The 51,886-nt window shown below is 49.7% G+C and carries 50 protein-coding genes, 2 tRNA genes and 1 pseudogene (1 of these 53 running past the window's edge); 28 read left to right on the top strand and 25 right to left on the bottom strand.

The window, feature by feature from the left end; translation table 11 throughout:
* Positions 1 to 201 precede the first annotated feature (201 nt).
* Positions 202 to 867: an SIR2 family protein gene (locus tag B7992_RS07195; protein WP_176421876.1), complete on the top strand. Its 666-nt coding sequence runs from the start codon at positions 202 to 204 to the stop codon at positions 865 to 867.
* A gap of 104 nt (positions 868 to 971) precedes the next feature.
* Here B7992_RS07195 and B7992_RS07190 read toward each other — a convergent pair whose 3' ends face one another.
* From B7992_RS07190 to B7992_RS07175, 4 genes are all read right to left on the bottom strand, one after another.
* Positions 972 to 1,403, bottom strand: coding sequence for a hypothetical protein (locus tag B7992_RS07190; protein WP_088665904.1), 432 nt, complete (start codon positions 1,401 to 1,403; stop codon positions 972 to 974).
* A 31-nt stretch (positions 1,404 to 1,434) separates the two neighbouring features.
* Positions 1,435 to 2,226 (bottom strand): phospholipase D-like domain-containing protein, encoded by a 792-nt coding sequence (locus B7992_RS07185; protein ID WP_088665903.1) that lies wholly within the window; start codon positions 2,224 to 2,226, stop codon positions 1,435 to 1,437.
* 125 nt (positions 2,227 to 2,351) lie between these two features.
* On the bottom strand, positions 2,352 to 2,582 hold the full coding sequence (locus tag B7992_RS07180; RefSeq protein ID WP_073237279.1) for a hypothetical protein: 231 nt from the start codon (positions 2,580 to 2,582) through the stop codon (positions 2,352 to 2,354).
* Complete coding sequence (locus B7992_RS07175) at positions 2,572 to 3,036, bottom strand: hypothetical protein (protein WP_073237282.1); 465 nt, start codon at positions 3,034 to 3,036, stop codon at positions 2,572 to 2,574. The genes B7992_RS07180 and B7992_RS07175 overlap by 11 nt, the downstream gene beginning before the upstream one ends.
* 630 nt (positions 3,037 to 3,666) lie before the next feature.
* On the opposite strand from B7992_RS07175, the gene B7992_RS16955 reads away from it, so the two are divergent.
* A complete protein-coding gene (locus tag B7992_RS16955) occupies positions 3,667 to 3,924 on the top strand; it encodes a hypothetical protein (protein ID WP_217897588.1) in 258 nt (85 codons plus the stop codon).
* Positions 3,909 to 4,526: a PDDEXK nuclease domain-containing protein gene (locus B7992_RS07165; protein WP_254917646.1), complete on the top strand. Its 618-nt coding sequence runs from the start codon at positions 3,909 to 3,911 to the stop codon at positions 4,524 to 4,526. Before B7992_RS16955 ends, B7992_RS07165 begins: the two co-directional genes overlap by 16 nt.
* A 100-nt stretch (positions 4,527 to 4,626) precedes the next feature.
* Here B7992_RS07165 and B7992_RS07160 read toward each other — a convergent pair whose 3' ends face one another.
* The 5 genes from B7992_RS07160 to B7992_RS07135 form a co-directional block, all read right to left on the bottom strand.
* Positions 4,627 to 5,004, bottom strand: coding sequence for a helix-turn-helix domain-containing protein (locus B7992_RS07160; RefSeq protein ID WP_217897586.1), 378 nt, complete (start codon positions 5,002 to 5,004; stop codon positions 4,627 to 4,629).
* Complete coding sequence (locus B7992_RS07155) at positions 4,985 to 5,248, bottom strand: hypothetical protein (RefSeq protein WP_088665901.1); 264 nt, start codon at positions 5,246 to 5,248, stop codon at positions 4,985 to 4,987. The genes B7992_RS07160 and B7992_RS07155 overlap by 20 nt, the downstream gene beginning before the upstream one ends.
* Before the next feature lie 288 nt (positions 5,249 to 5,536).
* Positions 5,537 to 6,142, bottom strand: coding sequence for a GNAT family acetyltransferase (locus B7992_RS07150; RefSeq protein ID WP_088665900.1), 606 nt, complete (start codon positions 6,140 to 6,142; stop codon positions 5,537 to 5,539).
* Positions 6,135 to 6,314, bottom strand: coding sequence for a hypothetical protein (locus B7992_RS07145; protein ID WP_073159481.1), 180 nt, complete (start codon positions 6,312 to 6,314; stop codon positions 6,135 to 6,137). The genes B7992_RS07150 and B7992_RS07145 overlap by 8 nt, the downstream gene beginning before the upstream one ends.
* Before the next feature lie 383 nt (positions 6,315 to 6,697).
* Positions 6,698 to 6,770: transfer RNA gene (locus B7992_RS07135), tRNA-Gly, on the bottom strand.
* 58 nt (positions 6,771 to 6,828) lie between these two features.
* Between B7992_RS07135 and B7992_RS07130 the strand changes: the two genes are divergently transcribed.
* The 4 genes and pseudogenes from B7992_RS07130 (at position 6,829) to B7992_RS07115 (ending at position 11,371) form a co-directional block, all read left to right on the top strand.
* Positions 6,829 to 7,329: a hypothetical protein gene (locus B7992_RS07130; RefSeq protein ID WP_073237287.1), complete on the top strand. Its 501-nt coding sequence runs from the start codon at positions 6,829 to 6,831 to the stop codon at positions 7,327 to 7,329.
* Between the two features lie 14 nt (positions 7,330 to 7,343).
* Positions 7,344 to 8,052: pseudogene (sfsA, locus tag B7992_RS07125) on the top strand (DNA/RNA nuclease SfsA).
* Positions 8,053 to 8,062: 10 nt separating this feature from the next.
* Positions 8,063 to 8,500, top strand: coding sequence for a nucleoside deaminase (locus B7992_RS07120; protein WP_073159491.1), 438 nt, complete (start codon positions 8,063 to 8,065; stop codon positions 8,498 to 8,500).
* 72 nt (positions 8,501 to 8,572) lie between these two features.
* Positions 8,573 to 11,371 carry a transporter substrate-binding domain-containing protein gene (locus tag B7992_RS07115; RefSeq protein WP_088665898.1) on the top strand — a complete coding sequence of 933 codons (2,799 nt, stop codon included), beginning with the start codon at positions 8,573 to 8,575 and terminating at the stop codon, positions 11,369 to 11,371.
* Positions 11,372 to 11,436: 65 nt separating this feature from the next.
* On the opposite strand, the gene nudC is transcribed toward B7992_RS07115, so the two are convergent.
* From nudC to B7992_RS07095, 4 genes are all read right to left on the bottom strand, one after another.
* Positions 11,437 to 12,252, bottom strand: coding sequence for an NAD(+) diphosphatase (nudC, locus tag B7992_RS07110; RefSeq protein WP_073159495.1), 816 nt, complete (start codon positions 12,250 to 12,252; stop codon positions 11,437 to 11,439).
* A 1-nt stretch (position 12,253) separates the two neighbouring features.
* Positions 12,254 to 13,327, bottom strand: a complete 1,074-nt coding sequence (locus B7992_RS07105) for a GGDEF domain-containing protein (protein WP_073286096.1) — start codon at positions 13,325 to 13,327, stop codon at positions 12,254 to 12,256.
* A 96-nt stretch (positions 13,328 to 13,423) separates the two neighbouring features.
* On the bottom strand, positions 13,424 to 15,322 hold the full coding sequence (gene speA / locus B7992_RS07100; RefSeq protein WP_073159499.1) for a biosynthetic arginine decarboxylase: 1,899 nt from the start codon (positions 15,320 to 15,322) through the stop codon (positions 13,424 to 13,426).
* A 164-nt stretch (positions 15,323 to 15,486) separates the two neighbouring features.
* A complete protein-coding gene (locus tag B7992_RS07095; RefSeq protein WP_073159501.1) occupies positions 15,487 to 16,761 on the bottom strand; it encodes a saccharopine dehydrogenase family protein in 1,275 nt (424 codons plus the stop codon).
* Between the two features lie 257 nt (positions 16,762 to 17,018).
* Here B7992_RS07095 and B7992_RS07090 point away from each other — a divergent pair, with 257 nt between their 5' ends.
* A complete protein-coding gene (locus tag B7992_RS07090; RefSeq protein ID WP_088665897.1) occupies positions 17,019 to 18,317 on the top strand; it encodes an ATP-binding protein in 1,299 nt (432 codons plus the stop codon).
* A gap of 292 nt (positions 18,318 to 18,609) precedes the next feature.
* Entirely contained in the window at positions 18,610 to 19,542 is a 933-nt protein-coding gene (locus B7992_RS07085; RefSeq protein WP_073286101.1) for an Rpn family recombination-promoting nuclease/putative transposase, read from the top strand.
* 70 nt (positions 19,543 to 19,612) lie between these two features.
* On the opposite strand, the gene hsdR is transcribed toward B7992_RS07085, so the two are convergent.
* From hsdR to B7992_RS07060, 5 genes are all read right to left on the bottom strand, one after another.
* A complete protein-coding gene (gene hsdR / locus B7992_RS07080; protein WP_073286103.1) occupies positions 19,613 to 21,955 on the bottom strand; it encodes an EcoAI/FtnUII family type I restriction enzme subunit R in 2,343 nt (780 codons plus the stop codon).
* 102 nt (positions 21,956 to 22,057) lie between these two features.
* Positions 22,058 to 23,221 carry a restriction endonuclease subunit S gene (locus B7992_RS07075; protein WP_088665896.1) on the bottom strand — a complete coding sequence of 388 codons (1,164 nt, stop codon included), beginning with the start codon at positions 23,219 to 23,221 and terminating at the stop codon, positions 22,058 to 22,060.
* A gap of 90 nt (positions 23,222 to 23,311) precedes the next feature.
* Positions 23,312 to 24,763, bottom strand: coding sequence for a type I restriction-modification system subunit M (locus B7992_RS07070; protein ID WP_088665895.1), 1,452 nt, complete (start codon positions 24,761 to 24,763; stop codon positions 23,312 to 23,314).
* A gap of 385 nt (positions 24,764 to 25,148) precedes the next feature.
* Positions 25,149 to 26,177 carry an ImmA/IrrE family metallo-endopeptidase gene (locus tag B7992_RS07065; protein WP_088665894.1) on the bottom strand — a complete coding sequence of 343 codons (1,029 nt, stop codon included), beginning with the start codon at positions 26,175 to 26,177 and terminating at the stop codon, positions 25,149 to 25,151.
* A gap of 8 nt (positions 26,178 to 26,185) precedes the next feature.
* Positions 26,186 to 26,509 (bottom strand): type II toxin-antitoxin system RelE/ParE family toxin, encoded by a 324-nt coding sequence (locus tag B7992_RS07060; protein WP_073159521.1) that lies wholly within the window; start codon positions 26,507 to 26,509, stop codon positions 26,186 to 26,188.
* A 203-nt stretch (positions 26,510 to 26,712) separates the two neighbouring features.
* Here B7992_RS07060 and B7992_RS07055 point away from each other — a divergent pair.
* Positions 26,713 to 26,786: transfer RNA gene (locus B7992_RS07055), tRNA-Ile, on the top strand.
* Positions 26,787 to 26,912: 126 nt separating this feature from the next.
* Here the strand turns inward: B7992_RS07055 and B7992_RS07050 are convergent.
* A complete protein-coding gene (locus B7992_RS07050; protein ID WP_073286114.1) occupies positions 26,913 to 28,358 on the bottom strand; it encodes a glycogen synthase in 1,446 nt (481 codons plus the stop codon).
* 154 nt (positions 28,359 to 28,512) lie between these two features.
* Between B7992_RS07050 and B7992_RS07045 the strand changes: the two genes are divergently transcribed.
* Positions 28,513 to 29,574 carry a hypothetical protein gene (locus B7992_RS07045; protein ID WP_073159525.1) on the top strand — a complete coding sequence of 354 codons (1,062 nt, stop codon included), beginning with the start codon at positions 28,513 to 28,515 and terminating at the stop codon, positions 29,572 to 29,574.
* A gap of 127 nt (positions 29,575 to 29,701) precedes the next feature.
* On the opposite strand, the gene opgC is transcribed toward B7992_RS07045, so the two are convergent.
* Together opgC and B7992_RS07035 are read right to left on the bottom strand one after the other, a co-directional pair.
* Entirely contained in the window at positions 29,702 to 30,736 is a 1,035-nt protein-coding gene (opgC, locus tag B7992_RS07040; RefSeq protein WP_088665893.1) for an OpgC domain-containing protein, read from the bottom strand.
* Between the two features lie 21 nt (positions 30,737 to 30,757).
* On the bottom strand, positions 30,758 to 31,876 hold the full coding sequence (locus B7992_RS07035; RefSeq protein WP_073159529.1) for a hypothetical protein: 1,119 nt from the start codon (positions 31,874 to 31,876) through the stop codon (positions 30,758 to 30,760).
* Between the two features lie 126 nt (positions 31,877 to 32,002).
* Between B7992_RS07035 and B7992_RS07030 the strand changes: the two genes are divergently transcribed.
* The 4 genes from B7992_RS07030 to B7992_RS07015 are packed head-to-tail and all read left to right on the top strand — an operon-like array spanning position 32,003 to position 36,556.
* Positions 32,003 to 32,647 (top strand): outer-membrane lipoprotein carrier protein LolA, encoded by a 645-nt coding sequence (locus tag B7992_RS07030; protein ID WP_073159531.1) that lies wholly within the window; start codon positions 32,003 to 32,005, stop codon positions 32,645 to 32,647.
* Positions 32,648 to 32,667: 20 nt separating this feature from the next.
* Positions 32,668 to 34,290, top strand: a complete 1,623-nt coding sequence (locus B7992_RS07025; RefSeq protein WP_073237332.1) for a hypothetical protein — start codon at positions 32,668 to 32,670, stop codon at positions 34,288 to 34,290.
* Positions 34,290 to 35,363 (top strand): hypothetical protein, encoded by a 1,074-nt coding sequence (locus B7992_RS07020; RefSeq protein ID WP_176421875.1) that lies wholly within the window; start codon positions 34,290 to 34,292, stop codon positions 35,361 to 35,363. The genes B7992_RS07025 and B7992_RS07020 overlap by 1 nt, the downstream gene beginning before the upstream one ends.
* A gap of 23 nt (positions 35,364 to 35,386) precedes the next feature.
* Positions 35,387 to 36,556 (top strand): DNA replication/repair protein RecF, encoded by a 1,170-nt coding sequence (locus B7992_RS07015; RefSeq protein ID WP_088658932.1) that lies wholly within the window; start codon positions 35,387 to 35,389, stop codon positions 36,554 to 36,556.
* Between the two features lie 102 nt (positions 36,557 to 36,658).
* Here B7992_RS07015 and mscL read toward each other — a convergent pair whose 3' ends face one another.
* Positions 36,659 to 37,108 carry a large conductance mechanosensitive channel protein MscL gene (mscL, locus tag B7992_RS07010; protein WP_073286119.1) on the bottom strand — a complete coding sequence of 150 codons (450 nt, stop codon included), beginning with the start codon at positions 37,106 to 37,108 and terminating at the stop codon, positions 36,659 to 36,661.
* A gap of 84 nt (positions 37,109 to 37,192) precedes the next feature.
* Between mscL and B7992_RS07005 the strand changes: the two genes are divergently transcribed.
* The 10 genes from B7992_RS07005 to B7992_RS06965 all read left to right on the top strand — a co-directional run bounded on the left by B7992_RS07005 (position 37,193) and on the right by B7992_RS06965 (position 46,772).
* On the top strand, positions 37,193 to 38,062 hold the full coding sequence (locus B7992_RS07005) for a DMT family transporter (RefSeq protein ID WP_073237337.1): 870 nt from the start codon (positions 37,193 to 37,195) through the stop codon (positions 38,060 to 38,062).
* A 22-nt stretch (positions 38,063 to 38,084) separates the two neighbouring features.
* Complete coding sequence (gene coaE / locus B7992_RS07000; protein WP_073286122.1) at positions 38,085 to 38,636, top strand: dephospho-CoA kinase; 552 nt, start codon at positions 38,085 to 38,087, stop codon at positions 38,634 to 38,636.
* Positions 38,637 to 38,645: 9 nt separating this feature from the next.
* Positions 38,646 to 38,969: a DUF3392 family protein gene (locus tag B7992_RS06995; RefSeq protein WP_073159543.1), complete on the top strand. Its 324-nt coding sequence runs from the start codon at positions 38,646 to 38,648 to the stop codon at positions 38,967 to 38,969.
* A gap of 29 nt (positions 38,970 to 38,998) precedes the next feature.
* Positions 38,999 to 39,169, top strand: coding sequence for a hypothetical protein (locus B7992_RS16615; RefSeq protein WP_158236688.1), 171 nt, complete (start codon positions 38,999 to 39,001; stop codon positions 39,167 to 39,169).
* Between the two features lies 1 nt (position 39,170).
* Positions 39,171 to 40,673 carry a Na+/H+ antiporter NhaC family protein gene (locus B7992_RS06990; RefSeq protein ID WP_073159545.1) on the top strand — a complete coding sequence of 501 codons (1,503 nt, stop codon included), beginning with the start codon at positions 39,171 to 39,173 and terminating at the stop codon, positions 40,671 to 40,673.
* Between the two features lie 354 nt (positions 40,674 to 41,027).
* Positions 41,028 to 41,651, top strand: coding sequence for a GNAT family N-acetyltransferase (locus tag B7992_RS06985; protein WP_088665892.1), 624 nt, complete (start codon positions 41,028 to 41,030; stop codon positions 41,649 to 41,651).
* Between the two features lie 95 nt (positions 41,652 to 41,746).
* Positions 41,747 to 42,595, top strand: coding sequence for a TIGR02147 family protein (locus B7992_RS06980; protein WP_073237345.1), 849 nt, complete (start codon positions 41,747 to 41,749; stop codon positions 42,593 to 42,595).
* Positions 42,592 to 43,998 carry a carbohydrate binding domain-containing protein gene (locus tag B7992_RS06975; RefSeq protein ID WP_141100398.1) on the top strand — a complete coding sequence of 469 codons (1,407 nt, stop codon included), beginning with the start codon at positions 42,592 to 42,594 and terminating at the stop codon, positions 43,996 to 43,998. The genes B7992_RS06980 and B7992_RS06975 overlap by 4 nt, the downstream gene beginning before the upstream one ends.
* Positions 43,999 to 44,113: 115 nt before the next feature.
* Positions 44,114 to 45,892 (top strand): alpha-1,4-glucan--maltose-1-phosphate maltosyltransferase, encoded by a 1,779-nt coding sequence (locus B7992_RS06970; RefSeq protein WP_088665890.1) that lies wholly within the window; start codon positions 44,114 to 44,116, stop codon positions 45,890 to 45,892.
* Between the two features lie 124 nt (positions 45,893 to 46,016).
* Positions 46,017 to 46,772: an acyl-[acyl-carrier-protein] thioesterase gene (locus tag B7992_RS06965; protein ID WP_073237354.1), complete on the top strand. Its 756-nt coding sequence runs from the start codon at positions 46,017 to 46,019 to the stop codon at positions 46,770 to 46,772.
* Between the two features lie 27 nt (positions 46,773 to 46,799).
* Here B7992_RS06965 and B7992_RS06960 read toward each other — a convergent pair whose 3' ends face one another.
* Entirely contained in the window at positions 46,800 to 47,351 is a 552-nt protein-coding gene (locus B7992_RS06960) for a carbohydrate-binding family 9-like protein (protein WP_073159672.1), read from the bottom strand.
* A gap of 200 nt (positions 47,352 to 47,551) precedes the next feature.
* On the opposite strand from B7992_RS06960, the gene B7992_RS06955 reads away from it, so the two are divergent.
* Together B7992_RS06955 and B7992_RS06950 are read left to right on the top strand one after the other, a co-directional pair.
* Complete coding sequence (locus B7992_RS06955) at positions 47,552 to 47,878, top strand: SpoVG family protein (RefSeq protein WP_073159557.1); 327 nt, start codon at positions 47,552 to 47,554, stop codon at positions 47,876 to 47,878.
* A gap of 10 nt (positions 47,879 to 47,888) precedes the next feature.
* Complete coding sequence (locus tag B7992_RS06950) at positions 47,889 to 49,448, top strand: YifB family Mg chelatase-like AAA ATPase (protein WP_088665889.1); 1,560 nt, start codon at positions 47,889 to 47,891, stop codon at positions 49,446 to 49,448.
* A 104-nt stretch (positions 49,449 to 49,552) separates the two neighbouring features.
* On the opposite strand, the gene B7992_RS06945 is transcribed toward B7992_RS06950, so the two are convergent.
* Positions 49,553 to 49,918 carry a dihydroneopterin aldolase gene (locus B7992_RS06945; RefSeq protein ID WP_073159561.1) on the bottom strand — a complete coding sequence of 122 codons (366 nt, stop codon included), beginning with the start codon at positions 49,916 to 49,918 and terminating at the stop codon, positions 49,553 to 49,555.
* Positions 49,912 to 50,940 carry a hypothetical protein gene (locus B7992_RS06940; RefSeq protein ID WP_073159563.1) on the bottom strand — a complete coding sequence of 343 codons (1,029 nt, stop codon included), beginning with the start codon at positions 50,938 to 50,940 and terminating at the stop codon, positions 49,912 to 49,914. The genes B7992_RS06945 and B7992_RS06940 overlap by 7 nt, the downstream gene beginning before the upstream one ends.
* Before the next feature lie 252 nt (positions 50,941 to 51,192).
* On the opposite strand from B7992_RS06940, the gene pgk reads away from it, so the two are divergent.
* Positions 51,193 to 51,886, top strand: partial view of a phosphoglycerate kinase gene (gene pgk, locus B7992_RS06935; RefSeq protein WP_073159565.1) — the 5' portion only. Its footprint extends 551 nt past the window's final position; 694 of the gene's 1,245 nt are visible here — the first part of the coding sequence; its start codon is at positions 51,193 to 51,195; the stop codon falls past the right edge of the window.

Here is a 51,886-nt window from a genome sequence, read left to right as displayed (position 1 = left end):
ATGTAAAGATAGCCTACGAATGGGAATCGGAATCGAGAGAATCATCTAGCAAGGCTGCCTAAATGCTTCCACACATGTTGATGATGCCTCAAAGAAGGAAATGTATCATTGTTTCTTGGGGCGGGAGTAAGCGCTTCTGCTGGAGTTGGAAACTGGGATAATTTACTATGTCACCTTACCAAGGCGAGAGGGATTAGGCCATTGAACGGAGTTGCAGACAATGTTGTGCAGGGACGTTATTTAATTGATTTATATAAGAATAATTTTAATGACTTGACGCAGGATGTGAAATCTTTTTTGTATCAAAATCTAAAAAAATCGGCGTTAATTACATCTATTGCGGGAATAATTAAGCAATGTAATGTTGAAAGTGTTGTAACATATAATTATGACGATTTACTTGAGACGGAGTTAGGTGTATATTCTAACAACGTTTGTTATCCCATATATGGACTCTCTCGTGTGCCGAACGGTGTAAAGACTCCAATTTATCATGTTCATGGCTATCTTCCTAGAACAAAAAATGGAGCTTCCTCTATAATTGTACTTGGTGAGAAGGAATACCATGATATTTATCGAGAAAGTAATAATTGGGGTAGTGTTGAACAACTCCATGCTTTGAATAGGAATGTTTGTTTCTTCATTGGTCTTTCAATGACAGATCCTAATCTGAGACGATTATTAGATTTGTCTGCAGGAAACGATAGCGAAGTAGGACGTGTTCATTTCGTATTTTTGATAAGGGAGCCGAGCAGGCCTGGATATGAATCTTTTATGGAAAGAACAATGCGTGATTTTGGGATCAATTGTATTTGGTATAATAATCATAATGATTTGCCCTCACTATTGAATGATTTATTAACATGATTACCTTGTGAGGCCAAGTAAGAACATAAGTGAAAATGACGATTGTAATGCTTTAAAGAAAACTAAAAGCGATGTCGACGACTTAATGCCGACGACCTTTTCTTTTACTTACACCATTTCGCTTCCTTGACTCGCTTAACGGCATTCATGCCGTTTTTGTCGTAGCAGTAGTAGCCGCCTTCGCTAAGCTTTTCCCAGAGCAGGGTGCCGTCGCTTTGTCGCCAGCCCTGTTCTGTTTTCATTTCGTTCATTAGACCGACCAGGGTTTCTACGAAGCCGCCGGCGTTGTCGCCTTCGTCATCTTTTGGCATTGGCTTTTTCTTGTGTGCGTTTCCGTGAGCCTCCATTTGGGCCGCGTCCCTTTCGCAGACTTTCTTGTCGTCGTACTCTGTATAACTCGCTCTTTCGCGGGTCCCGATGGGTACGATGAAGTAGGATGCCCGTCCGGGGAGGCCGTACAGGTCCTTGCATTCATAGGTGTCCAGGGCGAAGCTGCTTGCGGCCATCACGAGGGCCAAAATCCATGCGAATTTCATGAGAAGTCTCCTTTTTTGTATTCCCCATAATCTACCTAATTTCGCATGCCATATTCTGACATTTTGAAGGGCTTGTCAACAGTTGTTTATTACGCATGTCATTCAACTTGTTAATGAATGCGATTTGCATGGAGTTCGGTGAAAGTTTTATCTGCTCTACAGAGACTATTTTAGATTCGCTAAGAATGCGGGCTTTTTCTTTCTCGAGCCGCTTATTTTCTTTGTAAAGGGTGCTATAGTTGCTAAGATTTTCTTCGTTGACCTCAATAGCGTATTCGTTTTCCCACAGGGAATTGAAATCGTTTATAATGTGTTTGTAGATTTCGCCGTTTCCGGACGTGGAAAAACTTGTATTCCATTCTTTGTTGGAAACTATTGCACCCTGAGTTAGATTGGAACTTCCAATGGAAATGCTGATAATCTCATCTTTCTTGAAAATGTATCCTTTGGTGTGGAAACCTTTGGTGCTGCCGTTGCAGCAGAACATCTTTAGTTTGATGTTTGAAAGTTTTAGAAGAGATTTTAATGCTTCAGGTTCTGTGAAAGAGAGATAATCTGTAGTTAAAATTTTTCCTTTTACGCCATGTTTTTCTAGGTCTAGCAGCGTTTGCATTAAAGGAGCCAAACCGCCACGAGTAATAAAGGCTACGCTAATGATGAATTCATCGCAATCAGCTAAAGATCTGTCCAAGAACGCCTGCATGGTATTGCCAGGTTCGTTGGATATGAATTGCGGGCGATATTCGATTTTAGATTCTATGGCGTCATCCCAATAGGCGGTTTTATTCGATTTTTCAAATTCAGAATAATTTGGAAGAGCCATGACTCACCTCGGAGTGTTCAAGAAAAACGTTCCTTTTCTTTGAACATAAAAGATAATTTAAAAGGGCTGACAACAAGTGTCAGCCCGGTCTTCAACCGAAAAAAGATTGGTTTTACACAGTAGATTTAGCCGACATCTTCCTTTTTAAGAGTCCGTTCGGCATCATCTAGCAGATCTTTTAGAGATTTATACTCATTAAAGGCTGTTTTTCGCCACTCTGTGTAGTCGAAGTTCTCTCGCTTTACCGCCGAGATAAAGTATTCTGCATCTACAACGCCCAAATGTTCAGTAAGGCATTTCATGCCCTTGTTGAGAATTTCCATGGTAGAGGGTGTTTTCACGTCTTTAGTTTCCATTGTAGTTGCCCTCCAGTTCAAAAAGAAAATCAATTGGATTGACAAGTTTCATTGTAGAACTTTTGTACTTCAAAAGCCTCTTGTCTGTGGTTAAAAAATAATCACATTTTGCAAGTTCTGCACACGCCACATGGCATGCATCCATAAATTTCACCCCAGTTGCAACAATTTCTGCTGCCGCATGCTCAATCAGAGTTCTTTTTCCGATGTCAATGTATTCCTTTGAATACTTAAAAAAATCTGCTATTGAACATTGTCTGTCAAGATGTGGATTCTTGAGATTCTCAAATTCTAAAACAAATGAAGTAACCAGTGATAAGTTTCCTTCTTTGATTTGTGATTGAACATGAAGTTTAGCTTGAGATTCTAAGGCAACACGGATTTGAGATTGGTTGTCGTAAGGACGATTATAACAACAGTTGTCCAGATATATTTTCGTCTCCCTTTCTGTCATATTTTTGTATTGGGAGCTCTACGTTGATCGTCTGGGGCCGGCCTCCCCATAGGGTTCCTGTCGCCAGGTCATGAACTAAGGCGACGACGTCAAGCAGAGAGTTTTACTTGCCCCACGCATGGGGATTACTCATTCACCCTAAAAGATATACAAAATTTTTTTACTATGCAAGGTGTGTGTTTTTTCTCTCAAAGAATTCATTTTCCATGTTGTTGCGTTCCCTTCCCGCATCGCGGCAACGATCGTGACGGCGCTTTCTGCGCCGGGCCGCCCGAAGAAAGTTTTTGACACTTTACTGTCAAAATCTTTAATTATATTTATTCCATGATTCATCACTCCTTGCGACAGTCGACATAGACTTGCAAAAGTCCGTACGTGCATTCGCGGCAAGGTTCATTAACCATCTGGTTGATGTTGTTGGATAGCTGGCAGGAGACGCAGCCTGCTCAAGAGCGTGAGATCGCCGAAATGTGCATCGCGCCAGGTAACGCCGAGGAAGACCCTCGCCAACAATGTGGCTAGAACCTCCAATCTCTACGCAATGTAGGGAACATCTTTATAATCAAAAAGAATGCTATCGACCATTTTCCCGGCGTGGGGAAATGGTGGTTTAAACGTACGGAGAATATTATGACAAAAAAGATTGTTATGCAGGTAGAATCTGAATATGGTGAAATTCTGCAACAGACTGTTGCAGTAATTAAACAGGCTCGTGTAAACGTTGCCCGTCAACTAAATGTTGGTGAAAACGCCGCTTATTGGGAAATCGGGAAAATGTTGCATGAACGCAAACTCGATAGTAAGCATGGAAATTCTGTTGTTCGTCGGAATATGAAAAATATTATGTACGATATTGTAACTCCGCTGAAAAAGTGCTACGGAGCGTAGCACTTTTGACATGGGGGCAAAATCTTTTTCTTTTAAGCCAAAATTTTGACGACAATCAAATCCTTTTCTATGCAAATGAGTGCGTTGCCAAGGGATGGACGCGTGATTTGCTGATAATCGCCGTGAAAATGCAAATGTATGAACGTGCTGCTCTTAACCGCCCTCAAAACAACTTCAAGGACACGTTGCCCGAAGGTCAGGCGGAATTTGCGAACGAAGCATTTCGCAGCACTTATAACTTGGGTTTCCTTGGAATTACAGAGCCGGTAATGGAGTTGGAACTGGAACGAAAACTTGTTGAAAAGGTTAGACAGTTCCTTTTGGAACTTGGAAAGGGCTTTGCCTTTATTGGAAATCAGCATGAGCTGGAATTCAACGGGAAAGCAAGCAGGGTAGATATGCTTTTCTTCCATAGGCAACTGAAATGTTTGGTGGCAATTGATTTGAAAGTGGGTGAATTTAAGCCGGAATATGTAGGCAAGATGAACTATTATCTTTCATTGCTTGACCGCCTGGAGCGCGGGGAGGGTGAAAATCGTTCGGTCGGTATTATTCTTTGTGCAACAAAAGATAATGTTGAAGTTGAACATTTAACGCATTAAGACCTTAGTTTTTTTGATGGAGAGTAGATTCCCGGCAATCGTACCCACCACGCGATCTTAGCGATAAGAGCGGATCACGGTGGGGATTTTTTTGAACGAATTACAGATTCTCTGGGAAGGCGAAGAATGTGCTAGGGGCGCATCCGAATATTTCTCCCAATTTTACGGCCATTTTCCTGGATACCGGACGTTTTCCGCGTTCCATTTCGGAAACGTTTTGCACGGCGACATTCAGTTTTTCGGCAAGTTGGGCTTGTGTCCAATTACATAGGCCTCTTGCGGCAACAATCATTTCACCGGGAGAGGATTTTTGGCATGTGTTTTTATGCAGGGTGGTTTCCTCAAATGGGACAAACTCCTCGTCATCGCCAAATTCTTCAATTTCCATGATGTTTTCTGGCTTATACTGCTTGTGAAGAAAGTTCAGCAGAACGGAAGGAATGCGCTTTGAGCGAATTTCAATATGGGGCTTTTTCACGACTACCAGCATAATAAACCTCTATGGTTAAAGACCCGTTTTCATTTTTCCAGCAAGCGACCCATTTGTAGGATAAATGGCAATGATATGTATTTTCTGATAATTTTGAGTAATTTGAAAAAGTGGGTTGCTCTGGTCCGCTATTTTTTAATGATTGTAACAAAATTTCAAATTTTCTACGTTCCTGTATGGGCATTTTGGCGGCAAGTCTTGCGACTTTCCGTTTCATTACCACGCTATACATGTTCACCTCCTTTAAATATAACCAGTTTTTGGTTATATGTCAATCCATTTTGTCAACTTGTTCCTTAAAACAAATTTTAAACCATTGTTTCGCGTTTTCCAGTTCCTCTCTTGTTCTTTTAAGAAAAGTTTCTTCGCCATCGTCTCCAGATTCTAGCCAGTCAATTCTGCGGGCGTAAATGTTTGCCTTGTAGATTGCTTTGTATGCCTGTTCGTAAACCTTCAGTACCTCCTTAGGTAAAGGCTCGAACTTGGTCCAGGTTTCTATCCGCCGGACATATTGTTTCCTTTAAATAAGTCTGAACATCTGGTTTAGCACCAGGCCTTCGGTGTTTGGGTTGTCTGTGATTCTTGAGGAAAAATGTCGAAAAAGATTTTGCTCGTAAAAATTCATCAGTTTCGGATGGTTTTCACATTCCAGAAATACGATGGTGCCGCCCACAAGGTTCTGGGCTTGCTGAATCGAGTTTATCGCAATGTTCAACAAGTGAGAACCGGAAATCTGAAGTTCCTTCGCAATACGAAAGTTCTTTCCCAGTTGCGCAATGAGATACCCGCTGGCGCTATACTCCTTTGTATTTGCATTGTACTTGCTGACACGTTCAACCACCTTTCGAGCGGTTTTGCTAAGAACCTCGCTACGGAATGTGACTGGCTTTACGGCAAGAGCGAAATAGCCGACAAGATGTTTGTCGCCATCATAAACGCAATAGCTCACAGACTGTTTCTTTCGTGAAAAAGAAATGGAATTATTGAGCAGAAAACGCTCTACATCTGCATTGGGACCACACGAAAATGAACCAAAATCCTTGTAGATTTGGTCATCCGGTAGAAGATTTTTGCCTTTTGCGTCTAGATATTGTTTGAGATTGATGACGGTGTAATTATTACCCATTATTTCCTTGCTTTGACATAAAAGCAAGGATTTCCTTGGGGTCCGTCACAAATCTTGCGATTTGGGGAATGGGTTTCTGGGCGTCGCGTTCGGCGGCTTCGAGCTGGTCAGCGAACCGCTGAGTGCTTTCGGCGTCAAACACGAAATTGTGCGTAATGCTAGAGGTTGCCATAATTTCTCCCTGACTTTGTGCCTTTGGTGCCCTACGTTGATCGTCAGGGGCCGGCCTCCCCATAGGGTTCCTGTTGCCAGATTGTATGTTAAGGCAACGACGTCAAGCAGAGAGTTTTACTTGCCCCACGCATGGGGATTACTCATTCGTTCTAAAAGATACACAAAACTTTTTGCCCGTGCAAGGGGTGGGGGTGTCAACAGTTGTTTGCAAAATGTAGTTCTATAAACGTACATTAACAACGATAGAACCCACCACGCGATCTTAGCGATAAGAGCGGACCACGGTGGGTCTTTTTTATTTGAAGACTTATTGACGTTCTTAATACCAAATTCTACAACCATAAAAAAAGACCAGGAAAAATCCTGGTCCTTTTGATTTAGAGCGGAAAAAGGGTCTCGAACCCTCGACATCGACCTTGGGAAGGTCGCGCTCTACCAACTGAGCTACTTCCGCGTTGTTTTGTAATGTAGTAATTTTCTATCATTGTGTCATCTCGTATTGGGGATTATTTATGTCAAATCGTATTGTTGTCGGCGTTTTTGCGGGTGTTTTGTTCGTTGTGGGTTCTGCTTTCGCAGAAAAGTCCATGTGGGACAAGTTTAAGGATTTCTTTAGCCCTACGGAGTCTTTTGACTGCCAGGGGCCCATTTGCGACGAGATTCATGGTCTGGAGTCCAAGATCAGCAAGGTGGAGGGGAAGTATTCCCGCGAACGCCGTCCGGCGAACAAGGAACGGTACAAGAAGGAGCTGGTGGCCCTGGGCGCCTCCCGCGATTCCCTGATTGCGGTGTACAAGAGCCAGCCTGCGGCAAGCCCGAGTTCGTCTGCGGCGATTCCGACGCAGCTTGCGGCACCTCCGAAATCATCGGCGGCAGTTTTGAGTTCTTCTTCTGCGGATCTGGCCTGCAGGGCCGATACGGTCTATGTGCGCGACACGGTGGTGGTCCACGATACCTTGTATGTGGTGGTGACGAACAAGCCTGCGGTACCTGTTGCAGAACCCAACCCTTAGGTTGTATATAAAGTATGCGTTATTCCACCGTCGTCCCCGCCAAATTTATTAGCCGTCCTAACCGGTTTATTGCCCATGTAGAGTTGGGTGGGGTCGATACGGTTGTCCATGTCAAGAACACGGGGCGTTGCAAGGAGCTTCTGGTTCCCGGTTGCACCGTTTATCTTGAGAAGTCGGAGAATCCGGCCCGCAAGACTCCCTACGACTTGATCGCTGTCGAAAAGGGGGACCTGCTGATCAATATGGATAGCCAGGCGCCCAACAAGGTGGCTGCCGAGTGGATCCGCGCCCACGGAGAGATTTTCCCGGGTATCACCTTGCTCCGGCCGGAATTTACTTATGGCAAGTCCCGTTTCGATTTTTATGTGGAGTTCAGCGGCCGAAAGATGTTCGTGGAGGTGAAGGGCTGCACCCTGGAATCCGGGGGCCACGCCAAGTTCCCCGACGCCCCTACGGAACGGGGGGGTAAAGCACTTGACGGAGCTGGCGGATATTCTTCGCCATGGGCATCGTGCCGAAGATGGTACCCCTTACGAATGTGGCATCCTGTTCTTGATTCAGATGAAGGGTTGCCGCAAGTTTTCGCCTAACGTAGAGACTCACCCTCAATTTGGAATAGCCTTGAAGGCCGCCCGGGATGCCGGCGTCAAGATTTTTGTGTATGATTGTAAGGTAACGCCGGATACTCTCGTACACGACGCTCCTGTGCCACTGGAAATCTAGGAGGTTCACCATGAATCCGTTTATGAAAATCGCCATCGACGAGGCCCGCGTGGGTATCGAGCATAAGCATGGCGGCCCTTTCGGGGCTGTTGTTGTCAAGGATGGCAAGGTGGTGGGTGCCGGCCACAATCAGGTGCTCAAGAATGCCGACCCTACTTGCCATGGCGAGATGATGGCCATTCGCGACGCCTGCAAGAACCTTGGGACTTTCGACCTGACGGGTTGCGAGATTTATACCACGGGGTACCCTTGCCCTATGTGCATGGGGGCCATTCAGTGGTCTAACATGACCAAGTGCTATTATGCCTGCAACCTGGAAGATACCGAAAAGATCGGGTTCCGCGACGACCAATTCTACAATAATCCCCTGAAGCCCGAGGAGTGCGACCGCGCCGAGGGTCTGGTGCTTTACGAGGAATATGTCAAGAGTACGGATGTCCGTTACTAGGCTAAATTGGGGGCTTTTGTAGGCGGGGCGGTTTGACACCGCCTTTTTTTTTGACTATTGTTTTTTGATGCAATGAAAAAGTATGTTTTCTGTTTGGTTTTGTTGAGTTTCTGCCTTTCTGCGTTTGCAGAGAAGGTGGTGCGCGTGGGGTGTTTCGACTCCCGTTTTTGCCACAGGGATGAATTCGGGCGACTTTCCGGCTATGCGTATGAATTCCAGCGGGATATCGCCACTTACACGGGCTGGCGTTATGAGTATGTAGAGGATAGCTGGCCCAACTTGTTCCAGATGCTCAAGGAGGGCAAGATTGACCTTCTGTCGGATGTGTCCTTTACGGAGGATCGCACCCGCAGCATTCTTTTTTCGTCTTATGCCATGGGTGTAGAAAAGTACCTGCTTTATGCACCCCTGGCGGCGGGGGCCTCCTTTGCCGATGTAAGGAATCTTGAGGGCAAGATTGTGGGGGTCAACAAGGGGAGCGTGCAGGTCGGGATTTTCAAGAAGTGGGAATCCCAGATGGGAATCAAGACAAAGATTGTGGAACTGGTCGATGACGAGTCGGTGCAGGCGGCCATGCTCAATAGCGGCAAGCTGGATGCCATTGTCAGTGGCGATGCCTATGAGACGGTTGAGCAGATGGTACCTCAGACGGAAATTGGTTCATCTGATATTTTCTTTGGCGTCAACAAGAAACGCCCTGACCTTTTAGAAGAACTGAACCGTGCCATGGCGGCGGTGTTCAGGACCAACGGCTATTACACCCAGGATCTTTACAAGAAGTATGTTGACAATCTCAGGAACAACAAGTTCCTGGACGCAAACGAGCTGGAATGGCTCAAGAAGCGTAGGACCATCAAGGTGGGCTACCGCGACAACTACATGGCCTTTTGCGCCAAGGATGAAAAGACGGGGGAGCTTAAGGGGGCGCTCAGCGATTATCTGAAGATGATGTCTTCGGTGTTCAAGAATGCCTCTATAAAGTTCGAACCGGTGGCTTTTGCTTCGACCCAGGCTTCGCTGGATGCCTTGAAGCGCGGCGACGTGGATTGCGTGTTCCCCATCAACCTGGATCCGTACGATTCCGAAAAGGCGGGGGTCCTTTCTACGAAGTCTTTTGCCGGTACCGACATGTATGCGATTGTCCACAAGGATAACTACAAGAATTTCTCTGTGGTGAACGAGAATGTGGTGGCGGTCAACAGGGATAATCCCAATTACGAAAGTTTCTTGCAGGTACACTTCCCCAAGTGGAAGCCGGTCATTGTGGCGACTACTGACGATGCCTTGAGGTATGTTTCCCAGAAGAAGGCCACGACGCTTCTGGTCAGCAACTTCCGCATCAAGCATTTTGAGCGCAAGCTGGACGAACTCAACTTGTTCGGGATCGCCACCAGCCATATCATGAAGCTTTCTTTTGCGGTTAGGAACGACGACCTGATCCTCTACTCTATTTTGAACCGCTGCATTTCGCTGATTCCCAGGGAGGAACTGGATGCGGCCCTTACCAGCAGCGCCCTGCAGGATTACAATACTTCGTTCCTCGACGTGATCAAGCAGAACTATCTGACTTTCATGATTGTGGGTGGTTCTGTTCTGTTTGTGATCGTGGTTCTTTTGGTTCGTACTTTCAGGTCTGAGATGAAGTACAAGAAGGCTAACCGTCAGCTGGAAAGTAGTTATGACCATCTGAAGATTGCGTTGGCTGCAGCCCAGGAAGCAAGCCGCGCGAAGACCACCTTCTTGAACAGCATGAGCCATGATATCCGTACGCCCATGAACGGCATTATCGGTATGACGGCTATTGCGACGGCCCACCTGGATGACCCTGAAAAGCTGAAGGATTGCCTCAAGAAGATTTCGGGGGCCAGCGACCACCTGCTTTCGCTGATCAACGACGTGCTGGATGTTTCTCGAATCGAGTCGGGCAGAACCACCTTGAACAGGGAAGAATTCGCTATCGACAAGATGTTCATCGACATTACCAATATGGCCCAGTCCCTGGCTAGCCAGAAGCATCACAACTTCGTGGTGGACTACAGCGGCCTGCGGAACATGAATGCCGTGGGCGATCCCCTTCGCCTGCGCCAGGTGATTCTGAATATTCTTTCTAATGCAATCAAGTATACACCCGAGGGCGGAACCATCAAGGCCACGCTTTCGGAACTCCCGTCTTCGACGATCGGCTTTGCAGATTACTTGTTTGTCTGTGAAGACAACGGCCTGGGCATGGATCCGAAGTATCTGGAAAAGATTTTCGAACCTTTCTCCCGCGACGAGCTCGACGAAAACAAGAGGGCTATCCAGGGGACCGGCCTGGGGATGTCTATTGCCCGAAGCCTTGCCCGCATGATGGATGGCGATATCAGGGTCGATAGCGTTCTGGGCAAGGGCTCCAGGATCGAAGTTCCCTTCAAGCTGATGGTCGGAAAGGAACAGTCCGCCGGCTCTGTCGACGACGTTTCGCTGGATCAGCTCCTGCAGAAGGATTTCTCGGACAAGCGAATTCTTATTGTAGAAGACAACGAACTGAACATGGAAATCGCCAAGGAATTCTTTGCGACGACGAAGATCAACTTCGAGACCGCCTGGAACGGCAAGGAAGCCTTCTCGATGTACGAGGAGCACGACGCGGGATATTACGACATGATCTTCATGGATATCCAGATGCCTATGATGGATGGACATCAGGCCACACGCGCTATCCGTAGTTCCGGAAAGCCTGATGCGACCACGATTCCTATTGTGGCCATGAGTGCCAATGCCTTTACCGAAGATATGGAAACTTCCAAGCGTTCGGGCATGAACGACCATATTGCAAAGCCCATCAACGTGTCCAGGTTGGTGATGCTGATGGAAAAGTACCTACGATAAAACCCCGATTTTCTCGGGGCTTTAGGTTTAAGCTTTTTAGGGCTGCGGCTCTAGGGGTTGTTGCTCTAGGGGTTGTTGCGGAAATCTTCGATGAGGCAACAGCTGATGCTTACGTCTGTCTCGTAAGGGGGGATGTCTTCTCTCTTGACCCACATGGCTTCTGAAAGTTCTTCGGCCTGCATGTGGATGGTATCGTCGCCATCTAGTTCTGCGGTCCAGCCGGCGATCAGCGAATCGCTGAAGGGCCAGGGCTGACTTCCAAAGTACTTCAGGTTCTTGATTTTGACGCCTGCCTCTTCCATGACTTCGCGGTGGGCGGCCTGCTCCAGGGATTCGCCGATTTCTACAAAGCCAGAGATCAGGAACAGTCTGGGGTTGGGATTGTCGATGTTGTGGGCCATCAACAGCTTGTCGCCGTTACGGACCGCAACGATAACCACCGGCGAGATTCGCGGGTAAACCGTGTTGCCGCACTTGGGGCAGATAATGCTGCGTTCCCTGTCGCCGCGGATGGTGACGTTGCCGCACTTGCCGCAGAACTTGTTCAGGGATTCCCAGTGGGCGATGTGGGCTGCCGTGGCGCCACCCATGCGTTCCAGGGGGCTCATGGTTCTAAAGCTGCGGTTGCCCATGAACTCGAAGCCTTCGGGGGCTTCGTAGTCTTCGGCCACCTGCTGCGTAAAGTAGGCGCGACCGTCGATGTTCAGCAGGTAATGTCCCTCGAAATCGGGAATCTCGCTGACGGTGGGAATGGCGTAGCCCGAGGCGGTCTTTTTCAGAAGGCTCTTGCTTCCGTTATAAAGTATGCAGTAATCGTCTGCTTTCGGATCCTGGATCTTAAACTGGTTGTCGAGAACGTGGGGGGCGATTTCGTGGATCATTCTAGTATTTACCGATAATCTGATTGCGTCCGTTAGACTTTGCCGTGTAGAGTCGTTCGTCTACGACGGTCAGTATCTTGTCGTAGTTGGTAAAGTTCGGGTTATAGCAGTCGATAAAGCCGCCGCTGATGTTGATGCTTACGTTGGGCTGGTCTTCGAACTTTATGGCCGATACCCTCTTGCGGAAATCTTCGGCCTTGGCCATGGCGCTGGTGTAGTTGTCTTCGCAAATCAGCAAGATGAATTCTTCGCCGCCGTAGCGCACTGCCATTTCGCCTTCTCTGTTGCAAATGTTCTTGGCCAGCTGGCCGATGCTTTCGAGAACCTGGTCGCCGAACAGGTGGCCGTAAGTGTCATTGATCTGCTTGAAGTAATCGATGTCGAACATGAGCAGATAATATCCGGCAGGGCTAGAGAGCACCTGGTTGCGGATGCGCTCGATAAAGATGCGTCGGTTGTAAAGCCCGGTAAGGGGGTCGTGGGTCGAAAGGTAATCCAGCTTGGCGATGACTTCGTCTTTCTTCTGGCGTTCCAGGTGGTACGCCTTCAGCAGGTAAGACACCGTGGTAAAAATCAGCAGGGCCATGAAAACGAAGGAGACCACCTGATCCAGGATGGTGTCGAAGGGTTCCAGGGGCGGCGAAAGTTCAGGATTGTACCAGTCGTAGAACAGTATGGACGTGTAGAGAATCAGGGAATAAATGGCCATGATTACACGGGTCCTGAAATTTGAAATCAGCGACGTGATCAGCAGACTGGTAATACAGTAAAAGGGCATGCCGCTGTTCAGGCCGCCGCAGATAAAGAACATGGGCGGCAGAATCAGGGTGTTCAGGGCGAAGCACATGGCCGAATAGCAGGCCTGGTGTTTCTTGGTCATCTGGGCCACGATGGCCAGGATCACGAAGTAGAAGGTGATGAAGGCTGTGTAGATGGCGGCGACTTTACCCAGGTCTTCCATGGCCGTAAAGATGGCTGAAGCGATGGAGGCCATAAAACAAAAAAACAGCACGCCCCAGAAGGTCACGCTTTCGAATGTCTCGTGGATAAAAGTCTTTTTGATGAACTGAAGCATCTACCCAAATATAAAAGTTTGGGCCCCGAAAAAAAAGAAAGCCTCGTCACAAGACGGGGCTTCTTATAGTCTAACGTGGAACTATTTAACGGTTCACTATTCCAGGTAGGTGTAGCCGTAAAGGCCGGAACGGTAGATGTTCAGGAATTCCTTGCCTTCCTTCACAGAGATCTTGCCTTCCTTCACGGAACCGGTCACCCAGTTTTCCATGGTCTTCACCAGGGCCTTGTCGCTGAAGTTCACGTAGTCCAGCACATCTTCAACAGATTCGCCGTCGATGATCTTGTCGATCTCGTAGCCGCCCTTGTTGTCGCAGACAATGTGGACGGCGTTGGTGTCGCCGAAGAGGTTGTGCATGTCGCCGAGAATTTCCTGGTAGGCACCGACGAGGTAAACGGCGATGTAATAGGGATCGTCCTTCTTCAGCTTATGCAGGGGAAGAGTGCGGGCCACGTCACCACCGCGAACGAACATGCCGATCTTACCATCAGAGTCGCAAGTCACGTCCTGGATGGTGGTTTCGACAGTAGGTTCTTCGTTCAGGCGCTGGATGGGCATCACCGGGAAAATCTGGTCGATAGCCCAGCTGTCGGGCAGGCTCTGGAACAAGCTGAAGTTGCCGAAGTACTTTTCGGCCAGCAGGCGGGGGAGTTCTGCCAGTTCGTACGGAGCATGGCGCAGTTCGCTTGCGATCTGGTTCACTTCGCGGGCGATGCTCCAGAACAGTCGTTCGCTCATGGCGCGGGTAGGCAAGTCGTAGTCGCCCACCTTGAAGCCGTTCAGAACGTCATCGTTCAGCTGCATGGCGTCGTGCCAGCTTTCCAGCAGGTTCTTGGGAGTAAGACCCTTATAGATGCTGTACAGGTCCTTCAGTGCGTCGGGAGCGTCGTCACCGATTTCATGTTCTTCTTCGTTGAAGAAGGCCTGACCTGCAGTTTCCAGAATGTTGAACACCAGAATGGAGTGGTGTGCTGTAAGGGCTCGGCCAGATTCTGCAATCACGTTGGGGTGAGGCAGCTTTGCTTCCTGGCAGGCTTCGTACAGGGCGTACACCACGTCGTTGGCGTATTCCTGGATGGAGTAGTTCACGGAGCTGGCGTTGGAACTGCGAGTGCCATCGTAGTCTACGCCGAGACCGCCACCAACGTCCACGAATTCAAGGCCCATACCCATCTTGCGAATCTGCACGTAGAACTGGGAGACTTCACGCAGGCCGCTCTTGATGTGGCGAATGTTGGTAATCTGGCTACCCAGGTGGAAATGGATCAGCTTCAGGCAGTCTTCCATTCCTTCTTCCTTGATGTAGTCCAAGGCTTCCAGGAGTTCAGAACTGTTGAGACCAAACTTGCTGTGGTAACCACCGGATTCTTCCCACTTGCCGCTGCCGGAGCTTGCCAGCTTGATGCGGACACCGATGTTGGGGCGGATGCCGATGCGACGGGACAGTTCCACCACCAGGTGGAGCTCGTTCATCTTTTCGACCACGATAAAGATCTTCTTGCCCATCTTCTGCGCAAGGAGAGCCAGTTCGATAAAGTCTTCGTCCTTGTAACCGTTACAGATAATCAGTGCGTCCGGATTATCCATATTGGCAAGCACGGCGTGGAGTTCTGGCTTGGAACCTGCTTCAAGACCGATGTTGTACTTCTTGCCATGACGAACAACTTCTTCCAGCACGGCGCGCTGCTGGTTCACCTTGATGGGGAACATGCCGTAGTAGGTGCCTTCGAAGCCGTATTCCTTGCGGGCGTTGTTGAAGCATTCGTTCAGCTTTTCGATACGGCTGTCCAGAATGTCGGGGAAACGCAGGAGCATGGGAGTGGAAACGTCACGGATGGACAGTTCCTGTACCAGCTCGTAAAGGTCAATTTCGCAGCCCTTGTCCTTCATGGGAGAAACAGTTGCGTGGCCCTTGTCGTTGATGTCAAAATAGTTGACGCCCCAACCGCGAACGTTGTACAAATCGCGTGAGTCGTCGATACGCCATTTCTTCATGATCAAAATCCTTTGGATTTTGAGGTTTGAGGTTTGAGGTCGTTCGCTTCGCTCTCTTTGAGGTCGGGAGCTTCGCTCCCTTTCAGTTAGATAATCGCGCCTTTGGCGCCTAATTATACCTCATACCTGAGAGCGGGCGTCGCCCGCGTCCTCATACCTCATACCTAATCAACGAGAACCGGGTTGAAGTCTTCCTGCCAGGGGAGGCCGTACTTGTTCAGTGCGTCCATGTACGGATCCGGATCGAATTCTTCAACAGTATGAACACCCGGGGTAGTCCACTTGCCGGTGAGCATCATGAGTGCGCCGCACATAGCGGGAACGCCGGTGGTGTAGGCGATTGCCTGGCTGCCCAGTTCCTTGTAGCATTCCTGGTGGTCGCAAACGTTGAACAGGTAGTAAGTCTTGGGCTTGCCGTCCTTGGTGCCCTTGAAAATACAGCCGATGTTGGTCTTGCCCACAGTGCGGGGGCCGAGGCTTGCCGGATCCGGAAGGAGTGCCTTCAGGAACTGGATAGGAACGATTTCCTGACCGTTGAACATGATAGGATCGGTACGCAGCATGCCCACGTCTTCCAGGCAGCGCATGTGGTCCAGGTAGCTCTGGCCGAAAGTCATGAAGAAGCGGATGCGCTTCACGCCCGGAATGTTCTTTGCCAGAGATTCAATTTCTTCGTGGTGCAGGAGGTACATGTCCTTCTGGCCCACTTCCTTGAAGTTGTATTCGCGCTTGATGCTCATGGCCGGAATTTCAACCCAGTGGCCCTTGCCGTTAGCGTCGGTGTCCCAGTAGCTGCCCGGAGCGGAAACTTCGCGGAGGTTGATTTCCGGGTTGAAGTTGGTGGCGAACTTGTAGCCGTGATCACCGCCGTTGCAATCCAGGATATCGATTTCTTCGATAGTGTCGAACTGGTGCTTCAGGGCGTAGGCGCAGTAAGCCTGGGTAACACCCGGGTCAAAGCCAGAACCGAGAAGTGCGGTAAGGCCCTTTTCTTCAAACTTCTTGGCGTATGCCCACTGCCAGCTGTAATCGAAGTAGGCGCTAAAGCCTGCTTCCTTGCAGCGCTTGTCGTAAACCTTGCGCCATTCCGGATCGTCGATGTTTTCCGGTTCGTAGTTGGCGGTATCCATGTAGTTCACGCCGCATTCAAGACATGCGTCCATGATGGCAAGATCCTGGTAGGGGAGTGCGATGTTCATCACCAGATCAGGCTTGTATTCCTTGATCAGCTTCACCACGTTTTCGGCCTTGTCGGCGTCAACGGCAGCGGTGGTAATCACCGTCTTGGAGTTCGGACGAATCTGTTCGGCCAGCTTTTCGCAGTTTTCGCGATGGCGGCTTGCAATGCAGATTTCAGAGAAAACTTCGCTGACGGTGCAGCACTTCTTGATAGCGACGGTGGCAACGGCGCCACAACCGATAATCAGAGCTCTTGCCATTTTTTTGTTTTTCCTTTTTGAAAAAATGAACGTGCAGGGGCGGCGACCCCTGAAGAAAAATAAGTGCTAGTAAATATAGAAAGCGGGGGAGGAGTCTTTAGAAATGGGAGTAAAGATGGGGTAAAAATTGCCTGAATTTAGGAGATGAAATTACTGGTTTTAAAATTGGCTTATTTTTTAGGCCAATATTGCTTAAAATTGGCCTGTTATTTGAGCCAATTTTGCAACGCAATTGAAAATTATGTATATTGCAAGCTATGAAGAATGCAATTGCCGAAATTATGCGTGAATTTTACGAGGAAGGCCTTCCCGAAAAAATTCACCCCCGTGTTGTTGAATACTACGAAAAGGCGCGTAATGCGACCTCCATTATCGGCATGCGTCGTGTGGGCAAGACCTATGTGGCGTTTCATCGAATACAGGAATTGCTTAGCGATGGTATTCCATTAGAACGGATTGTTTATATCAACTTTGACGATGAGCGCTTGCGAGGTGTTTCGGCAAACGACTTGAAGCTCGTTGGGGAAATTCATGCAGCCATGTACCCCGAGGCCGCAAAGGAAAAATGTTGGTATTTTCTGGATGAACTCCAGGATGTTGAAGGCTGGGAATTGTTTGCCCGTCGGTTGGTAGATTCCAATCGCGTTCAGCTTTGCCTGACAGGGTCTTCTGCGAAACTTCTTTCATCAGAAGTTGCCACGCAGTTGCGAGGCCGTTCTCTCGATGTTGAGATTTTCCCGCTTTCTTTTTCGGAATTTCTGACTTTTAATGGTCTTGTAAAGACTGTACCGCAGGCACCGTTTTCTCCGAGAACGGCGGGCTTGCTGCGAAACGCCATGATCCGTTATCTTGAAGAAGGCGGCTTCCCCGATATTCAAGGCGAAGATTTGCGAATCCGCAACAAACTGCTTCAGGAATATGTGAATGCCGTAGTTTATCGCGATGTGATTGAACGCCATGAAATTTCAAGCACTCAGGCTTTGCGCGATACTTTGGATTACATCATCCACAACTACGCCCGCAAAATTTCTACACGAGCCATCTCCGGTGCGCTCCGTGCCATAGGCGCTTCCGACAATCGCGAACGCATTTCTGAATACCTGCAATATTTTGTCAATGCATACTTGATTTATCCGGTTTCTATAAGGACTGATTCTCTGGCTGTTCGCCGCACGAATCCAGACAAGTTCTACATCGTCGATACCGGACTCATTCGCGCCATGACCCCAAAGAATGATGCGGAACGAGGCTGGCTGCTTGAAAACCTGGTGTTTATGCACCTGCGTCGCGGCAACAATAAAATCGAGTATTACATCAACAAATCTGGCGGCGAAGTTGACTTTTTGGTGACTGACCAAAATTCAAAATCACGGCAGCTAATCCAAGTCGCCTGGAACATGGAAAAATCCGAAACATCGGATCGCGGACTGTCGGCCTTGTGCCTTGCCCGCGATGAAATAAAAGTCAAGGACTGCCTAATCGTTACCTGGGATTCCGAAACCGTTCTGGATGACGGAATTAAAGTCGTTCCCGTTTGGAAGTGGTGCTTGGGGTAAGGCTTTGATAAATGATTCCTGGCCCTTGCTTTGTTAAAACAGTTTGTTTAAATTTATGTCATTCTCATCCGGCTTACGAGCCGGTCGTATAATTCTCTGCTTGCTGTTCGCGGCACAGTTTCTTAAACTGCACAAAGCCGCAGGGTACCTGGATAAGCGCTATCTGGACACGTAACGTAGGGCACCAAAAGGAATCCTTAAAACTTTTGCATGTTCTGGTTTTGCCGCATTTGGCAAAGCCTTGTTTTACCACATAAAATTTAACGCGCTCTTTTTGGACGCAGAGGAAATAATGAATATTTCATTGTTACATGATCCCTTCTGTAGGGATGTTTTATCTGACGTATCTACATTTCTTGAATTTGTGGAATACTTGACTACTCGTGATGAAGAACTGAAGTCTGTTGTTGATTTACTGGACCGAGAATCGTTTGAACGAATTCCTGGCGACTATAGTGATACGAAAAGTCACGGCTATGCGGACTTAGCGTTTCTGGCCAAGGTAAAGAAGGAATGTCTGTCTAAAAAGAAGATTCCTGTCCAGGTTTGTGTGGGATTCTTGCTGGAACACAAGTCGTGGCCTGATGATGGTGTCGTAGATCAGTTGATTAGGTATCACTATCACTTGATGGTAGAAAAGCTGAAAAAGAATGCGGACAAAGGCATTCCCTCGGTGGCAATTATTTTGTACAACGGAACAGAATCTTGGAATCCTCTTGACGAAACATATTCTGATTATCCCAAGGCGTTGCAGAGTATTCTGCTTCCCTTCAAGTGTGTCTTTCTGGATGTTTCGACAGTTCCCGATGACAAGTGTCTGAATGATTTCAGTCCCCGGCTGGGGGCGTTCATTGGTGCTCTGAAATACGCACGTAATCCAGAGAACCATAGCGATTTCCTGGCGCAGATGGTAAAAAAGGTTAAAACGTCATTGACTGGAAACGAGGCCCTTGACTTACTTACGTCTATGGATGTATATTTTCGCTACTGGATTTCGGAAAACTTCAAGGAGGCATTCAACATGGATTTCGTAAGACCGCCATACAGGACGATTCATGACGCTGAAGTCGAAGAAGCCGTTGAAAAGGCTGTGGAAAAGACGGAAGACCGTGTTGCTGTCCAGACGGCACTCAAGATGCTGTCTGATAGTAAACCTATGGACGAAATTGTTCGTTATTCAGGCTTGTCCGAAGAACGAATCCGCTCGTTGCAGCAATCGAAATAATCAGTTTTAAGAACTGCAAACGGTTTCATTAAAAATCCCGAAGGTTCTGCGAGAATCTTCGGGAAATTTTTTACGCATACAGAACTTTCTGGAAATCCACAAAGATTCTGTTTAGAGTTTTTGCGTCCACGTTCATTTTGTTGCAAGCGTCTTTTACGGTTCCGTATTGGAGCTTGACGAGTTCTGGCAACTGTTTAAGAGCGAGCGAATCAACTCCGTTTTCCACATATTGCTTCAAAACAAATTCTACGAAAGATATTTGCTTATCTGTCAGTTCCTGAATAATGCTGTCGTGCATCAGCTGGACGCGTGCGACGCGTTCCATTGGCGTGCTTTGGTATGCGATATATTCAAGTACATCTAGCAAATCGCATTTTTCGTTGGCGGTAAGTGTCTGCACTTGGCGAAGGCGCTCTCTGCTGAAACCTCCGTCGGCGAGGCGTTGCAAAAGTTCTTCGCGAGTTTTCGGGTCGGACCATTTTGTGCGAAGGTCTTTTTCGTTCTTGAAAAAGCTTGGAATTTTACCGAAGAGAATTTTAATGAACTGCTCGATGGTAATGAGTTCGCCATCAAACATGAAGCGTTCTGTCCATTCGGTCGTCAGCTGGATTTTATGGCCTGGCGAAAGTTCAATAACCACCTTCTTCTTTTTCTGATCTTGTACTGGACAGGTGCAAGGCAAGTTACCGCATACTTTACAAGGCTTGGGCTTTACGGGAGGCTTGTTGCCGCCTCCGCGTTTTCCGCATGTGCAGGGAAAATTGCCGCACTTTTCGCAAATCGGGTCACCGTCCCAGTCGGGGTCGGTAAAGTTCTTGCTGGCACCGACAAAGTCATAGACGGTAAAGAAGTACTTTCCATCAAATAGACGGGTGCCGCGTCCAATAATTTGCTTGAATTCAATGATGTTGTTGACCGGGCGCATCAAAACGATGTTGCGAACATTCTTTGCGTCAACACCTGTAGAAAGTTTCTGCGACGTGGTGAGAATGGTGGGCAGCAATTTTTCATTATCCTGGAACGCCCTGAGATCCTTTTCGCCCTTGTCGCCGTCGTCGCTGGTGACGCGCTTGCAGTAATCGACATTTGGCTTTTTGGAATTTTGATTGATTAAGTCTCGCAGAATGGCGGCGTGAGCCTGAGTGGCGCCAAATACGATTGTCTTTTCGTCGGGATCGATTTGATCCAGAAATTCCTTGACGCGGTGTTCGTCGCGGGCGCGGATTTCAATGTTTCCCTGATAGAAATCATTTTCGTTGTAAATGCGGTTGGGGTCCACTTCGCCACTTTCCACATCGTCGTCTTCGTCATAGGCGTATGTGTCGATGTTTGATTTAGAAATGCGGACGCGGTATGGAGTAAGGAAACCATCTTCGATGCCCTGCTTCAAGGAATATTCATAGACGGGCTTTCCGAAGTATTTATAAGTGTTGGCGTTTTCCTTTCGCTTCGGTGTGGCGGTAAGGCCTAGATGGTAAGCTTTCTGAAAATATTCAAGAATGCCTCGCCAGCGGCTTTCGTCGTTGGCTGCACCACGGTGACATTCGTCGATAATCACTAGGTCAAAAAAGTCTTCGGGATAGGCTTTGAATAAGGCTTTTCCCTTATGCTCTGTCATGAAGGTCTGGAAGATGCTGAAGTAGATGCTGCGGCTTGTGGAAACATCGCCTTTTGCCTTGCGGATGTTTTCGGGAGTGATTCTGCACATGGCATCTTCGGGGAATTGTCCAAAATCGTTCAACGCCTGATTAGAAAGAATGTTTCTGTCGGAAAGAAACAGTATTCGAGGCTGGCGACTTGTGCCGCTAACATTCCAGCGGGCCTGAGTTAATTTCCAGCAGATTTGGAATGCGATATAGGTTTTGCCGGTTCCTGTTGCAAGAGTCAAGAGAACGCGGTCCTGCTTGCGGGAAAAGGCGTCCATTACGGCATTGACTGCGTTTTCCTGATAGTAGCGGGGTGACTTGCCGCCGTCGCGATTGAACGGAACTGCATTTAACTTGTCACGGAGAGGATTGTTGACGGGGAACTGTGTTGCCCATAGTTCATCGGGAGATGGGAATGCATTGACAAGACCTTCCTTGCCTGTTTTCATGTCGATGGCCCAGATCTTGTCCCCGTTGCAGGAATAGGTAAAGCGGATGCTCATGCGCTTGGCGTATTCCTTGGCCTGGGCCACGCCTTCGCTAACATCCACTTCGTCTTTTTTGGCTTCGACGATGGCGATTTTGATGCCCTTGTAAACCAGCAGATAGTCGATTTTCTTGGGATTGCGCTCGTGATTGGCTATGCGGCCCGGCGCGATTTCATAGGCAGACTGTTCCGTAAAGATTTCACTTTCCGGAATCACTTCCCAACCCGCTTCTTTCAGCTTCGGGTCAATCTTCTTTCGTCTGGTATCGGACTCGTTCATAATCTAGTAAGCAGTGGTTAGTGGCTAGTGTTCAGTAAATGAATTGATGCAAGAAGTTCTTTCCTATAGTGTCATTGCGAGGAGCGAAAGCGACGCGGCAATCTAGAGCATTCCTTCAAACGCTTGTTTGAGAAGAGCCTTCTTCAGTTCGTCGCAGTTGGCGAGGATTTGCTTGTAATTGGATTCTAGTTGTTTGACTTTTTCGGAAAGGGAATCCAGCTTGGCGACAATTTGCTTTTGGATGGGGAGGGGTGGAAACGGAAATGTCATTTTTTCAAATGTTGCAAGATTTAAATTATCTTGGGCAGCCCCTTTACCTAGAATTTGTAATTCACTTTTAAAAAATTGAAGTACATAAAAAACGTAGTCGACAGTTGTTCGATTTTCATTTGGAATAAAGCCAATTACGCTATCAGGAAAACAACAAGGTATAGTAAGAATTGTGGTTTCCGCAATATTCGCTGCAATAGTAATGCAAAGTGTCCCTTTCGGCCACAATTTACTTTGTGATAAGCCGAACTCATTGTATGTATCAGTGTATTCGATGAGATATTTGCCGGAGTTTCGAATGTCGCCTGTTTGTATGAAAGGGTAGTTTCCGCCAAAAAGTTTTTTGTCGTTTCTTGGTCTATGCTTTGATTTGCCTCTAGAAAAGTCTATTGCAACATTTTTCAATAATTCGTGATTATCTTTTGATATTTCGCGAAAAAGTTTTTTTAGAGTTGTTTGGAAAAGGTCTTTGGCGTTTTGAAGGTTGGTTTCGACGGTGGTTTTGATGGTGTCAATTTTTTCAAAGGCGTCGTCTAAAACCTTGACAATCCGCTCCTGCTCATCCAGCGGCGGAATGGGAATTTCAAAATTTATGATATCGTTTCGGCTAATTGAATCAAAGACTGCTCCGGTTTTACTTGTCATATTTGATTCGTTATAAACGAGAAATAGATACAGATATTTTTTATCAATATGCTTTGCTCTAATAGCAGCGAGACCTCGTCCAATACACAGTTGTCGATCGGTGAAATTAACGGGACCAACGGGTGCTCTCACCGAAATGAGAATGTCTTCGGGGCTCGCGATTTTGGTAATCTCTGAAGTCCATACACCAGAAGACTCAATAATGGTCTTACCGAAGGATTTCTTTCCTTGGTGAAATTCCATTCCTTCTTCATTGTTATTGTAAGAAGAACCTTTTGGTGATTGACCTGCAATTACTTCGCAAACATCCCCAAGTTTCTTCCATTCCCATTCAACATTCTTCTTACTCATATAAACCTTTTTGTTCTAGATCCTTCGCTACGCTCAGGATGACACTCGCATTGCTAGATTCCCGGTCAAGCCGGGAATGACGATGACAAACTACTTCACGCTTTTAACGAGTTCTTTCAGGAGTTGTTCACTTTCCTTGTTGAGGCGTTGCATTTCGTCGATGATCTCGGAAGGTTCGCGGAGCTCCACTTCGGTTTTGCGATTGGGATTCTTTACGGAAAGATCGTAGTTCTCATTCAAATCCGAGACCTTGATGGTCCAGGAATTTTCACTGTCGGTCTTTTTCTTTTGCAGCTGGACAAATTCAGCAAGGTCCTCTTCACTCAGGGGATTTGTCTTGCCCAGGTTTCTGCCGAAGTTGGGCTGATAATACCAAATCTTGTCGGTGGGCTTGCCCTTTTCAAAGAACAGCACCACAGTCTTTACGCCGGCACCGGTAAACACGCCGCTGGGCAAATCCAGGATGGTGTGGAGGTTGCAATTTTCAAGGAGACTTTTACGCAAGGCGATGGATGCGTTGTCCGTATTGCTCAGCACTGTGTTCTTGATGACAACGCCAGCCCTGCCGCCGGCTTTCAGCATCTTCATAAAGTGCTGCATAAACAGGTAGGCGGTTTCGCTGGTCTTGATTTCAAAGTTCTGCTGGACTTCGGCGCGTTCCTTGCCACCGAAGGGCGGATTCGCCAGGATTACATTCTTGCGGTCCTTTTCTTCTACCGCGGCCATGTTCTCGGTTAGGGTGTTGGTGTGCAGAATGTTGGGCGCACTTACGCCATGGAGAATCATGTTCATGATGCCGATGATGTAGGCCAGTCCCTTCTTTTCCTTGCCGTAGTATGTGCTGGTCTGCAAGGTTTCCTTTTGGGAAACGTTCTTCACCTTTTCCTTCATGTAGGCGTATGCTTCGCAAAGGAACCCTGCGCTTCCGCAGGCGGCGTCGTAAACCGTTTCGCCAATTTTTGGGTCCACCACTTTCACGATGGTTCGGATCAGGGGGCGGGGCGTGTAATACTCGCCGCCGTTTCGGCCTGCGTTACCCATACGGTGAATCTTGTCTTCGTACAGGTGGCTCATTTCGTGCTTTTCTTCGCTGCTCTGGAAGCTGAGCTTGTCGGCATACCAGAGAATTTCACGGAGGTTGTAGCCGCTGGTAATCTTGTTTTTCAGTTCCCCGAAAATTTCACCGATCTTGTATTCCAGGGATGCTGCGCTGGAAGCCTTTTCCTTGAACTTCTTCAGGTAGGGGAAAAGTTTTTCGTTCACGAAATCAATAAGGTCGTCGCCGGTCATGGCCTTGTTGTGGTCCGGTTCACCCTTGGAAGTTTTGGGTGCCGCCCAGGTTTCCCAGCGGAATTTCTTTTCGATGATCCGCTCGTAATCTTCGCCACGGAGGGCCGCTTCGTCTTCGCGTTCGCTTTCCAGGTTGTCCAGGTACTTGAGGAAAAGGATCCAGGAAGTCTGTTCCACGTAATCCAATTCGTTGCTGCAGCCACCCTCTTTCCAAAGGATGTCGTCGATATTCTTGAAAACCTGTTCGAACATGTGGGCTCCTCTTTTGAGGTTAGCCCTGTGCAGGTGATTTTTGTGCCACGCTCTTTGCTAATGCAAATAAAAAAAGCGTGGACCGAATGCACCTATCGAATCTGAGGTCCTAGACAAAACCTTTCGACAATAAGCACAAACGACCCACGCCCATTTCTGGACGTGAGTGTTCGCCTTATCCTTTGTCGATTTTTGAAATTGTCTAGGTTTCAGATTCGCGGATAAGAGCTAACTCTACGTTAAATTCTGCGTCCTTCGCCACTTGCGCAGCGGAGAACTATGTCAAGGAGAATATAAATAAAAAGCAAAAGAAAAAGGTTGGCAGGGAAAGCCGCCAACCATAAAATTGTTACTTATTCAAGATAATTGAACGCAATCCTCCCCATCAATCCTTGCCATCCACAAATCCCGCCTCTGCCATGCATTTTTGTGCAAAGCAGTTGGCTTCTTCTTCCTTTTCGGGATGGTGGTGGGTAATATCGACATTTTGCAGACAGATTCCTTTTTTGCCGTGGTATAGAACGTGGGCGAGTTCATGGAAGAACGTGTGCCACATGGCTTCGCGGCTCTTGAAGCGGTCGTGTAGCTGAATTGTGGGGACGTCCTTGTACCAGCGGTACATTCCATGGACGGGTGCTGTCTTGAAGTTCTGTACAAAAAGAATGCGAATTCCGATTTTGCGGCAAAGCTCTGCAAGCCCGGTCATGCAATCGTCAACTACGTCGGCTTCGGGAGTGTTGTAGGTAATGTCCTTTGCGCTTTCGGGAAGGGCTTTGTTTGCCGCTGCAAAATCAATAATTTCGGGAAGATGCTGCTTTAGTTTCTTGCGAACAGCCTTGTGGTCTTGCGGTTCCATGGGGTCTTCGTCAGAAAGGATTTCTCCCCGGCGAATCCACATGGACATGGCGTAAGGGTCTTTCACCTCTGCCAGGGAAATCCTGAAGGCGACTTTTAGACGTGCGTCCTTGTAATAGCGGTCCCAGGCCTGCGGGGTTCCCACTGCAAAAAACTTTAGTAGCGTGTGGACTTCGTTGGCGGTGGTTTCGGTTTTGGATTTGCCCTCGGGAGCTTTTTCGATCCAGTTTCTCGCGCATGCTTCTGCCGGGAAGGATTTTTTCCAAAGGGGCTGGTTTCCGAGGCTTGCCTTGACTTTTTCGCGAATGAGGTATTCGTCGTAACTGACTTGTCGACGAAGCCAATAGCTGGAGGGAATGTTGGTCACCATTTCCAAGAGAAATGCGACTTCGGAGACGATGCGGACGTTCCCTTGTAAAATGTCGTTCACCGCCTTGGGCGTGTAGCCCATGCGAGCGGCCAGGTCGTTTGCGTCCATTCCCATTTCTTGAATTTTTTCTGCTAGATCGCGTCCTGGAGGGAAAATTACAGCAAGTTCGCCACAATGATATACGTTCATATAAAATCCTACTTATGGTAATCAACAATTTCCATGATTGAGACCGTTTGCTCTACAATTAAACCGACGATATTTCCTTCGTTGTTGATTAATGGTTTGAAAATAAGCCTATAAGGGTGGTCCAAATCGCAAGCCCATTGCCCTGCGCGATTTCCTGTCAGTTCGTGAAAACGGCCGGGCATATTCTTTAATTCTCCCAAATCGCAAGCTTGTTTAAGAGTTTCAAGTCTAGCCCAGTAAACGTTCGCTCGACGCTGGCCTAGTTTTTTTACCGCGAATGATTTGTCGCCGGCGCATGTTGCCAACTCTTTAGTGGCGTAGACGATTTGCATTTCATATCCTCATGTTCTCCTTTTTTTTGATTAACCTAAAATATAAATTAAAATTCTAGTTTAAGTGTTTGGTTTATTAAAAATTCTTTAATTGGGTGTGCTGTCCGCAATTTTCGTCTGCAAAAGAAGAACTTATTTACGTCACGGTTTCTTCTAGAACCATTTTTTTTACTATATTACACCCCAACGTCGCAAGGCGTACCGGAGCTTTAGCTCAGTTGGTTAGAGCAGCGGACTCATAACCCGCCGGTCCTCGGTTCAAGCCCGAGAGGCTCCACTAAAAAAGACAGGTCGTATGGCCTGTCTTTTTTTTATGTAAAGGGAGGGGCTTTCCCCTCCCTCTAGACTCCTTTCCCTTTTGCTCGGGAAACAAACTTCTGCTTTACGTTTAAGAATTTGTTCTTTATGCCTTGGGCTGCAGTCCAAGTTCGCCAAGGATCAGCAGGTACTTGGAGATGGTTCTGCACCATTCGTAGTGGAATCCGCTGTAGGCGTTCACGACGCACTTGTCCCAGTCGGCGGTCTCGGTCTTGTAGACGTTCTCGGCGTCCTTGACGCAGCGCAGCATCTGGTGGGGTGCGTTGGCGTCGTCAACCAGGAAGGCGTTGGCTTCGCCTGCAGTCTCGAGGCTGTAGGTGGTCAGCATGGTAGAAACGCCTACGGTGCGTCCGGTCAGGGGGAGTGTTCCCGCGGCCATGGCTTTCAAGATGATCGAAGAAGAGGGTTCTCTCAGGTTGGCGGCGAACAGGACGTCGGAACCGGCCAGCGTGTCGCGGAGCCTTGTGGCGTCACCCATGAATTTATCCAAATCCAGCAGGTACATGACGTCGGGGTACTGCGTGGCGAATTCCTTGTAGTAGTTCCAGTCGGCGTTGTTCCTGGACGAAGTTCCGACGATAAGGAATACGTCGAGGTGTGCCACGTCCGAAAGGATGGTGGCCAAGGTCTCGGAAGTGTTGCCCGCTTCGGAATCCAGGTGGACGTAGATAACCATCTTGTCTTTAAAGACGATGCCCAACTGCTGCTGCAGGTTGGCCCTGGCTCTGCGCTTTGCTTCCTTGATGGGGAGGCAGTCCTGGTCGTTGAAATCCCATACCTGGTAGCTTACACCGAACTGCACGCCAATCAGCTTGTCGGCGTTGCGGTTCAGGAATCCGCTAAGACCGCCGGGCAGGTTGGTGTTCAGCATGGCGTCGCGGTAACCCGGCGAGGGGAACAATACCTTGGTGGCATACAGGATGCCGGCCTTCAACAGGCTCACCTTGCCCCAGAACTCGTAGCCGTCCATGTTGTAGTCTTCGCGGGGGAGGCCGATCTTCTCGATTTCGCTGGAGGATACGTGGAAGTCGTAGGTGATGTTATGGATGTTGAAGAAGAAGGGGATGTCGGCGGCGTAGCTGGTGTACAGAGTCCTTGCCAGGGTGCCGGCAAGGGCGCCGCCCCATTCGTGACCCATGATGGCCTGGCAGGCGAAGTTGGAGGCTTCGGCGTAGGCTAGCGCTGCGGAGGCCAAAAAGGCGAAACGCAGGTGGTTGTCGGTGTAGGGGCGCTCGTCGGGAGGGCCGTACACGTGGGGTCTGTCAAAAAATTCCTGGTTGTATATGTAGGTGTGGAGGGGGTCCTTTTCGGATACCCAGATCTCGTAGGGCTTGTTCTGAAGTTTTTCGGTTCCTGTAAAGATGCACTTGTAGGAATCTACATCGACCATCAGCTCCTTGTAGAACGGGGAGCAGGTCAAAACCTTGGCACCGGCACATGCGAATGCGTCTGTCATGCGGTTGACTGCGGTTGCCAGGGGGCTCGTGCGCCTCCAATTGCCTGCTTCCGGGCTTACGACAAGAATGTTCATGCCTAAGAGATTACTCCTAATAAAATTTTACTTATACCCAAAGGTTGGTATAAATTTATTTAATTATTTTTAAGAAGTATACGCCCAAATTCAAATTTTTGGTGCAAAAGCTTATAAAACACTTACAAAGCCCTATTGGCTGAAGGAAAACAAAATGAAGAAGATCTTTCTTGCCTCTCTGGCTGCTGCCGTCGCCTTTACGATGGTCGGTTGCAAGGGAACCAACGAAAAGCGTGGTGACGAACACCTTAAGGAAGGCCGTTATCGTAACGCCATCAACTCCTACCTGGAAGCAAAGAAGAAGGGTAGCGTGTCTGACGAATTCTACGATAACTTCACTCTCGCTCTGGTCCGTGCTGCAGAAATCGAAGCCAAGAAGGATCTTAACAGCGATTTGATCAGCGGCTACTTTGACAAGGCTGGCGTCAACATGCCCGAAGTCAAGAACGCCGAAGTTGTTGAAGAATACGTCACCAAGATGGCTACTGTCGGTAAGCAGCAGGCTACTCAGGACGGTGTGGACTTCAACACCATCATCAACGCTTTTGCACGTATCGATACCGCCCTGGTCTATGCAAAGTCCAAGGGTGTCGGCGAAGGTTCTGTAAAGACCCTCCGTAACGAAGCAGAAAACGCCGTCGTTGCCAAGGCTCTCCCCGAAATCAAGGATGAATCTGATCCGGTGGTTTCTGAATTCGGCCTGCTCCGCCTCGAATACGTCGCACCCGAAAATGCAGAGGTCAAGGCAGCTCTTAACAAGAACCGCAAGACCACTCGTGGCTACTTCCTGATCTTCGGTGAAAACATCGCCGACGCTGCTGGCAAGCGCTTTGTTGACAAGTGGGGCTACGTCATGGCTCTGCCCACCATCAAGATGGCTCCGGGCTCTCTCAACGGCGAGCTCCAGTTCTGGGCCTCTACCGGTAACAACACCGAACTGGATCCCGAAAAGATCAAGGTCGTTTCTACCGACGGTAAGGAAGCAATTGCTAAGGTCAGCGGTGGCTGGTGCGAAGCTGAAGTCCTCGTTGGCAAGAAGGGCGACGAAAAGATCGAAAAGAAGAAGCAGCCCATCAAGAAGGGCACTAAGGGTAAGTTGATGAACGAATTCCTGTGCTCCGTGAACGTCTCCTTCACCTATGCTAAGGACTTCGTTCCTGACTACGTCGAATACAAGGACGAATTCGGTATCGGCCGCAAGTACCTCGGTCAGTAATAGTCCAAGACTGATTTAGTCTGAAGCAGATTTAAAATCAACAGGAGCCTCGGTGAAAACCGGGGCTCTTTGCTTTTGTGGCGGGCATTTGCGTTCGCCTTGTTTGCGGGGCGCTTGATGGTTCGCCTTATTTTTGGCGGGGTTCTCGGATCTTTGCCAGGAGCCACAGCAGTAGGCATGCGGCAATGGGGGCGGCTATGTTCCATGGTTCGTGGTAACGGATGCTGCCGGGGGTGGCAAGCCAGATGTAGACCAGGACGATGTGTGCCGTAAAGACGTCTAGACTGTGGCGCCCGATGACGTTGGTAACCTTGAAGTCCAGTGCGCTGGGGAAGCGGCGGACAATCCAGCTGACCAGGGAGACGAACACCATGAAGTTGACGAATCGTAACGGCCCGATTGCGGCCTTGCTTATCCAGAACTTGGAGGGCTGCTGCAGGGGGACATATTCGTGCCTCCAGAGGAACAGGAAGACAAGGATAATGAATAATAGCGGGATAAGGCGGTCAAATTTTTTGAAGAATGTAGGGGTAAAGACCTGGGAACGTTTCCAGCAGGCGGCAATGGCCGCCCCCGTCACATAAAGGAACTGCCAGCAAAGCGGGTCGAAAAAGCCGTGGTTTATCCATCTGGGGAACAGGCTGTTGAGGGTGTCCCGCAGGCCGTACTGCCCCGCAATCCAGAGGGCGACGCTTGCGCACCAGATGGCGAGAATGTTCCCTCGGATCATCTGGGGGAACAGCGTAGAACCGATTAGCAGAAAGACCACGTAAAGGGGCAGGACGTCAAGGTAATCCGGCGTGTTCACCATGGGTATGGACCACAGGCTAACTAGCACCGGGTGTTCCGGGAAGTTGCTGAAGTATTCGCGGATCGGGGTCAGGATGGTGCAGGCGGCAATGGCGACCGCTGCCAGCGTAATGCTGTGGTACTTCCAGATCTTGAATGCGCGGGAGCGCATCCAGGTTTGCTTTGGATCCTTGGCAGACTTGCTGAAGGCTGCCAAGGCGCCTACAAAACCCGATAAGAAAAAAAAGCCTTCGGCTGCACTGAAGAAGCCGAAGCACTGATATAGGTAATGAGAAATGGGCTTTCCGAAGTGATCCAGGGTCATCTGCAGCAGCAGGATGCCACGGATTGAATCCAGAGCCTTGATTCGCATAGGGAGCGAAGCTAGCTGAACTTAGAAGTTTGCCTTGCCGCTGAAGCCCAGGGAGAACTTGGAATCTCCGAAGGGACCGCTCTTGGTGCCAAAGTTGTAGCCGTACCAGAATACCAGTTCGGTCTTCATGGTGGGATACAGGTAATGGTTCATGCCCAGGAAGTGGAAGCTGTCGCCGCTGGTTTCGGTGTCAGGGTCATGGAGTTCGTAGCTGAAGCCCATGGTGTACTTCTTGTGGAGGTTAAAGCTGGGTTCGATTGCGAAGAGCTTCTGGTCGTCGGTGGACAGCTGGGGAGCGGTTTCGTATTCGCTATTGGTAATGGCGTAGAAGTAGGTCATGGCCAGGTTGAATACGCCGTAGTTCATGCTGGGTTCCAGCAAGAAGGAGTGTACGCCCTTGCCCTTGTACGGGTGGAGACCCCAGACGGCGTAGATGCCGTAGTTGAACTTGTCGTAGCTCTTGGAGTAGTCCACTTCGGTGCCCAGGGAGTAGGTGTTGGGGCGGCCGATGTTTTCGCCGAATACCCAGTCAAGGCTGGGGGTAAGGATCAAGTGTTCGTCGGGGTGGTTCAGCATGGGGAATGCATAGGTGACGAACAAGTCCATGGTATGGTCGGTGTTGTCGGAGGCGCCGAAGTAGAATGCGCCGTGGCCGTACTTGTCGTTGCCGAATTCAGCACCGAAACCGCGGAGGCTTTCTTCGCGGATGATTACGGCGTAGCGGGAGGCATCGCGCCAGAAGTAGTAGTTGAATGCACCTGCGCTGTAGGTCATGTCGCCAAAGACCAGGCTTACGTCGTGGCTAACGTCCCAGCGGAGCTGTACGCCGTCGAATTCGAAGGAATTGTGGCGGCCTTCTTCGCCCATGGCGGTTGCGCGGGCCTTGCCGTGGCGGACTTCAGAGTCTTCTTCGGTGGCGCCGAGGGTGCTGTGGGTGGTTCCGCTAACGACGACAGACACGTTTTCATCGAGATTTGCCTTTACGGAAAGGTCAATATCCTGGTTGCCGGCGTTGACCGGGTCAAAATCCTCGTCAAAATAGCTGGCGTAGTCAAAATTCACGTCGCCGTGGACTTCGATGTCGGCGGCAGTTGCAAATGCGGCGGTCATTGCGACCATGGGCAAAATCATTTTGCGCATACAGTGATTCCAATACTGGGTGTTAAATTTTCACGCCTAAAGATAGCAATATCCAATGTCGTAGACCAACATAAAAACAATTTGAAATACAAATTATGGGGGGTATTTTTGTAAATTTTGATAACTATGATAAGAAAATGTTCCTTTAGACCCCAATTCCTGGTGGCTATTCTTTTGGTGTTGGCCCAGGTGACTTTTGCCCTGACTGCAAGTCAGGCCATGGAAAAATCCAAGGCCTGGTTCAAGTCCGGTAAGGCCTGGAGCCTGGATTTTAAACTGCAGGTGTTTTATGCGGATTCGCCGGATATCGCATCGCAGATGGGTAGCCTCAAGGTGGCCGAAGGCGATAAGTTTGTTCTTGATATCGCCGGCATCAAGTTCTATAGCGACGGTGTCGACATGTGGCAATACAATGTGGAGCAGAAGCAGGTCCTGATCAAGGCCGTGGAGGATCTTTCCAGTCAGCTGCACCCTTCCGAGCTTCTATTTAAATACCTGAACTGCAACGCCAAGGAAATGACCGAAGGCAATTTCGGTGGCCAGAAGTTGTGGGTACTGAAACTGGACCCTTCGAAGTATGCGGGGCAATTCACCCAGATGGAAGTGTGGCTGTCTCAAAAGGATTTTTCTCCGGTGCGCCTGTTTACCATGGACCCTTCTGGAAACGGTTCCTGGTATAACATCGTTAACCTGAAGGTCATGAAGAAAGTTTCCGACAGCGATTTTAGATACAAGGCCATTCCCGGTGTCGATGAAATCGATATGAGATAGCAGAAAAGGGACGTTATATTATGAAATGGACTGAAGGTATTTTAAGGTTAAAAGGCTTGGTGGCTGCAGGCCTGGTGCTTGCCGGTTCCGCCCTGGCCGCCGAAACTCTTTTCAGTAACTACACGCTGAATGTCAACGCTTCGGCCGAAACGGGTAAGCTGTGGGTGTTTTCCCGTGGCGATATTTATAGCGGTGTTACCCTTCTGACTTTGAATGTGGCTGGCGACGGAACGGTTCGCCTGGCTGAATCTTCTCAGGGGCAGATGGATGATTCCCTGACCGCAGTCCACGACAGCATTTTCTGGGACGATATGGCTGAACGTCGTCGCACCCCTTCTATTCTTGCTGGTAAGTTGGGCTATGTCCTCCCGATGGTGGGAATGAATGACGATGAATCCTACCTGCAGCCCAGGGGATTCTTCTCGGTTCGCGGTGTAGATGAAATTTACGGGACGCCCCTTGCGGTTCCCGAAAAGTTAGAGGATACCGATTCTTCGGCCATGTCTTATGCCTCCAGCGGATTTGCCTACGATTCTTCTGCCAAGGCGATGTGGATTGCCCGCGGTTCCGCCGGCCTCGCCCTTTACGATGTTTCTGGAAACAGCGCGAAGAAGAGTTTTTATGCCTTGAATCTCGAAACGAAAACTCTTGATTCTGCCAAGTCCAGCTATTCCTTTAACAGCAAGAAGAACCCCGACATTTTTGCGGTGGCTCTGCACCCCGAAACAGGTGACCTGTGGATGGCTACTTCCAAGGGGCTGTGGAAACGTTCTTCTGACGGATCTGTGAAGAAGGCCTCTTCTGCCCTGGATTCTTCCCGCGTGACGGGTGTCTGGATTGGCGGGGAACCTCTGCAGATTATCGCAGAAACTTCTTACAGAAAGAGCGGCTCCATTAAGGGTGGGCTGTGGCGCCTGAAAAAGGATGCCAAGGATTTTGCGAAGGTGGCCTTCTTGGATACGGCAGGAAAGACCGTAAAGAAGGAAGTGTATGATGAAGGCGATTATACCGTAAGCGGGATCGCATTCCTTGGAAAGACTGCTTTTATCGCTGTGGGTGCCTCTGCGACTTCTGTGAGCGGCTACTTCAAGCTGGATTCTGCTGGTGTCCGCGCCTGGGAACAGGATGATGACGGCAGGAACACCTGGCTTTACGGCTATGGAACCGGAGCCACGGACCGCGACGCCATTATCACTTCTATTTGTGCATTCCCCCTGACAAAGAACAGCACAGGCCTGGCTCTGTCCACCTACGGAAACGGCGTTTCTGTTTCGGCTGATTCCGGCAAGACCTGGAACACCATCTTGAATCGTGCCAAGCTGGGCGACAACCTGGGTTCTGTCCGCATGGTGCCCTCGGTGATTACCGCTGGCGATCAGGCCCTGGTGTCTTACAAGGTTAGCCAGGATTCCAAGATTACCATTGACGTGTTCAGCTACGACATGCGCAAGGTTCGCACTATCGTAAAGGATGCCCCCCGCAATGCCGACAATTCCCGCAGCACCAACCCCAAGGTGGATTTCTGGGATGGTTACGACAAGGCTGGGCGCCCCTGCACCATGGGTGTCTACTATGTACGCGTAAAGGACAACCACGATAACGTGGGCTGGGGCAAGGTCATGACTTTGGGAGGGCGCAAGTAATGAGAAGAGAAAACGCTTCGCTGCAGACGAGAGATGAAAGAATGCACTCTTGGTTGCTGGTCCTCTTGTTGTGTGTCTTTTGCGCAATGCCTGCTTTTGCGGGCAAGAAGGCTACACTTGGAAGTTTTGACGGTTTTGTAGAACGTATGGGTGCCGGTACCCGCGAACTGGGCCGTGGTAATACAGGTTCTGCCGATACGGCTTCTATGCCTGCGGCTTACTGGAATCCGGCCATCCTGGGTTTCCGTGAGAATTTCAATTACAACTTGAATGCCGAAAAGCGCGACCTGGATCGTGCCGGTGGTTCTCTGGGCCTCGAAACGAAAATCGGCAAGCGTATGGGTGTGGGTTTTGCCATGCTTTATCGCGGTGACCTGAACTTCGACGTGATTAACGAAGATGATGAAACCGTTGGAACCGCTTCGCCCTATTTTACCATGATGTACTTGGGTCTTGCCTACCGTGCCACCCGCCGAGATGCCTTCGGTCTTTCTCTTTCCATGAGCTATGACAACATGGGAATTTCTGAATATTTCGAAGGCGTTGAACTGGTGGATGATTACCGCAGCCCCATGACCTTGAACTTGAGCTGGTTGCGTCAGTGGAATGAGAAGTGGTCGACTTCCGTAGTGATCCGCAACTTGAGCTTTAGCGAAAATCTTTCTGCCAAGTGGTCCAAGAACACCAGCACCGATAACTCTGTGGCCAGTTCCGATGGCGTTCGCCCCAAGGTGCTGCAGATTGGTGTGGGGTACCGTTCCCACATCATGGGCAAGCCGGTGTATGCCTGGATGGAAGCCATTGACTATCAGGTGGCGGATACCTTGCTGGCTTTTGACCCGGATCTTCATGTGTGGACTGGCCGCGTGGGCTTTGAATGCGAAATCATTCCCGATGGTACTTTGCGCCTGGGTATGGATGACCTGGACTGGACTGTTGGCGCGGGCTACAAGTTCCGCATCCGCATTGGCAAGAAGAAGTACCTCTTCGACGTGAACTACGCCTTGATCTATGAATCCGAGGCGGACCTCTGGACTCCTCTTAGCTTTGGCCTGAGGGGCTTCATTCCGTGATTGATTTTGTATCCGTTAACTGTATGCGGAGCTTGTCCGGGTTCGAGCAGAAGCTTGGATCCGGCATTACTGTCGTTTACGGACCTAACGGATGCGGCAAGACTACGATCCTCGAGGCGATCCACCTGCTGGCCCAAGGATTCTCCTTTAGGGCGAAGGACCTGAAGGAAGCGATTTCCTGGAAGTGCGACGAAATGATCCTGCGGGGGCATTTTGAAGATAATGGCATGGAAAGGAATCGGGGAATCCGCGTGCATAGGCGGGGTGCCGAAGTCCGTGAAAATGGCGAAAGCCTGAAATCCGCTGCGGCACTTTTTGGAAGTTGCCCGGCGGTGATTATGCAGCCTTCCGACATTGAACTTTTGCGCGGGGCGCCTGATGTGCGTCGCCATTGGCTCGATGAAATTCTGTGCTACCGGTCGGCGGCCAATGGGGCGGTGCTTCGCCGCTACAAGCGTGTCCTGCAACAGCGCAACCAGTGGCTTAAACAGTATAAGAAGGCCGCTCAGGACCGAAGGAATGGATTGTCTGCTGCGGAAGTGGTGGGCGGCGAGGATCTGTTCAAAATTCTGACGGAGCAACTTATAGATTTGGGGGCAAAACTCTGGTCGGCTCGTCTAACCTTGACCGAAGAAATGTCTCCGATTATTACGGGCTATTACCGCAAGCTTTCGGGTGGCGTCGACGAAATTACCTGCGCCTACAAGAGTTCCATTCTCAAGGAATTGGATGCATTGGATGGTGCCGAGTTTTTGGACGGCGAAGAACTTGATGAAGTATCTCCTGCGGAACCGCAAGACGAAATAGTGTCCGAGGAATCCTTGCGGGAGGCTTTTGCCCGCAAGCTGGCAGGCCTTGAATATGTCGAGAAACTGCAGGGGATGACTATGGCCGGCCCTCATCGCGATGACCTGGCGGTTTGCATTGGCGGTTACGAAATGCGTTCTGTAGGAAGTCAGGGGCAGTGCCGTTCTGCGGCTCTTGCCATGCGGTTCGCCGCTGTGGATGTGGCTTCCCGCTATCTGAGCAAGCCCATACTTTTGCTGGACGATATCTTTGCGGAACTGGACGTAAATCGTCGAAACGCCGTGGCGGACTTGATCCGCGAAAAGGAATGCCAGGTGGTGATCGCCACTCCGCAAAAAGAAGACTTGCCTTTTACGGCTGATGCGGAAGTCCAACTGAGTTTATAGCGGAACTTCCTATAACGAAAAAAGACTGTGGTTTGAACCACAGTCTTTTTCATAGTTAGCGCTTGTGAATCGCGGACCAAAATCAAATTGATTGTTGGACTATTACTTCTTGAGAAGGTCGCGGATTTCGGTGAGCAGCTTTTCTTCTGCAGACGGTTCAGGAGGAGCCGGCGGTGCAGGAGGTTCGGCGGGCTTTTCTTCAGCCTTGCGCATGTTCTGCATGAAGCCCAGGAACTTCTTCATGACGAGGAAGACCACGATGGCCACGATGAGGAAGTCGACGATGCCGCCGATGAAGTTACCGTAGGGGATAGCGACGCCAGCTTCGGTAGTGTAGGTGAGGGACTTGAGGCCTTCGCCTGCGTCCTTGGCACCACCCATGGCGATGAGAGCGGTAACGCCCGGCATCACGATGTCGTTAACGAAAGAAGTGACGATCTTACCGAATGCACCACCGATGATCACACCGATAGCCATGTCGACGATGTTGCCCTTGAATGCGAAGGCCTTGAATTCTTCGATCAGGGATGTTGCTTTTCCTTTGATACCCATGTGGGGCTCCTTTTATGTTAAGATTATCTTAAAAATAGTTTAAACCTTGGGGTTTTCAAGTGGGATTTCTACATTGTGTGCGTTATGTCATGGTTGATTTTGGCCCTCGCCTCGGCCATTTTTTTAGGATTTTACGACCTGGCCAAGAAAAAGTCGGTCCAGGGGAATGCTGTACGGCCCGTGCTCTTCATGTGCAGCGCATTTTATGCCTTGCTCATGCTTCCGGTTCTTTTTACGGGAAATTGTCAGAGTCTTCCCTGGCAGAGTCATCTTTTTTTGGCGGGTAAGGCCATGATTGTGGGCGGAAGCTGGATTCTGACTTACAACGCCCTGGCCCATTTGCCTCTTTCTATTGCAACGACGATTCGCGCGCTGGCGCCTGTCTTTACCATCTTCCTGGCGGTGACCTTGATGGGGGAACGCCCCTTTGCCATGCAGTGGGCCGGTGTGGCGGTGTGCCTTTGCAGCTATGTGGCGCTGAGCCTGGCTGGCCGAAAGGAAATGGGACATTTCTTTAGCAACGGCTGGGTGATCTGCATGGTCCTGGGCACAATGCTTGCGGCTTGCAGTGGCGCCTACGACAAGTTTATCTTGCAGCGTATGGATTTCGAGCCGACGACGGTGCAGGTGTGGTTCAGCATCTACATGCTTCTGTGGCAATTTGCAGTTTGCGCCATTACCTGGTTCCCCAAGCGCAAGACCACCACGCCTTTCAAGTTCCGCTGGACATTCCTTCTGGTGGCGGTTCTGTTGACGGTAGCTGACCGCTGTTATTTCTTGGCGGTGAGCAACCCCGATGCCTTGATTTCGTTGATTACGGTGTTCCGCCGTTCCAGCGTGCTTATTGGTTTCGTGGCGGGTCTCGTGCTGTTCAAGGAACGCAAGAGTCCGCTGAAGTGGGCCGCCCTCTTCGGCATCATCACGGGTCTTTGCATGATTGCCTTGGGCAAGTAGCCCTTGATTTTTAGCGGTAATTATGATCGGTATAACAGGTCAGATTGGTGCAGGAAAATCCTTCGTAGGACACAAGCTCCGCGAACGTAAAATCCGTGTAATCGATGCAGACCTGGCCGTGCATCAGCTGTACCGCGACCATGGTGAATTGCGCTCAGCCATCGCCAACGAATTCGGCCCGGAATCGCTGACGGAATCCGGCGTGAACCGCAATTTTTTTGCCGACCTGATTTTTAGGGATGCGGGCGCCCGACTCCGCCTAGAAAATCTGGTCTATCCGGTTTTGACTTCCTACCTCATCAAGGAAAATCCCGACTTTGTGGAGGCCGCCCTTTTCGAGAATGTCCCTGAGCTGGTGGAACATCTGTCTGAAATCTGGGTGGTCATGGCCTCGCCAGAAGTGCGTCTCCAGCGCCTTACCAAGAACCGCAATATGAACGAGGCCGATGCCTTGCGCCGCATGGAACTGCAGAAGGACAAGGATTCCGAAGAGGCCTGGCGCAAATTATTCCCGAACAAGCCTCTGCGGTTTATCGACAACTCCTCGGTTGACATACTTCCTAATCTGTTTTAGATTAGGGGCATGAATCACTACATCCACGAGTTTGCAGGCTTTCTCAGATTCCACATGGATTCTATTTCGGTGGGTATCATCGCCACGCTTCTAATGATTTATGGCGCATCCATCAATGGCTACTTCAAGAAGATTACCAGGAGCGTGCCCTTTGTGGGCCGTTTCGCCTTGTTCGTGATCCTGTGTTCTGCTGGTTATGCTTTCATCAGTTCACAGGCGGTTAAACTTTTCAAGATGTTCCTGATGAACCAGGCCGACTTGCCCTTGATCGGAATCATCGCAGGGAGTTTTGTGGTGCTGGCCATTATGGCTTACCGCGGTAAGGATGTTTGATTTTTAAGACTTCGTTCAAAGGAGATTGTATGAGCGAAAAAAAGATGGATAACGTAAGGGCCATAATGGCCCTGAATGATATGAAGGTGTACGCCAATTCAAGGGCACTAGATGCCTTGAACTACGCAATTGCCGTCCTTGAAAAGCTGGAAGAATCTGGCATCAAGCAACCCCTCGCCAGTTTAGAAAAGGAACCTTAATATGGAACAGTGGATTTTTGCTAGCGGAACTTTCTGGGCTCTGGTTCCCCCGATTGTGGCTATTGCCCTTGCCTTGCTGACAAAGGAAGTCTATTCTTCGCTTTTTGCCGGTGTGGTGATTGGCGCCCTTTTCATTAGCCAGGGTAGCTTTCCGACTTTTTTGGATTCCATTTTCAAGAATGGCCTTGTAGCCAAGGTCTCTGATCCCTGGAACGTAGGCATCCTCCTGTTCCTAGTCATTCTTGGAACCATGGTCGCCCTCATGAATCGTGTGGGTGGTTCGGCTGCCTTTGGTGAGTGGGCCAAGAAGCGCATCAAGACAAAGACGGGAGCCCAGCTGGCCACGATCTGTCTTGGCATCCTGATTTTTATTGACGATTATTTTAACTGCCTTACGGTGGGTAGCGTTATGCGCCCCATTACCGACAAGTACAAGGTCAGTCACGAAAAGCTTTCTTACCTTATCGATTCTACTGCGGCCCCGGTCTGCATTATTGCCCCCATCAGTTCCTGGGCTGCCGCTGTGTCGGGCTTTGTGGAAGGCGAAGATGGACTGGGACTTTTCATCAAGGCGATTCCCTTTAATTTTTACGCCCTGTTTACCTTGCTTGCCATTTTCCTGGTTGTTTTTTGGAAAATCGATTTCGGTGCCATGAAGAAGTTTGAGTCCGCCGTTGAAATCGCTGCTGCGAAAAGGGAAGAACCTGTCGTTCCTGAAGGTCGTGGCAAGGTGATGGACCTGGTGCTCCCCATTGTGCTGCTCATTGTCTTTTGTACCATCGGTATGATTTATACAGGTGGATTCTTTGCCAGTGGTAAGGAGGCCAAGGGCTTTGTGGATGCGTTCGGTGCAAGCGATGCTTCTATCGGTCTTGTGTTGGGTTCCTTCGCTGCTCTTGTACTGACTGTTATTTTGTATGTGTCTCGCGGTGTACTTCGCTTTGGCAAGTGCATGGAATGTCTGCCGGCTGGTTTCAAGGCCATGGTTCCTGCCATTCTTATTCTGAGTCTCGCCTGGACCTTGAAGGGCGTAACAGATACTCTTGGTGCAAAGGAATTTGTTGCCGGTGTCGTAAGCGGCAGTGCGGCGAGTTTCATGAATTTCATGCCCGCCATCATCTTTGTCATTGCGGCATTCCTGGCTTTTGCGACGGGAACATCCTGGGGGACTTTCGGCATCCTGATTCCTATCGTGGTGGCAGCCTTTGGCGGTGTTGACTACAGCCTCATGGTGATTTCTATTTCTGCATGTATGGCTGGTGCCGTTTGCGGAGACCATTGCTCTCCCATTTCGGATACGACCATCATGGCCAGCGCCGGCGCTCAGTGCGAACATGTGAACCATGTGAATACGCAGCTGCCCTACGTACTTTACGTGGCCAGCGTTTCCTTCGTGACCTTTATTATTGCGGGCTTTACCCGCAGTGCTGTTATCTCGTTGATCCTGGGTGCTTCCATGATTGTGGGTGGTCTGTTCCTGATCAAGAAGAGAATGCGGAAGTAAGACGGTCGCGCCTAAATACGAAATTTTAACGGCGAAAATTGTAAAAAAAAGTTAAGCATCCCGTGGTTTTGATATAGTTCACACCCGGGATGTCTTTTTGTGATTATCTTCTTACATTCGTTGTTTTCCTGAAATTGACTTTGTATTTTCTCATTCGTAAAACTTGAGGAACCAATATGAAGTCACATGAACTTTTCATTGTCAAACAGATTGTCGTTCTTTCCGTGATTGCAGCTGTTCTAGCTTACGTTTACGGTTAAGTTTAACACTGAGAGAGAAAGGTCGGTGCGGTATATCTGCGCCGGCTTTTTTTATACGGTGGAATGTCGGGTGGTGAGTTTCTAACTTTAAGGCATGGATTCTTTTGAGGAACATTTTTCCGAGGTGTTTGAAACCGCGAACCTGAAGGGGGCGCGGGTAACGCTTGTTGGCCTGCGGGAACTGGATGAGGCGGCGTCTGACGCGCTGTACCAAAAGATTTGCGGTTCCCGGGAATTTCTTCTGGAACACTTACCCTGGATTGCGGAAACGTCTCCTGCGGATCTTAGAAAGAGAGCCCGCTCCTGGTGTCTGCAGGCTCACTTGTCCCAGGGCGGCTGTTGGCAGATCCTCGAAACGGCAGAAGGCGGCTCGAACTCCATTGCGAACGTCGCCGAAAACTCCGTCGGGAACCTGGCAGGCTTCCTGATGATGGACGTGAACATGGGGAACCATTCTGCCACCTTGAGTTATTGGCTGTTCAGGGAATTTACCGGTCGCGGTCTCATGACGGAATCCCTGGAGTGCCTTTGTAGGTTTGCCCTTGACACTCTGCGGTTAAACCGAATGGAACTTTTCGCCTCGGTGGAAAATCCCAAAAGTCAGGGGGTGGCTCGCCGCTGTGGGTTCCGCGAAGAGGGTATATGTCGCGATTTTGAACTAAAAAACGGGATTTTCGTGGATCATGTCCGTTTTTCAAGGCTTGCCCGCGACGGTTAGGAATTGTTTTTCTGGTTACAGAATGTTTACTCGAGTAAACAACAAAAAGAGATTATTTTTTCAATATTGAGGCGCACTCTTCTATCTTTCTAAGTATGGAAAATGGGAAAGAAAATATCCTCGTAGAACCTGATGTTCTGCAGTACACCAATTACAGGGTGTACCTTAGGGACTATTACGAGTATAAGAAGAAGACCACTGCGGCCTTCAGTTTGCGTTTTTTTGCCGAAAAGGCCGGGCTTTCTAGTCATGCTCATCTGAAACTTGCCATCGACGGCAAGCGTAACATCACAAAGAACACTGCTACCAAGCTTATCCACGGTCTCGGTCTCGAGAATCAACGTGCCGCATATTTTGAAAGTCTGGTTTTCTTTAACCAGGCAACAACTGACGAAGACAAGAAAATCTACTACGCCCAGTTGATCAAGGCAAGCCCTCGCTCCAGGCTGCACAAGATGGACAAGGCTCAGCTTCGAATTTTTAAGGAATGGCATCATTCCGCAATTCTGGAAATGGTGGGACTCAAGGATTTCCGTCCTATCCCCGACCAGATTTCCAAGCGTCTCCGTGGCTTGATTACCCCGGCGCAGGTGACTGAATCCCTGAACTTGCTGTTGGAGTTGGGTCTGCTGGTAAAGACCGCTAACGGTTATAGACAGAGTAATCCGCTGATTACGACCGACGACGAAGTCCAGGATGTTGTGGTCAAGATGTACCACAACCAGATGCTTAGCCTTTCAAACAAGATGCTGAACGACCTTCCGGGTGCCGAAAGGGACGTTTCTGCCTTGACTTTTGGAATTAAGCGCTCTGATTTCGTTAATTTGAAGAAGCATTTGCAACTTATGCGAAAAGAACTACTAGATTTCTCTGCAAAAGCCGGAGAAGCTGAAGAGGTTGTACAAATCAACATTCAGCTGTTCCCGCTGACTCGAGGAGTGTGATGCGTTTCTTTTTGTCCATAGCCGCTTTCGCCAGCTTGATGCTAACTGGTTTGTCGTTGGTCGCCTGTGCCGATGACAAGTCTGTCGCTGGTATAGAAATTGGCAACCCGTCCCTGGATAATCCTATCGCCGATGGGGATACCACGGGACAGGATTCTATTCCCGTGATTACTCCGGATGATTCCATTCTTCCGGAACCGGAAGAACCTGTGTCCCTGCCGCTTACCGCTAGCTTTGTTGTGGATTACGATAAGGGTACTGCCGCCCGTGCGCTTACAAAGGCTTCCTCCAGCGATAGTGCTGTGATTCTGGATACCTTTGCACTGGAACTGACGAATGTCCGTACATACAACAGCATTTACGTCAGTGTGACGGACACCATATTGACCCGCGGTCTGACGGTCTGGCCCTACGAAGGGTCCGACGTGGAAACCATGCCTATTTCCTTTACGGAACAGTCCTTTGTTGAAGAAGATTTCAGCAAGATCGACCTGTTGCCTGAATCGGACTTCTACCTGAAGGAAATTGGTGTTTCCTTCAAGCCCCATAAGGCCGGCAAGGTTTATGGCCGAGTGCTGCGCGATGGTAAGTATGTTCCCTTTATCTTTAGCCTGTCTCACTTCCAGGCTTTGCAGTTGCGCTATCATTATTCCCAGATTGAAATCGATTCCGCGAAGAATGTGGCAAACCTGCAGGTGGAGTTCCGCGTCAAGAAGTTCGCTGACGGTCTTGACTTCTCCAAGGCTGATTTGTCTGACGGCGTTATCCTCATCGACAAAAAGAATAACGCGGCCCTTTGGGATTCTCTGAATAACCGCTTCATTCCTAGCTTCCAGCCGCTGCGCTATAAGTACCTGGAAGTTGGCGAAGCTGATACGGCCGGTGTCGAAAATGTGGAACGCATGGACTACGTGAACGACATCTGGAAGAATATCGCTGCAGGTCTTGGCGAGAACACCTTGATCAATGGAAACTTCAAGTCTCCCTTTACCACCGATTGGATCTTCAAGACCCAGCTTGGCGGCAAGGCCGACACCGCTATCGTTACCGAAAGGAGTGGCGACCGTATCATGAAGGTGAACGTGACCAAGGGTGGCAACTACTCCTACAGCGTTCAGCTCATGCAGGAGAATGTGGCTCTCATTGCCGGTGTCAAGTACAAGTGTATCTTTACCATCTGGTCTGAAGTGGAAGGCGAGATTACGGTTAGAATCGGTTCCTACTCCACCTACGAAGCGGTTGGCTTCTCGGAACACAAGGAAGTGGCACAGACCGGTCAGTCTATCGAGATTGAATTTACTCCCGAAGTGAACGATCCCTTTGCCCGCTTTGAACTGAATCTGGGCAAGACGGAAAGAGTCCTCCGAATCAAGGAAGCCCAGGTCCTTCGTTTGAGTAAGTAAGATCGCAAGGAAACAACGCAGACTTTTAAAGGCATCCTGGTGGGTGCCTTTTTTCTATAACTTTGATGGAACGTCTATAACCATTATCCTTTAACCTTTCTAATTTTATAGCACTATGGCAATGATTCCTACTTTAAAAGACAATCTCGTTATCGAGAATATCCGCCCGAACATCGAAGGCGGCCGTTTCATGATCAAGCGCGAACCGGGTGATTCCGTGACCGTGCAGGCAGACATTTTCCGCCACAGCCACGAGAAGTATGACGCCGCAATTTTTTACCGCCATGTCCCCGTAGAAGGCAAGGCCAAGAAGACCGCCAAGGCCGCAGCAAAGCCTGCCGCTGTCAAGTGGGAACAGGCTCCCATGCATTTCGTTGACAACGACCTCTGGGAAGGTTCCTTTACCGTCAACAACATCGGCTATTACGAATACAAGGTTTGCGCCTGGACCATCGAGCCCAAGGACAAGCCCACCGAAAGCCCGGTGATGAAGCTTCGTGTGGACCCGTCCTATGCACGTACCGGTACCTGGTACGAAATGTGGCCCAAGTCCCAGGGTACCGACGCCACCAAGAGCGCTACCTGGAAGGACTGCGAAAAGCAGCTGGACTACATCGCTGACCTCGGCTTCGATACCGTTTACCTGGTTCCCATTCACCCCATTGGTGTCACCAACCGTAAGGGTGCCAACAACGCCCTCCACGCCAAGACCGACAAGAAGGGTAAGCCCCTGGAACCGGGTTGCCCCTACGCAGTGGGTAACAAGTTCGGCGGCCACTATGCTACCGACCCTGAACTGGGCTCCATGAAGGACTTTGAACATTTTGCCAAGGCTGCACGCTCCAAGGGTCTGCGCCTGGCTCTGGACATCGCCTTGAACTGCTCCCCGGATCACCCCTACGTTAAGGAACATCCGGAATGGTTCTACCACGAACCTGATGGCTCCATCAAGTTTGCTGAAAATCCGCCCAAGAAGTACGAAGACATTTACCCCTTCGACTACTACAACAAGAACTACAAGGAACTGTGGCAGGAAATCGAGAACATCATCCTGTTCTGGGCCGATAAGGGCATCGAAATTTTCCGTATCGATAATCCCCACACCAAGCCCTTCCCCTTCTGGGAATGGCTCATCGCCGACGTCAAGGAAAAGCGTCCGGAACTGGTGTTCCTGGCAGAAGCCTTCACCCGTCCCAAGATGATGCATCGCCTGGCCAAGGCTGGCTTCGACATGAGCTACACCTACTTCGCATGGCGTAGCGCCAAGTGGGAATTCGAACAGTACCTGAAGGAACTGACCCAGTCCGATGCCAAGGAATACATGCGCGGCATCTTCTTCCCGACCACACCGGACATCTTCCCCAAGTACCTGGCTTACAAGGGCGCCAACGCCTTCAAGCAGCGCTACTTCCTGGCTGGTACCTTGAGCAGCCTTACCGGTATGTATAACGGTTACGAACTCTGCGAAAACATTCCTTCTCCCATCAAGGAAGAACTGCAGGATTCCGAAAAGTACCAGTACAAGGTTCACAACTGGGCTGGCCCCGGCATCCAGGACTTCGTCCGCCGCGTGAACACCGCCCGCCTGGAACATCCGGCTCTCCAGGAATACGATAACCTGGACTTCCACTACTGCGCCAACGACCAGCTCATGGTTTACTCCAAGAAGTCTGGCGAAGACGTTCTCCTGTTCGTCTGCAACATGGACATGGACAACGCCCAGGAAGGCATGGTGGAACTGGACATGGCAAAGCTTGGCCTCGACAACGACAGCTTCTTCTTCCTGAAGGACTTGCTCACCGACGAATCCTTCGTCTGGCGCGGCAACAAGAACTTCGTCCGTCTGGATCCCAACAAGGCTCCTGGCCATCTCTTGGTTCTTAAAAAGATCTAAGAGTTGAACGTCGCGGCCTCGCGAACGAAACTTTTTCAGGAAGTACCGACATTTTTGCCGGTACTTTTTCTTTTTTGCATATATATTAATCAAGTAAACTATTCACTCTTCACTCTTCACTGCCATGATTGATATTTATTCTCTCGCAAAAAATCCCCTTGTTTTTCAGAAGCCCCGTACCGTTACGTCGGCTTATATTGACGTGTCCGGGAAAATGGGCGTGGCCCAGACGGTTCTTATGGTCCAGGATAACCTCTGTGAAAATCTGGGGAAACTCAAACAGGATAATTTTTTCGTAAAGGAAAAGGGCGGCTATTGGGTTATTTCCAAGGCCAAACTGAAATTTTTCCAGCGCCCGTTCTGGGGTGATAAGGTGGTGACGACTTCATACCCTACAAGTAACAGCCTGATTCGAACTTATGAAAGTACCGCCATTACCACAACCGAGGGCGAACCCATTGTGTTGGCCGTACAGGAGGCCTGCTGCCTGGATTTGGTACGTCATCGTCCCATGAAACTTTCTACGGTGGGCTTTCCTACAGAGGGTTTCCCGGAACAGGTCCTCGATGACAAGTTTACCAAGTTCGAAGTGACTCCCGATGAGTACGAAGAGATTTACCAGCAGCGGGTTCTGCCTCAGCATCTGGACATGTCTCATCATATGAACAACATCAAGTACATCGAACTGTCGATGAACGTGTTCTCTTCTGCAGACTGGGAACTTTGTGCTCCCTCCGAAATGGAAGTCCATTTTTTGGGAGAGTCCATGGAAGGAACTCTGCTGAAGATTTTCCGTGCGGACCACAAGGGCGCCACCTACATGAAGATTGAAGATGAGACAGGACGTCAGGTCTTCGAAATGAAAATCAAGATGAAATAAAAAACGCGGCAGTAATCGCCGCACACTTTATACAAATTCTCTGAAGAATTCGGGCCGGTGAAAATCCGGCTTTTCTGTTTCTACGGGGAAGGCGCTCAGATAGTGGGGCGACTGGGACTTGTCGCCGCATTTATAGAGGTTGCCACGAAGAGACTTTCCGACAAATGAATTCAGTCCGAAGAGGCTGGCGGGAATCTGTACGGTCATTCCCCAGCAGACCAGGTTCCCGGCGACGCTGGCCACTTGCTTTGTGCGGATGACCTTGTTGATGTCTTCCTGGGACAGGGTGGTACGGTTGTTGCGATCTGGCCCGTGGGCTGCCAGCAGGAAACCTCGGCTTGTCGTTTCGAAGTTGAAGTACTCGCTGGGGTTTGCTGGGTTCTGCAGGAAAATTTCTACGCAGGAATCTTCCCAACTGCGGCCGTTGTCTTCTTGCACTTCGGCACGGAAGCAGGTGTCGGGTTCCTCGATGGTAAAGCTGACGGTAAAATAGTCGGCGCTGATTTCTACGTCGGCAAGGACTGAGGGGAGAACTTTTCCCTGATTCTGAGGCCAGTTTAGATTTGCATTAAGAAGCATGGCTATAAGATAGATAATCACTGATTAATCAGTGATTAATCGCTGCTTAATTTAGAATGAAAAAATGGGAATGCCTTTTTTTGATGAAAAAGGGCGTTTTTGTATTTGGCATGGCTTTTGCATTAAGGGGGCGTCATCGGACGGTTCTGGTAAACCGTTAGATGTTGGATAAGTTAACGCCAATGACTTAGGAGGTCTTTATGGCAGAACAGATAAAAGAAAATGAAGTCAAACAGGCAACAAGTCAGTTTGATTGTCTTGCAGTCACCAGTGTCCAGGTTTTCCCTTTTAAGGAAGGACCTAGCATGGGACATATTAAGGGGCTTGCCACCGTAGTCCTGAATGACCAGATGTTGATTCGTGGTCTTCGTGTGATGGATGGTGAAAACGGTATGTTTGTGGGCTATCCGAACGATCCTTTCTATAAGGGCGAGGAATTCCGCACCATTTGCTCTCCCGTTACCCGCCAGCTCCGTGAACACATCGAAAACTGTGTTCTTGAACGCTATCAGGCCGCCATGGCCTAGGAAGGTTCTCTTGTTCCATAGAATCCGTTCTTACTGCCTGTTTGGAATAAAGGCTGTTCCCGTAAGCGTCGAGGTCGACGCCTCTCAGGGGCTGCCGGGTTTTACTTTGGTTGGATTACCTGACAATGCGGTAAGGGAATCTAGGGAACGAGTGGTCTCGGCCATCCGTTCCATAGATAAGGTGGTGACAGGTTTCCGAACGACGGTGAACTTGTCGCCCGCGGATTTGCGGAAGGAGGGCAGTGCCCTTGACCTGCCGTTGGCTATCGGTCTTCTTGTGGCTACCGGCGAAATTGAAGTTCCTGATTTGGAACGGTTGGTGTTTGTGGGGGAACTTTCCCTAGATGGTTTGCTGAAGCCTGTTCGTGGAGTCCTTTCGGTGGCCATGAGTCTCCCTGATCGCAAGAGAGACGTTCTTGTGGTGCCTCGGGGGAACGAACGGGAGGTACGTCTTGTAGAAGGTGTGCGGTACGTGTGTGCGGATTCCCTAAAGGAATGCGTTGGTGTGTTAGAAAAGGGGGCTGTGTCTAAGGCTGTTTCGGCGGCGGGACTGGCTGCCGTGCATGGAGCGGAGAGGGGCGCTGGACAGGGGTATGCCTGCATACAGGGAATACCAGACTTTAAGAATGTCATCGGGATGGAAGGGGTCAAAAGAGCTCTTGAGGTGGCTGCTGCCGGAGCCCATAATTTCCTGTTGGTTGGTTCTCCCGGTGCGGGAAAATCATTATGTGCCAAATGCCTTCCGGGAATCCTCCCCGAAATGACGGATGAGGAAATTCTCGAGACGACCCGCATACATTCCTGCGCAAGGGCTGCAGGGGATATGGAATGCTTTAAGCCGGTAATGGTTCGTCCTATCCGGACGCCACACCATTCGGCGTCTATGGTGTCTCTTGTTGGGGGCGGCGTGCATTTGCGGCCTGGGGAGGCTAGCATGGCTCATAATGGCGTTTTGTTTCTTGATGAACTCCCCGAATTCAACCGCAGTGTCCTGGAGGCTTTGCGAGAACCGATGGAAGAGGGACTCATTTCGGTGAGCCGGGCTAGCGGAACGGTCGTGTGGCCTGCTCGTTTTATGATGGGGGCAGCCATGAATCCTTGCCCCTGTGGCTATGCCATGGATGCAAAACGGAACTGTACGTGCCTGCCGGAAGCCCGCAAGCGGTATCAGGAAAAAATTTCGGGACCGCTGCTGGATCGTATCGATATCCAGGTCAGTGTGCCCTCTGTGGAGGCATCCCAGTTTGCCAGCGGGGCCACTATATCTGAGACTTCTGCAGACATTCGCAAGCGGGTCTGTGAGGCTAGGGCCTTGCAGAGGGATCGCTTTAAGAATCTCCCTTTCAAGACCAATGCGGAAATGTCGTCCGAAGCGGCGAAATCGTTCTGCAGGTTGTCTGCAGCTACCGAGCGTTTTGCCATATCTGCCGCCGACAAGATGGGCTTGAGTGCACGAGGCTACTTCAGGCTCCTGAAGGTGGGACGGACCATAGCTGACCTTCGCGGGGCTCCTGCCGTCGAAATTCTGGACCTGTCCGAGGCGCTTCGCTATCGTTCCTTTCGCTCCTGATTGAACGTTGTAAAAGAACTTTCTCCTCCGTCCCCTCATCACAAGCAAAGCGCCTCTCCTAACGGAGGGGCGCTTCTTGCTTGATCTCTTGTTTTATCTCTTGCTTAGCGTCGCATCCTAATGGATGATTCTGCCCCGACGCAATCAGGGATGGCGCACGGCTTTCTGACGGAAACCTCGACGGCCTGAGCCTTGGGATAATTCCCGAGAATGCGTTCGGCGCAGCGGTACACCAGGGTTTCTTCCAGCTGGAAACAAGAAAGGCGGATAAACCCTTTCAGGTCTTCCGCCAGTTGTGCATAGTCTATGGAGTGTGCCAGGTCTTCGTTTCTGGCAGCGAGGGTAAAATCAGACCAGACGGTCACGTTCAGTACGATCGGCTGTTCGTTTTCGCGTTCATAGGGAAGGGTCCCGATGATGCAGTCGAAAGTAAGGTCCCGAAGGCTGATTTTACCGAGTTCTGTTACCATACGTAGAGAACGACTGCGCCTGCGATAGATGCGCCTGCTACGCCGAACCAGATGTTACGGGCAGAAGCATAGGAATCGTGGGTCTTCTTGTTTTCGTTCATACGGTTCTGGAGGCTCTGCATGGTCCAGTAGACGGGGCCTTCTTCGGTGGTTCTAAGCACGTACTCGCCCTTGGAAATCATCACTTCTTCACAGCTGGGGTTGCCGTTACAGGCGCGGAGGAGGTTGCCCTTAAGTTCGTCCAGGTCGTCGTAGGCGCTCTGGGCCTTGTTGGCTTCCTTCTGCTGGAGGATGCCCATGACGATGCTTGCTGCGGCCAGGGCGGTGAGACCCACTGCGCTCCAGAAGCGGACTTCGTCAGCGATACCGAAACGGTCGCCTACGTTGCCTGCTGCGTCGCTGGCTGCCTGGTCACGGCTGTCGGCTGCAGAGTTGTCTATCGGAGCGGTAGTCTTGTACTGGAAGACATCATCATCGTCTTCGCAATCTTCATCGTCGTCGCAGTATTCGTCACTGCTGGTTGCAGCGGCAGCGGTTTCGGCGACAGGTTCGTCGGCGCCTTCGCCCTTGAGGGTCACGGGGCTGCCGTCAATGAAGACGATTGCAGAGGAAAGGCCGTCGGCGAAGACGGACTTGCCATCGAAGTATACCTTTTCGACGTCCTTGTCGGCGTCCATGCCGCGCTTGGAGTAAACCTTGGCGGTCAGGAGCTTGGAGTAGTCGACGCCGTCAGCGGTCATGGCGGTCATGGAGGACAGGTCGCCTGCGGAGCCCTGGTAGAGCTGGTAGGTCGCGTCGTTGTCGCCGAACGGGTCTACAAACTTCTGACGGACGACCAGACGGCCATCCTGGAGGGATTCCACTTCGTCTGCCGGGATGGTCTTCAGTTCGCCACCGAATTCGGCAGAGATGTATTCGTCGGGAGTACCGGCGTCCTTAGCATCAAATTCATTAATATCGTACGGACCGGCAAAAGCGGACACGACAGAAAGGCACAGGGCCCACAAAATTGAACGTTTCATTTGATAACTCCAATATGGACTATTTTTCGTGAAATATATAAAAAAAAGATTGAAAATTCACAAAGGAAAGTTTTTTGCAGTATACAAAGGTAAATGATTAAGGGATAGTCGGATAGATGATGCAAATTATATAAAGAAAAGTTTACAAAAGTATGCTTTGCATAGTTGATTTGTGCATTTGACCATGTTTTTTTGCCCCCTTTTACTATATTTTAATCCGTAAATTTTAACTCTAACCAGAAGGTGCTAATCATGGCAAAGCTTTCTATTGAAGATCTCGAACTCGCTGGCAAGCGCGTGTTCATCCGTGTCGACTTCAACGTTCCCCAGGACAAGGTCACCGGCGAAATCACCAACACCAAGCGTATCGAAGCTGCTCTCCCCACTATCCAGTGCGCTCTCGATAAGGGTGCTGCTGTTATCCTCGCTTCTCACCTGGGCCGCCCCAATGGCGAAGTGAACATGAAGTACACTCTCGCTCCCGTTGCCAAGAAGCTCGAAGAACTCATCAAGAAGCCGGTGAAGTTCCTCTCTGACTGTGCAGGTGCAGAAGTTGAAGCTGCTTGCGCTGCTATCAAGCCGGGTGAAATCATCCTCCTCGAAAACCTCCGCTTCCACATCGAAGAAGAAGGCAAGAAGAAGGACGCCGAAGGCAACAAGGTTAAGGCTGACAAGGAAGCTGTCAAGGCATTCCGCGCTTCTCTCACCAAGCTCGCTGACGTATATGTTAACGACGCTTTCGGTACCGCTCACCGCGACCACTCTTCCATGACTGGTGTTGAACTGCCGCAGCGCGCTGCTGGCTTCCTCATGAACAAGGAACTCAAGGCATTCGACGCAGTTCTCAACAACCCCCCGCGTCCGTTCCTCGCAATCCTCGGCGGTGCTAAGGTTGCCGACAAGATCCAGCTCATCAACAACCTCCTGGACAAGGCTGACAAGATCA

Origin of the sequence: Fibrobacter sp. UWH1 (assembly GCF_002210365.1) — a bacterium.
In the GTDB taxonomy this organism is placed as follows: Bacteria; Fibrobacterota; Fibrobacteria; order Fibrobacterales; family Fibrobacteraceae; genus Fibrobacter.
The sequence above is the reverse complement of the archived record's forward strand: the minus strand, read 5'-3'. Positions and strand labels throughout refer to the sequence as shown.

Coding starts and splice junctions, on each gene's coding strand:
- B7992_RS07190 (WP_088665904.1), bottom strand. CDS start 1,403: ATGAAATTCGCATGGATTTTGGCCCTCGTGATGGCCGCAAGCAGCTTC.
- B7992_RS07185 (WP_088665903.1), bottom strand. CDS start 2,226: ATGGCTCTTCCAAATTATTCTGAATTTGAAAAATCGAATAAAACCGCC.
- B7992_RS07180 (WP_073237279.1), bottom strand. CDS start 2,582: ATGGAAACTAAAGACGTGAAAACACCCTCTACCATGGAAATTCTCAAC.
- B7992_RS07175 (WP_073237282.1), bottom strand. CDS start 3,036: ATGACAGAAAGGGAGACGAAAATATATCTGGACAACTGTTGTTATAAT.
- B7992_RS16955 (WP_217897588.1), top strand. CDS start 3,667: ATGACAAAAAAGATTGTTATGCAGGTAGAATCTGAATATGGTGAAATT.
- B7992_RS07155 (WP_088665901.1), bottom strand. CDS start 5,248: ATGTATAGCGTGGTAATGAAACGGAAAGTCGCAAGACTTGCCGCCAAA.
- B7992_RS07150 (WP_088665900.1), bottom strand. CDS start 6,142: ATGGGTAATAATTACACCGTCATCAATCTCAAACAATATCTAGACGCA.
- B7992_RS07145 (WP_073159481.1), bottom strand. CDS start 6,314: ATGGCAACCTCTAGCATTACGCACAATTTCGTGTTTGACGCCGAAAGC.
- B7992_RS07130 (WP_073237287.1), top strand. CDS start 6,829: ATGTCAAATCGTATTGTTGTCGGCGTTTTTGCGGGTGTTTTGTTCGTT.
- B7992_RS07120 (WP_073159491.1), top strand. CDS start 8,063: ATGAATCCGTTTATGAAAATCGCCATCGACGAGGCCCGCGTGGGTATC.
- B7992_RS07115 (WP_088665898.1), top strand. CDS start 8,573: ATGAAAAAGTATGTTTTCTGTTTGGTTTTGTTGAGTTTCTGCCTTTCT.
- nudC (WP_073159495.1), bottom strand. CDS start 12,252: ATGATCCACGAAATCGCCCCCCACGTTCTCGACAACCAGTTTAAGATC.
- B7992_RS07105 (WP_073286096.1), bottom strand. CDS start 13,327: ATGCTTCAGTTCATCAAAAAGACTTTTATCCACGAGACATTCGAAAGC.
- speA (WP_073159499.1), bottom strand. CDS start 15,322: ATGAAGAAATGGCGTATCGACGACTCACGCGATTTGTACAACGTTCGC.
- B7992_RS07095 (WP_073159501.1), bottom strand. CDS start 16,761: ATGGCAAGAGCTCTGATTATCGGTTGTGGCGCCGTTGCCACCGTCGCT.
- B7992_RS07090 (WP_088665897.1), top strand. CDS start 17,019: ATGAAGAATGCAATTGCCGAAATTATGCGTGAATTTTACGAGGAAGGC.
- B7992_RS07085 (WP_073286101.1), top strand. CDS start 18,610: ATGAATATTTCATTGTTACATGATCCCTTCTGTAGGGATGTTTTATCT.
- hsdR (WP_073286103.1), bottom strand. CDS start 21,955: ATGAACGAGTCCGATACCAGACGAAAGAAGATTGACCCGAAGCTGAAA.
- B7992_RS07075 (WP_088665896.1), bottom strand. CDS start 23,221: ATGAGTAAGAAGAATGTTGAATGGGAATGGAAGAAACTTGGGGATGTT.
- B7992_RS07070 (WP_088665895.1), bottom strand. CDS start 24,763: ATGTTCGAACAGGTTTTCAAGAATATCGACGACATCCTTTGGAAAGAG.
- B7992_RS07065 (WP_088665894.1), bottom strand. CDS start 26,177: ATGAACGTATATCATTGTGGCGAACTTGCTGTAATTTTCCCTCCAGGA.
- B7992_RS07060 (WP_073159521.1), bottom strand. CDS start 26,509: ATGCAAATCGTCTACGCCACTAAAGAGTTGGCAACATGCGCCGGCGAC.
- B7992_RS07050 (WP_073286114.1), bottom strand. CDS start 28,358: ATGAACATTCTTGTCGTAAGCCCGGAAGCAGGCAATTGGAGGCGCACG.
- B7992_RS07045 (WP_073159525.1), top strand. CDS start 28,513: ATGAAGAAGATCTTTCTTGCCTCTCTGGCTGCTGCCGTCGCCTTTACG.
- opgC (WP_088665893.1), bottom strand. CDS start 30,736: ATGCGAATCAAGGCTCTGGATTCAATCCGTGGCATCCTGCTGCTGCAG.
- B7992_RS07035 (WP_073159529.1), bottom strand. CDS start 31,876: ATGCGCAAAATGATTTTGCCCATGGTCGCAATGACCGCCGCATTTGCA.
- B7992_RS07030 (WP_073159531.1), top strand. CDS start 32,003: ATGATAAGAAAATGTTCCTTTAGACCCCAATTCCTGGTGGCTATTCTT.
- B7992_RS07025 (WP_073237332.1), top strand. CDS start 32,668: ATGAAATGGACTGAAGGTATTTTAAGGTTAAAAGGCTTGGTGGCTGCA.
- B7992_RS07020 (WP_176421875.1), top strand. CDS start 34,290: ATGAGAAGAGAAAACGCTTCGCTGCAGACGAGAGATGAAAGAATGCAC.
- B7992_RS07015 (WP_088658932.1), top strand. CDS start 35,387: ATGCGGAGCTTGTCCGGGTTCGAGCAGAAGCTTGGATCCGGCATTACT.
- mscL (WP_073286119.1), bottom strand. CDS start 37,108: ATGGGTATCAAAGGAAAAGCAACATCCCTGATCGAAGAATTCAAGGCC.
- B7992_RS07005 (WP_073237337.1), top strand. CDS start 37,193: ATGTCATGGTTGATTTTGGCCCTCGCCTCGGCCATTTTTTTAGGATTT.
- coaE (WP_073286122.1), top strand. CDS start 38,085: ATGATCGGTATAACAGGTCAGATTGGTGCAGGAAAATCCTTCGTAGGA.
- B7992_RS06995 (WP_073159543.1), top strand. CDS start 38,646: ATGAATCACTACATCCACGAGTTTGCAGGCTTTCTCAGATTCCACATG.
- B7992_RS16615 (WP_158236688.1), top strand. CDS start 38,999: ATGAGCGAAAAAAAGATGGATAACGTAAGGGCCATAATGGCCCTGAAT.
- B7992_RS06990 (WP_073159545.1), top strand. CDS start 39,171: ATGGAACAGTGGATTTTTGCTAGCGGAACTTTCTGGGCTCTGGTTCCC.
- B7992_RS06985 (WP_088665892.1), top strand. CDS start 41,028: ATGGATTCTTTTGAGGAACATTTTTCCGAGGTGTTTGAAACCGCGAAC.
- B7992_RS06980 (WP_073237345.1), top strand. CDS start 41,747: ATGGAAAATGGGAAAGAAAATATCCTCGTAGAACCTGATGTTCTGCAG.
- B7992_RS06970 (WP_088665890.1), top strand. CDS start 44,114: ATGGCAATGATTCCTACTTTAAAAGACAATCTCGTTATCGAGAATATC.
- B7992_RS06965 (WP_073237354.1), top strand. CDS start 46,017: ATGATTGATATTTATTCTCTCGCAAAAAATCCCCTTGTTTTTCAGAAG.
- B7992_RS06960 (WP_073159672.1), bottom strand. CDS start 47,351: ATGCTTCTTAATGCAAATCTAAACTGGCCTCAGAATCAGGGAAAAGTT.
- B7992_RS06955 (WP_073159557.1), top strand. CDS start 47,552: ATGGCAGAACAGATAAAAGAAAATGAAGTCAAACAGGCAACAAGTCAG.
- B7992_RS06945 (WP_073159561.1), bottom strand. CDS start 49,918: ATGGTAACAGAACTCGGTAAAATCAGCCTTCGGGACCTTACTTTCGAC.
- B7992_RS06940 (WP_073159563.1), bottom strand. CDS start 50,940: ATGAAACGTTCAATTTTGTGGGCCCTGTGCCTTTCTGTCGTGTCCGCT.